This is a genomic window from Haloarcula sp. MBLA0138 (assembly GCF_055632455.1).
In genome coordinates, this window is the sequence record NZ_CM145746.1 from 831102 (window position 1) to 884762 (window position 53661).

The 53661-nt window shown below is 68.1% G+C and carries 59 protein-coding genes and 1 tRNA gene (2 of these 60 running past the window's edge); 35 read left to right on the forward strand and 25 right to left on the reverse strand.

The genetic code is table 11. The features are described from left to right. Positions 1-138, reverse strand: the start of a protein-coding gene (locus tag ACV7JO_RS04250; RefSeq protein ID WP_470355105.1) for a hypothetical protein. 168 nt of this gene lie to the left of the window's left edge; 138 of the gene's 306 nt are visible here — the first part of the coding sequence; it begins with the start codon at positions 136-138; the stop codon falls past the left edge of the window. Between the two features lie 176 nt (positions 139-314). Between ACV7JO_RS04250 and ACV7JO_RS04255 the strand changes: the two genes are divergently transcribed. The 3 genes from ACV7JO_RS04255 to ACV7JO_RS04265 all read left to right on the forward strand — a co-directional run bounded on the left by ACV7JO_RS04255 (position 315) and on the right by ACV7JO_RS04265 (position 2575). Then, a complete protein-coding gene (locus ACV7JO_RS04255; protein WP_470355106.1) occupies positions 315-1691 on the forward strand; it encodes an adenylosuccinate synthase in 1377 nt (458 codons plus the stop codon). Between the two features lie 93 nt (positions 1692-1784). After that, the gene (locus tag ACV7JO_RS04260) at positions 1785-1979 is read left to right on the forward strand and encodes a methytransferase partner Trm112 (protein WP_470355107.1); all 195 of its coding nucleotides are present in this window, start codon (positions 1785-1787) and stop codon (positions 1977-1979) included. 32 nt (positions 1980-2011) lie between these two features. Further along, entirely contained in the window at positions 2012-2575 is a 564-nt protein-coding gene (locus ACV7JO_RS04265) for a DUF7524 family protein (protein ID WP_470355108.1), read from the forward strand. 39 nt (positions 2576-2614) lie between these two features. Here the strand turns inward: ACV7JO_RS04265 and ACV7JO_RS04270 are convergent, their stop codons facing one another. Together ACV7JO_RS04270 and ACV7JO_RS04275 are read right to left on the reverse strand one after the other, a co-directional pair. Continuing rightward, positions 2615-3715 (reverse strand): DR2241 family protein, encoded by a 1101-nt coding sequence (locus ACV7JO_RS04270; protein WP_470355109.1) that lies wholly within the window; start codon positions 3713-3715, stop codon positions 2615-2617. A gap of 57 nt (positions 3716-3772) precedes the next feature. Further along, positions 3773-4654 carry a CbiX/SirB N-terminal domain-containing protein gene (locus ACV7JO_RS04275; RefSeq protein ID WP_470355110.1) on the reverse strand — a complete coding sequence of 294 codons (882 nt, stop codon included), beginning with the start codon at positions 4652-4654 and terminating at the stop codon, positions 3773-3775. Positions 4655-4769: 115 nt separating this feature from the next. Here ACV7JO_RS04275 and ACV7JO_RS04280 point away from each other — a divergent pair, with 115 nt between their 5' ends. The 5 genes from ACV7JO_RS04280 (at position 4770) to corA (ending at position 8693) form a co-directional block, all read left to right on the forward strand. Then, the gene (locus ACV7JO_RS04280; RefSeq protein WP_470355111.1) at positions 4770-5243 is read left to right on the forward strand and encodes a DUF7523 family protein; all 474 of its coding nucleotides are present in this window, start codon (positions 4770-4772) and stop codon (positions 5241-5243) included. A 77-nt stretch (positions 5244-5320) separates the two neighbouring features. Beyond that, positions 5321-6799, forward strand: a complete 1479-nt coding sequence (cysS, locus tag ACV7JO_RS04285; protein WP_470355112.1) for a cysteine--tRNA ligase — start codon at positions 5321-5323, stop codon at positions 6797-6799. 77 nt (positions 6800-6876) lie between these two features. Continuing rightward, complete coding sequence (locus ACV7JO_RS04290) at positions 6877-7503, forward strand: DUF6517 family protein (protein ID WP_470355113.1); 627 nt, start codon at positions 6877-6879, stop codon at positions 7501-7503. Positions 7504-7551: 48 nt separating this feature from the next. After that, complete coding sequence (locus ACV7JO_RS04295; RefSeq protein WP_470355114.1) at positions 7552-7719, forward strand: hypothetical protein; 168 nt, start codon at positions 7552-7554, stop codon at positions 7717-7719. Further along, positions 7716-8693: a magnesium/cobalt transporter CorA gene (gene corA / locus ACV7JO_RS04300; RefSeq protein WP_470355115.1), complete on the forward strand. Its 978-nt coding sequence runs from the start codon at positions 7716-7718 to the stop codon at positions 8691-8693. The genes ACV7JO_RS04295 and corA overlap by 4 nt, the downstream gene beginning before the upstream one ends. On the opposite strand, the gene ACV7JO_RS04305 is transcribed toward corA, so the two are convergent. The 4 genes from ACV7JO_RS04305 to ACV7JO_RS04320 form a co-directional block, all read right to left on the reverse strand. Beyond that, on the reverse strand, positions 8688-9923 hold the full coding sequence (locus ACV7JO_RS04305) for a tripartite tricarboxylate transporter permease (protein WP_470355116.1): 1236 nt from the start codon (positions 9921-9923) through the stop codon (positions 8688-8690). The two genes, corA and ACV7JO_RS04305, sit on opposite strands and share 6 nt — an antisense overlap. A 112-nt stretch (positions 9924-10035) precedes the next feature. Beyond that, complete coding sequence (rpl12p, locus tag ACV7JO_RS04310) at positions 10036-10386, reverse strand: 50S ribosomal protein P1 (protein WP_470355117.1); 351 nt, start codon at positions 10384-10386, stop codon at positions 10036-10038. A gap of 21 nt (positions 10387-10407) precedes the next feature. Then, positions 10408-11469: a 50S ribosomal protein L10 gene (locus ACV7JO_RS04315; RefSeq protein WP_470355118.1), complete on the reverse strand. Its 1062-nt coding sequence runs from the start codon at positions 11467-11469 to the stop codon at positions 10408-10410. 1 nt (position 11470) lies between these two features. Continuing rightward, complete coding sequence (locus ACV7JO_RS04320) at positions 11471-12109, reverse strand: 50S ribosomal protein L1 (RefSeq protein WP_470355119.1); 639 nt, start codon at positions 12107-12109, stop codon at positions 11471-11473. 157 nt (positions 12110-12266) lie between these two features. Here ACV7JO_RS04320 and ACV7JO_RS04325 point away from each other — a divergent pair, with 157 nt between their 5' ends. Then, positions 12267-13910: a sensor histidine kinase gene (locus ACV7JO_RS04325; protein ID WP_470355120.1), complete on the forward strand. Its 1644-nt coding sequence runs from the start codon at positions 12267-12269 to the stop codon at positions 13908-13910. Between the two features lie 81 nt (positions 13911-13991). Here ACV7JO_RS04325 and ACV7JO_RS04330 read toward each other — a convergent pair whose 3' ends face one another. After that, complete coding sequence (locus ACV7JO_RS04330; protein WP_470355121.1) at positions 13992-14480, reverse strand: 50S ribosomal protein L11; 489 nt, start codon at positions 14478-14480, stop codon at positions 13992-13994. Positions 14481-14564: 84 nt separating this feature from the next. Further along, a complete protein-coding gene (locus ACV7JO_RS04335) occupies positions 14565-14765 on the reverse strand; it encodes a VNG_1110C family protein (protein ID WP_470355122.1) in 201 nt (66 codons plus the stop codon). A 121-nt stretch (positions 14766-14886) separates the two neighbouring features. Here ACV7JO_RS04335 and ACV7JO_RS04340 point away from each other — a divergent pair, with 121 nt between their 5' ends. Next, positions 14887-15996 (forward strand): OBG GTPase family GTP-binding protein, encoded by a 1110-nt coding sequence (locus ACV7JO_RS04340; RefSeq protein ID WP_470355123.1) that lies wholly within the window; start codon positions 14887-14889, stop codon positions 15994-15996. Positions 15997-16045: 49 nt separating this feature from the next. Continuing rightward, complete coding sequence (locus ACV7JO_RS04345) at positions 16046-16486, forward strand: TIGR04206 family protein (protein WP_470355124.1); 441 nt, start codon at positions 16046-16048, stop codon at positions 16484-16486. A gap of 66 nt (positions 16487-16552) precedes the next feature. On the opposite strand, the gene ACV7JO_RS04350 is transcribed toward ACV7JO_RS04345, so the two are convergent. Then, the gene (locus ACV7JO_RS04350; RefSeq protein WP_470355125.1) at positions 16553-17899 is read right to left on the reverse strand and encodes a sulfatase-like hydrolase/transferase; all 1347 of its coding nucleotides are present in this window, start codon (positions 17897-17899) and stop codon (positions 16553-16555) included. Between the two features lie 343 nt (positions 17900-18242). Here ACV7JO_RS04350 and ACV7JO_RS04355 point away from each other — a divergent pair, with 343 nt between their 5' ends. Together ACV7JO_RS04355 and artA are read left to right on the forward strand one after the other, a co-directional pair. After that, positions 18243-21368: a DUF7282 domain-containing protein gene (locus tag ACV7JO_RS04355; RefSeq protein WP_470355126.1), complete on the forward strand. Its 3126-nt coding sequence runs from the start codon at positions 18243-18245 to the stop codon at positions 21366-21368. 124 nt (positions 21369-21492) lie between these two features. Further along, the gene (gene artA, locus ACV7JO_RS04360; protein WP_470355127.1) at positions 21493-22491 is read left to right on the forward strand and encodes an archaeosortase A; all 999 of its coding nucleotides are present in this window, start codon (positions 21493-21495) and stop codon (positions 22489-22491) included. Between the two features lie 2 nt (positions 22492-22493). Here the strand turns inward: artA and dph5 are convergent, their stop codons facing one another. Beyond that, positions 22494-23279 carry a diphthine synthase gene (gene dph5, locus ACV7JO_RS04365; protein ID WP_470355128.1) on the reverse strand — a complete coding sequence of 262 codons (786 nt, stop codon included), beginning with the start codon at positions 23277-23279 and terminating at the stop codon, positions 22494-22496. A gap of 75 nt (positions 23280-23354) precedes the next feature. On the opposite strand from dph5, the gene ACV7JO_RS04370 reads away from it, so the two are divergent. From ACV7JO_RS04370 to ACV7JO_RS04415, 10 genes are all read left to right on the forward strand, one after another. Beyond that, on the forward strand, positions 23355-24335 hold the full coding sequence (locus tag ACV7JO_RS04370; protein WP_470355129.1) for a class I SAM-dependent methyltransferase: 981 nt from the start codon (positions 23355-23357) through the stop codon (positions 24333-24335). A 62-nt stretch (positions 24336-24397) separates the two neighbouring features. After that, positions 24398-24649, forward strand: a complete 252-nt coding sequence (locus tag ACV7JO_RS04375) for a hypothetical protein (protein ID WP_470355130.1) — start codon at positions 24398-24400, stop codon at positions 24647-24649. A gap of 63 nt (positions 24650-24712) precedes the next feature. Then, positions 24713-26260, forward strand: coding sequence for an SLC13 family permease (locus ACV7JO_RS04380; RefSeq protein ID WP_470355131.1), 1548 nt, complete (start codon positions 24713-24715; stop codon positions 26258-26260). Positions 26261-26426: 166 nt separating this feature from the next. Beyond that, on the forward strand, positions 26427-27761 hold the full coding sequence (locus tag ACV7JO_RS04385) for an amino acid ABC transporter substrate-binding protein (protein ID WP_470355132.1): 1335 nt from the start codon (positions 26427-26429) through the stop codon (positions 27759-27761). Positions 27762-27766: 5 nt separating this feature from the next. Continuing rightward, positions 27767-28654 (forward strand): branched-chain amino acid ABC transporter permease, encoded by an 888-nt coding sequence (locus ACV7JO_RS04390; RefSeq protein WP_470355133.1) that lies wholly within the window; start codon positions 27767-27769, stop codon positions 28652-28654. Further along, positions 28651-29718, forward strand: coding sequence for a branched-chain amino acid ABC transporter permease (locus tag ACV7JO_RS04395; RefSeq protein ID WP_470355134.1), 1068 nt, complete (start codon positions 28651-28653; stop codon positions 29716-29718). Before ACV7JO_RS04390 ends, ACV7JO_RS04395 begins: the two co-directional genes overlap by 4 nt. Beyond that, a complete protein-coding gene (locus tag ACV7JO_RS04400; protein WP_470355135.1) occupies positions 29711-30496 on the forward strand; it encodes an ABC transporter ATP-binding protein in 786 nt (261 codons plus the stop codon). The genes ACV7JO_RS04395 and ACV7JO_RS04400 overlap by 8 nt, the downstream gene beginning before the upstream one ends. 1 nt (position 30497) lies before the next feature. After that, complete coding sequence (locus ACV7JO_RS04405) at positions 30498-31244, forward strand: ABC transporter ATP-binding protein (protein ID WP_470355136.1); 747 nt, start codon at positions 30498-30500, stop codon at positions 31242-31244. A 1-nt stretch (position 31245) separates the two neighbouring features. Then, positions 31246-31659 (forward strand): universal stress protein, encoded by a 414-nt coding sequence (locus ACV7JO_RS04410; protein WP_470355137.1) that lies wholly within the window; start codon positions 31246-31248, stop codon positions 31657-31659. 124 nt (positions 31660-31783) lie between these two features. After that, positions 31784-31858: transfer RNA gene (locus tag ACV7JO_RS04415), tRNA-Thr, on the forward strand. A 276-nt stretch (positions 31859-32134) separates the two neighbouring features. On the opposite strand, the gene ACV7JO_RS04420 is transcribed toward ACV7JO_RS04415, so the two are convergent. From ACV7JO_RS04420 to ACV7JO_RS04435, 4 genes are all read right to left on the reverse strand, one after another. Then, positions 32135-32872: a hypothetical protein gene (locus ACV7JO_RS04420; protein WP_470355138.1), complete on the reverse strand. Its 738-nt coding sequence runs from the start codon at positions 32870-32872 to the stop codon at positions 32135-32137. Positions 32873-33308: 436 nt separating this feature from the next. Further along, entirely contained in the window at positions 33309-33950 is a 642-nt protein-coding gene (locus tag ACV7JO_RS04425) for a PGF-CTERM sorting domain-containing protein (protein ID WP_470355139.1), read from the reverse strand. Positions 33951-33989: 39 nt separating this feature from the next. Further along, positions 33990-34232: a DUF7385 family protein gene (locus ACV7JO_RS04430; protein ID WP_470355140.1), complete on the reverse strand. Its 243-nt coding sequence runs from the start codon at positions 34230-34232 to the stop codon at positions 33990-33992. Positions 34233-34263: 31 nt separating this feature from the next. Further along, positions 34264-35127 (reverse strand): cytochrome c oxidase subunit 3, encoded by an 864-nt coding sequence (locus ACV7JO_RS04435; RefSeq protein WP_470355141.1) that lies wholly within the window; start codon positions 35125-35127, stop codon positions 34264-34266. A 191-nt stretch (positions 35128-35318) separates the two neighbouring features. Between ACV7JO_RS04435 and ACV7JO_RS04440 the strand changes: the two genes are divergently transcribed. Genes ACV7JO_RS04440 through ACV7JO_RS04450 form a run of 3 tightly spaced genes read left to right on the forward strand, consistent with a single transcriptional unit; the run spans position 35319 to position 37271 of the window. Continuing rightward, positions 35319-36668 carry a hypothetical protein gene (locus ACV7JO_RS04440; protein WP_470355748.1) on the forward strand — a complete coding sequence of 450 codons (1350 nt, stop codon included), beginning with the start codon at positions 35319-35321 and terminating at the stop codon, positions 36666-36668. Further along, the gene (locus ACV7JO_RS04445; RefSeq protein WP_470355142.1) at positions 36665-36934 is read left to right on the forward strand and encodes a C2H2-type zinc finger protein; all 270 of its coding nucleotides are present in this window, start codon (positions 36665-36667) and stop codon (positions 36932-36934) included. The genes ACV7JO_RS04440 and ACV7JO_RS04445 overlap by 4 nt, the downstream gene beginning before the upstream one ends. A gap of 52 nt (positions 36935-36986) precedes the next feature. Next, positions 36987-37271, forward strand: a complete 285-nt coding sequence (locus ACV7JO_RS04450; protein ID WP_470355143.1) for a DNA-directed RNA polymerase subunit L — start codon at positions 36987-36989, stop codon at positions 37269-37271. Positions 37272-37277: 6 nt separating this feature from the next. On the opposite strand, the gene ACV7JO_RS04455 is transcribed toward ACV7JO_RS04450, so the two are convergent. Together ACV7JO_RS04455 and hisF are read right to left on the reverse strand one after the other, a co-directional pair. Continuing rightward, positions 37278-38141, reverse strand: coding sequence for a hypothetical protein (locus tag ACV7JO_RS04455; RefSeq protein ID WP_470355144.1), 864 nt, complete (start codon positions 38139-38141; stop codon positions 37278-37280). A 69-nt stretch (positions 38142-38210) separates the two neighbouring features. Beyond that, on the reverse strand, positions 38211-39026 hold the full coding sequence (gene hisF / locus ACV7JO_RS04460) for an imidazole glycerol phosphate synthase subunit HisF (protein WP_470355145.1): 816 nt from the start codon (positions 39024-39026) through the stop codon (positions 38211-38213). Positions 39027-39128: 102 nt separating this feature from the next. On the opposite strand from hisF, the gene ACV7JO_RS04465 reads away from it, so the two are divergent. Genes ACV7JO_RS04465 through ACV7JO_RS04475 form a run of 3 tightly spaced genes read left to right on the forward strand, consistent with a single transcriptional unit; the run spans position 39129 to position 41793 of the window. Continuing rightward, entirely contained in the window at positions 39129-39320 is a 192-nt protein-coding gene (locus ACV7JO_RS04465) for a DUF7550 family protein (protein ID WP_470355146.1), read from the forward strand. Positions 39321-39363: 43 nt separating this feature from the next. Next, on the forward strand, positions 39364-40572 hold the full coding sequence (locus ACV7JO_RS04470) for an FIST signal transduction protein (RefSeq protein WP_470355147.1): 1209 nt from the start codon (positions 39364-39366) through the stop codon (positions 40570-40572). A gap of 3 nt (positions 40573-40575) precedes the next feature. Then, positions 40576-41793 (forward strand): PAS domain-containing sensor histidine kinase, encoded by a 1218-nt coding sequence (locus ACV7JO_RS04475; RefSeq protein WP_470355148.1) that lies wholly within the window; start codon positions 40576-40578, stop codon positions 41791-41793. A 12-nt stretch (positions 41794-41805) separates the two neighbouring features. Here ACV7JO_RS04475 and purL read toward each other — a convergent pair whose 3' ends face one another. After that, a complete protein-coding gene (purL, locus tag ACV7JO_RS04480) occupies positions 41806-43953 on the reverse strand; it encodes a phosphoribosylformylglycinamidine synthase subunit PurL (RefSeq protein ID WP_470355149.1) in 2148 nt (715 codons plus the stop codon). 153 nt (positions 43954-44106) lie between these two features. Between purL and ACV7JO_RS04485 the strand changes: the two genes are divergently transcribed. Continuing rightward, on the forward strand, positions 44107-44370 hold the full coding sequence (locus ACV7JO_RS04485; protein ID WP_470355150.1) for a hypothetical protein: 264 nt from the start codon (positions 44107-44109) through the stop codon (positions 44368-44370). Between the two features lie 52 nt (positions 44371-44422). On the opposite strand, the gene ACV7JO_RS04490 is transcribed toward ACV7JO_RS04485, so the two are convergent. Continuing rightward, a complete protein-coding gene (locus ACV7JO_RS04490) occupies positions 44423-44722 on the reverse strand; it encodes a DUF7521 family protein (protein WP_470355151.1) in 300 nt (99 codons plus the stop codon). A 2-nt stretch (positions 44723-44724) separates the two neighbouring features. Further along, positions 44725-45102 carry a helix-turn-helix domain-containing protein gene (locus ACV7JO_RS04495; protein ID WP_470355152.1) on the reverse strand — a complete coding sequence of 126 codons (378 nt, stop codon included), beginning with the start codon at positions 45100-45102 and terminating at the stop codon, positions 44725-44727. 212 nt (positions 45103-45314) lie between these two features. Here ACV7JO_RS04495 and ACV7JO_RS04500 point away from each other — a divergent pair, with 212 nt between their 5' ends. After that, positions 45315-46466, forward strand: a complete 1152-nt coding sequence (locus tag ACV7JO_RS04500) for a multicopper oxidase domain-containing protein (protein WP_470355153.1) — start codon at positions 45315-45317, stop codon at positions 46464-46466. Positions 46467-46494: 28 nt separating this feature from the next. Here ACV7JO_RS04500 and ACV7JO_RS04505 read toward each other — a convergent pair whose 3' ends face one another. Continuing rightward, positions 46495-46980 (reverse strand): DUF3592 domain-containing protein, encoded by a 486-nt coding sequence (locus tag ACV7JO_RS04505; RefSeq protein WP_470355154.1) that lies wholly within the window; start codon positions 46978-46980, stop codon positions 46495-46497. 142 nt (positions 46981-47122) lie between these two features. On the opposite strand from ACV7JO_RS04505, the gene ACV7JO_RS04510 reads away from it, so the two are divergent. After that, the gene (locus ACV7JO_RS04510; protein WP_470355155.1) at positions 47123-47437 is read left to right on the forward strand and encodes an Htur_1727 family rSAM-partnered candidate RiPP; all 315 of its coding nucleotides are present in this window, start codon (positions 47123-47125) and stop codon (positions 47435-47437) included. After that, entirely contained in the window at positions 47434-48657 is a 1224-nt protein-coding gene (locus ACV7JO_RS04515; protein WP_470355156.1) for a TIGR04347 family pseudo-SAM/SPASM protein, read from the forward strand. Before ACV7JO_RS04510 ends, ACV7JO_RS04515 begins: the two co-directional genes overlap by 4 nt. A gap of 12 nt (positions 48658-48669) precedes the next feature. Here ACV7JO_RS04515 and ACV7JO_RS04520 read toward each other — a convergent pair whose 3' ends face one another. Together ACV7JO_RS04520 and ACV7JO_RS04525 are read right to left on the reverse strand one after the other, a co-directional pair. Next, positions 48670-48921 (reverse strand): hypothetical protein, encoded by a 252-nt coding sequence (locus ACV7JO_RS04520; protein WP_470355157.1) that lies wholly within the window; start codon positions 48919-48921, stop codon positions 48670-48672. A gap of 50 nt (positions 48922-48971) precedes the next feature. Further along, positions 48972-49991 (reverse strand): AIR synthase family protein, encoded by a 1020-nt coding sequence (locus ACV7JO_RS04525; protein ID WP_470355158.1) that lies wholly within the window; start codon positions 49989-49991, stop codon positions 48972-48974. Positions 49992-50322: 331 nt separating this feature from the next. On the opposite strand from ACV7JO_RS04525, the gene ACV7JO_RS04530 reads away from it, so the two are divergent. Beyond that, positions 50323-51009 (forward strand): PHP domain-containing protein, encoded by a 687-nt coding sequence (locus ACV7JO_RS04530; protein ID WP_470355749.1) that lies wholly within the window; start codon positions 50323-50325, stop codon positions 51007-51009. Next, on the forward strand, positions 51009-52091 hold the full coding sequence (locus tag ACV7JO_RS04535) for an asparagine synthase C-terminal domain-containing protein (protein WP_470355159.1): 1083 nt from the start codon (positions 51009-51011) through the stop codon (positions 52089-52091). Before ACV7JO_RS04530 ends, ACV7JO_RS04535 begins: the two co-directional genes overlap by 1 nt. A gap of 111 nt (positions 52092-52202) precedes the next feature. Here the strand turns inward: ACV7JO_RS04535 and ACV7JO_RS04540 are convergent, their stop codons facing one another. Together ACV7JO_RS04540 and ACV7JO_RS04545 are read right to left on the reverse strand one after the other, a co-directional pair. Continuing rightward, positions 52203-52685, reverse strand: coding sequence for an NUDIX hydrolase (locus ACV7JO_RS04540; protein WP_470355160.1), 483 nt, complete (start codon positions 52683-52685; stop codon positions 52203-52205). 43 nt (positions 52686-52728) lie between these two features. After that, positions 52729-53661: the 3' portion of a transcription initiation factor IIB gene (locus ACV7JO_RS04545; protein ID WP_470355161.1), read on the reverse strand. Its footprint extends 33 nt past the window's final position; the window shows 933 of its 966 coding nt (coding positions 34-966); its start codon lies off the right edge, out of view; its stop codon occupies positions 52729-52731.

Genomic DNA, 53661 nt, shown 5'->3' on the forward strand with positions numbered 1-53661 from the left:
GTAGCGAACCTTGTGGTGTGGGTAGCCCGTCTCGTTGGACATCTTCACGATACCGATAGGCTCGTTCTCGATGACCATCCGGAGGACCTGCAAGTGTCGCTCCAGCATGTCGACTTCCTTCTCAAGCCTGTCTATCATGGCAATTGTTAACTTGTGTTTGCGGGATTTAAAAGTTCCCCTCGCACATCCGTCTTTGCCGGTTTTTGCGTACGCAGAGGGGGCTATTAAACCCGTCGTAACAGTTCACATGGGAACCGCTGGCAGCCGCTGGCGGACCGTAATCGGTTTACCACGGTGGGCGGAACGTGCGGGCGATGACCGTAACCATCGTCGGCTCGCAGCTCGGCGACGAGGGGAAGGGCGGCATCGTCGACCTGTACGGCGACGACGCGGACGTCGTCGCGCGCTATCAGGGCGGCGACAACGCCGGCCACACCGTCGTCCACGAGGGCGAGGAGTACAAGCTCTCCCTCGTTCCGAGCGGGGCCATCCGCGGCAAGGTCGGGGTACTCGGGAACGGGTGCGTCGTCAACCCGCGGACGCTGTTCGACGAGATAGACACGCTGGCGGGGCGCGGCCTCGACCCCGACGTTCGCGTCGCCGAACGGGCACACGTCATCCTCCCGTACCACCGCGTGCTCGACGGTATCGAGGAGGACGTCAAGAGCGAGACCGACCTCGAAGCCGCCACCACCGGACGGGGTATCGGCCCGGCCTACGAGGACAAGGCCGGTCGCCGCGGCGTCCGGGTCGGCGACCTGCTCGACGGCGACGTGCTCCGGGAGCGACTGGAGTACGTCGTCCCACAGAAACGCGCGCTCCTCGAAGAGGTGTACGGCGTCGACGTGGCGGACCTCGACGACCCCGCGGCGTTCGATATCGACGCCCTCTACGAGGAGTTCCGCGAGTTCGGCCGCCGCCTCGACGACGGCGACATGACGGTCAACGCCGGCCGCTATCTCTCCGAGGCCGCGGCCGACGGCGAGAACGTCATGCTGGAGGGGGCACAGGGGACCTCTATCGACATCGACCACGGTATCTATCCCTACGTGACCTCCTCGAACCCGACGGCCGGCGGGGCCTGTACCGGGACCGGACTCGGACCCACCGTCGTCGGCGACGGCGAGGTCGTCGGCATCGTCAAGGCCTACCTCTCGCGGGTCGGCACCGGCCCGCTCCCGACGGAACTGGGCGGCGTCGCGGGCCACACGCCGGGCTACGACCCCGACGACCCCGGCCCCGACGCCGACCTCGCCGAGTACATCCGCGAGGAAGGCGGCGAGTACGGGACCGTCACCGGCCGTCCGCGGCGGGTCGGCTGGCTCGACATGCCGATGCTCCGCCACGCCCAGCGGGCCTCCGGGTTCACCGGCCTCGCTATCAACCACCTCGACGTGCTGGCCGGTCTCGACGAGGTCAAGGTCGGTCACTCCTACACGCTGGACGGCGAGGAGACCCTGTCGATGCCCGCCACCACCGAGCAGTGGGGCGAGTGCGAGGCCACCTTCCGCACCTTCGACGGCTGGCCCGAGGCCGACTGGGAGTCGGTCGCCGCCGACGGCTACGACGCCCTGCCCGAGAACGCCAAGGCCTACGTCGAGTACGTCGCCGACGAACTCGAGACGCCGGTGTACGCCATCGGGGTCGGTCCGGGTCGCGGCGAGACCATCGTCGTCGAGCGCCCCTTCTGACCGCCGCTTTCGTTCCGTTTCCGTCTCCCGTCCCAGCGGTCGCGGCCGCAGGGTAGCGGCACGCTTTTGAGGCCGCCCGCCCGACTCGGGAGCATGAAAGAGGACCTGATGGACATCATCTGCTGTCCGCTGGACAAACACGACCTCGAACTCGAAGCGGCCGAGCGAGAGGACGGCGAGGTGCTGTCCGGCGACCTCGTCTGTACGGAGTGTGGCGAGTCGTTCCCCATCGAGGACGGCATCCCGAACCTCCTGCCGCCGGACATGCGCGACGACGCCCCGGCCTGAAGGTTTTTTGTTCGGCCCGCCGAACTACGTGTGTGCCTGATTCGCTGCCCGTGCATCTCAACCGGGACCGACTCCACGGGCTCGACGTTCCCGACGACTTCGAGGCGACCGGGAGCTTCGACATCCGACTGCGAAACCACGGCGACCCGGTACACGTCCACGTCCACCTCGACGACGCGCTCTCGACGGTCGCGTCGCTCGACGCCACGAACCACTACGTGAAAGGGGAGAGCGAGCGCCTCGTCACCGTCAGCGTCGACGAATCTGGGTCGGCCCGGGGCCGGTTGAAGGTCGTCACCGCCCACGGCGCGACCACCCGCCTCGTCGACGTGCGGATAACCGAACCGCCCGAACCGGACCGGACGGTACAGGTCGACGAGGAACTGGGGAAGCCACAGCCGCGCGCTGAGCCCCAGCCGACCGACACGAGCCTCGACGTGCCCGTCCCCGTCGGCCCCGCGCTCGCCTTCGGCGGCGTGACGGTGGTGGTCGCCGCGGCCGCGGCGCTCGTCGCGGGAGACCCGCTGGTCGTGGTCGGCTCCGTGGCGCTGGTGGCGGGCGTCCTCCTCGTGGGTTACGCCGCCTTCGCCGAGTAGCCCGCCCGCCAGTCGCGCGGGCGTCAGTCGGCTCGGTCGTCAGTGTCCGCCGTCGTCGCCGGCGTCGCTCTCCACGCCACAGAGGTTCCCCGCGTCGTCGAACAGCTTCGCCCGGAGATAGCGCGCCCGGTAGCGGTTGGCCCCGTCGTACACGTCGGCCTCGCGTATCTCGTCGGCCCGGCCGTCGGCGACGGCGTCGATGATGGCCTCGACCTGCTCTTTCTCGCTGGGCGTGAGTTCGAACTCGTAGGTCTCGGGCTGTTCGCCCTCCAGTTTCGTCCACTGGCGCGCGCCGGCGACGACGAGCGAGCAGGGCTCCCGGCAGGGGAACGGTCCGTCGCCGCCGTCGACGTCGAGGTCGGTGTCCTCGTCGTACTCCCACTCGCGGCGCTTGAGACACTGGGAGTCGTCACAGCAGGCCTCGGCGACCCAGTTGACGTGTTCGTAGCCGTCGCCGCGGTCCCACGTGTCGATGACGCTGTAGATGCCGCTCTGTCGCCCGACCGTCTCGCGCCAGTGCGAGACGTCGAGGTCGCCCTGTCGCTCGCGGTGCCAGTTGGCGACGGTCGCCGGGTAGAGGAAGTCGACAGCCCGGAGCAGTTCGTCGGGACCGAGGTCGGGGAAGACCCAGCCCGACCGGAGCGTCGGCGCGGTCTTCAGCGGCCGGTAGCGACCGCGGTCGTCGTGCGTGGCGATGTCGCGGGCGTCGAGCGGGTCGTCGTGTACGTCGAGCGTGTCGCGGGCGGCGTCGGCGTCGTCGGCGTGCCGGAGGTCGTAGACGCGGTGCCCGTCCGCGTCGAGTTCGACGGTGATTCGGAGTTCGCCCCACGTCCTCGTTTGGCCGTCCCGGAGGCGGTCGTACCGCTCGGGAACCGGGGTCTCGGCGGCCGCTTCGAGCCACCGGAGGAAGGCCCACCGCGGCTCGGCCTGCGGGGCAGTCGCGTGCCAGAAGTACCAGTTCGAGACGTACTCGGCGGCCTCCGCGGCCACGTCGGACAGTTCGTCGGCGTCGGCGACCGCCTCGACCCCGTCGGCCGTCTCGACGGTGTAGCTCCCGCCGTCGGCTCGCGCTTCGATGCCGTCGAACGCGATACCGTCGGACGCGGCCTCCGCGAACGCCTCGACGTGGGTGTCTTGCATAGGCCGCGGTACGGTATCGGCCGGGAAAAGTAGCCCGCTACGCCACGCGCGCTACCGCTAATCGCCGGTCGCCGGGTCCGCCCCGCCGGTCTCCTCGCGGACGCGCTCGATGGCGGTCGAGACGTCGGCACCGGCGTCGGCGGCCCGCTCCAGCACCACGTCGGCCATCAGGGGCTCGGTCCCGACTGCGCCGGCGTACCAGATGTCGTGGCCCGCGACCGTCTCGGGCGTCTCCCACCCGGTCCGGTAGTCGTCGGTTAGCCCCATGTCCTCGGGGATGTCCTCTTGGGTGTGGTAGCCGTCGGCGATGAAAAGGGGCACGACCACGATGTCGTCGGTCTCGAAGAAGTCGGTCACGTCGTCGACCTCCGGGTCCTCGTCCATGAACAGCGCCTGCACCTCGTCGAAGCGGTCCCGGTCGGCGATGCGGTCGGCGTGGTACTCGATGGCCTTCGCCGAGTTCTCGTTGCGCTCGGTGCCGTGGCCGACGACGGCTAGCCCGAACCCCTCGCCCACGTCGGCGTCGCCGGTGACCGACTTGGCCCGCTGGACGATGACGTCGCTCATGGTGTCGTGGGTCCCCACCGGGCCGCAGTAGTGGACCGTCTGGCCGGTGTCGCCCGCCGTCAGCGTCGCGTGGGTCGCGCTCGTCCCGTCGGAGTCCCACAGGTCGGGGCCCCACTCTTCCAGCCGGAACTCCCGGGGGATGACCTGCTCGGTGAAGTACCCCTCTGAGACGAACAGCGGGACGAGATACACCTCCTCGGCGTCGACCGTCCGGAGTCCCTCGCGGAACGACGGCTCCTCCTTCCAGAAGGACTCCCGGACCTCGTCGAACGCGCCGGTCGCCCTGATGGTGTCGGCGTGGGTGAACGTCGGCGTACTCGACTCCGCGTTGAGGTGCGAGCCGTGGGCGGCGATGACGAGCGCTTGCTCCATACGCGGCGTTGGGGCGAACCGCTCTTAGGGGCTTCGCTGGCGGCATCCGCGGGCGGCGCGCCGCGGGCGGGGGCCGATGGAACCGCTTTTGGCCCTGCCGGGGGACCCGCCGAGTATGTCACTCGCCGCCGCCACCCGCGAGGCCGTCCGGGAGCGCCCGTTCCTCTACGACGCCCTTCGGGCTGGCGTCGTCAACTACACCGCTGCCGCGCGTACGCTCGACGTCGACGGGGAGACCGACGCCGTCGCCACCGCTCTCCGTCGATACGCCGAGGAACTGCCCGACGACCCCGCCCACGACGCCGAGGCCCGCGTCTCGATGGAGAGCGGACTGGGCGCGGCCGACGGCGACGACGCCCTGCTGACCGTCGGCGACAGCCGCTTTCGGCGGGACGGCGGCTCGTTCACCGGTATCGTCGCCACCGGAGGGGTCTCGCCGCCGGCGCTCGCGGACGCGCTCGACCGCCTGCGCGCGGCGGGCGTTCCGGTCGAGGCCGCGGGGGTCGGGGGAGAGGCGCTCGTCGTCGTCGTCGGCCGCCGCGACGGGCCCGACGCGCTCCGAGTGGTCGAGGGAGCGGTGGGGCGGTGAGCGATACCACCGCGACGGCCACCGACACCGCCCCGCGTCCGACGGCTTAATGCAACACCCCGACCACGACACCGACAATGACGCTCCGCGTGACGAACACGTTGACCGGCGAGAAAGAGCCGTTCGAGCCACGCGACCCCGACTCCGTGTTGCTGTACTACTGCGGCCTGACCACCTCCGACCCGCCCCATCTGGGCCACGCCCGCGGGTGGGTCCACGTCGACGTGATGTGTCGCTGGCTCGACCGACTGGGCTACGACGTGCGCCACGTCGAGAACTTCACCGACGTCAACGAGAAGATAGTCGCCCGCGTCGGCGAGGCCGGCGACAGCGAGGCCGACGTGGCGCGTCACTACGTCCAGCAGGTCATCGAGGACATGCGCGCCCTGAACCTCGACCGCGCCGAGGTCTACCCGCGGGTCTCCGAGCACGTCCCCGAGATAGTCGACCTCGTGGAGCGCCTCGTCGAGAGCGGCCACGCCTACGAGGCCGACGGCTCGGTGTACTTCGACGTGACCAGCTTCGAGGACTACGGGAAGCTGTCGAACCAGTCGGTCGCGGACATCGAGTCACAGGGCACCGACGCCGAGAGCGAGAAGCGCCACCCCGCTGACTTCGCGCTCTGGAAGGCCGACGGCGTCGCCCCCGAGGACATCGAACAGCACCAACATGCCGGGGCCGCGCCGGCCGAGGCGGCCTGCGAGACGGCCCAGACGTGGGACTCCCCGTGGGGGGAGGGCCGGCCCGGCTGGCACATCGAGTGCTCGGCGATGTCGATGACCCACCTCGACGAGTCCATCGACGTCCACGTCGGCGGACAGGACCTCGTCTTTCCCCACCACGAGAACGAAATCGCCCAGAGCGAGGCCGCCACCGGCGAGCAGTTCGCCACGTACTGGCTCCACGTCCGCCTGCTGGAGACCGACGACGAGAAGATGTCCTCCTCGCTGGGCAACTACTTCACCGTCGCCGACGCCGTCGCGGAGTTCGGGCCGGACGTGCTGCGGACCTTCCTGCTGTCGACGGCCTACACCTCCCGGGCGACCTACAGCGACGAGACCATCGCCGAGGCCGAGGAGCGCTGGGACCGCCTCCGGCGCGGCTACGAGCGCGCCGTCGAGGCCTGTGACAGCGTCGACGCCTACGCCAAGGCCGTCGACGAGGACCTGCGCGGGGCTGTCGACGCCGCCCGCGACGACTTCGCGGCCGCGATGAACGACGACTTCAACACCCGCGAGGCGACGACGGCGCTGCTCGACCTCACGAGCGCGGTCAACGCCCACGTCGACGGCCGCGACGCCTACGACTTCGCCGCGCTGCGGCGGGCCGTCGAGGCGTTCGAGTCACTGGGCGGCGACGTGCTCGGGCTCTCCTTTGGCGACCGGTCTGACGGCGAGGTCGCCGTCGCCGAGGACCTCGTCGAACTGGTGTTGGACGCCCGCGAGGCCGAGCGCGAGGCGGGCAACTACGACCGCGCCGACGAACTGCGCGACGACCTCGAAGCCCTCGGTGTCGAGGTGCAGGACACCGACGACGGGCCGACCTACCGGCTCTGAGGCGAGCGGTCGTCTCTCGCCGACCTCGGAACGGGAGAGCCACGAGACTTATCTCCCTCGATACCATCGCCGTGTGTATGCGACAGACGCTTCTCGCCGCGCTCGTCGGACTCCTCGTCGTCTCCTCGGGCTGTGTCGGGCTGTTGACCGGTGAAACCGTGTCGTTCTCGGCGTCGGCCGCCACCGTCGACTCGGCGACCCTCGACGAGACCGGCTACGAACAGGCCGCCAACCGGACCCAGACTATCTCCCGAAACGTGTCGGTCGCGGGCCAACAGCGGACCGTCGAGATAACGAACACCGTCGCCCAGTACGAGCGGACGGCCGAAATCGCGGTGCTGGGTGAGGCCACTGTCGGCCGCTTCGTCGTCCTCTCGACGCCGGGCGCACAGGTCGCCGGACAGACGCTCAATCCCGCGGCCGACTGGTCGAATCGCCGCGTCGTCACCGAGGTGACCCGCCGCACGGGACAGGTCGACGACGTGCAGTTCGAGCGCAATCGGTCCGTCCAGTCGCTGGGCGAGCGCCGCACCGTCTCGGTCTACTCCGGGACGACCACTATCCAAGGGCAGCAGGCCGACGTGCGCATCCACGCCACGAGCTTCCAGCACGACGGCGACGTGCTCGTCCTCGTCGGCGTCCACCCCGCCCAGATAGAGGAGACCGAGAACGTCGACGCGCTGATGGGCGGCGTCCAGCACTGACCCGCCCGCGGGCGTAATGTTTTGTTTCGGGCACCCGATGCCAGAGCCATGCGTTCCCAGACGGTCGCCGGCGTCGCCCTCACCGTTGCGGGGCTGGGCGGGTACGCCGTCGGCGTGACGGCGGCGTATCCGGGCCGCTCGTTCGCGGTCACGGCGGTGATGGTCGGGCTGACGCTCCTGTTGGTCGGCCGCGCGGAACCGGAGGGTGCGGCGTGATTTCGGCGGTCGTCTACGCCCCCGACCGCACCGTCGAGTACGACGACCTCGACGCCGCCCGGACCGCGCTGGGGACGACGTGGGTCCACGCGCCCGAGGTGACACCCGAGGAACTGGACGCACTCGAATCGGCCTTCGGTCTCCACCCGCTCGCGATCGAGGACATCCAACACGACGTGCGCTCGAAGACCGAGGAGTACCCCGACCACACGTTCGTCCTCGTGAAGACGGCCCGGCTGACCCCCGGCGAGACGACCTTCGAGAAGGAGGTGACGACCAGTCCCGTCGGCGTCTTCATCGGCCGGGACTGGGTGGTCACCGTCTCGACCGGCACCGTCGCCCCCGTCCAGCGCGTCCGCGACGCCGTGGCCCGCGGCGACGAGCGCCTCCTGCACAACGGCCCGGACTTCACCGCCTACCGCGTCGTCGACGGCATCGTCGACGGCTACTTCGACCTGCTCGACGACGTGGAGACCGACATCGAGGCCATCGAAGAGGAGGTGACCCACTCCACGGACATCGAGACCCTCGAGAAGATAAACGACGTGCGCCGGGACCTGCTCTCCTTCCGCAAGCAGGTCTGGCCCGTCCGGGAGGCCGTCGGCGTCCTCGCCCGCGGCGACCCCACACAGATACAGCCACAGACCGAGCAGTACTTCCAGAGCGTCTCCGACCACTGCGTCCAGATCGTCGACCTGACCGAGACGTACCGCGACCTCGTCGCCGGCGCGCGCGACATCTACCTCAACACCGTCGCCCAGTCGACCAACGAGGTGATGAAGGTGTTGACCGTCGTCGCGACCATCTTCATCCCGCTGACGTTCGTCGTCGGCGTCTACGGCATGAACTTCGCGGGCGGGCCGTACAACATGCCGGAACTGGGCTGGCGCTACGGCTACCCCGCCGTGATGCTCGGGATGGCCGCCGTCGGGGTCGTCCTCCTGTGGCACTTCCGCGACCGGGAGTACCTATAGCGCCAGCGGGACGAGCAAGACGCCCATCAGCGTCGCTCGGCGGCTCCCGAACCGCGGGGGGACGTGGCCGACCAGCGCGGCCGCGCCGAACGCGCCGACGCCCATCGGGCCGGCGAACACCCACGCGAGGACGACCAGCCCACCGAGAACGGCCAGCGACAGCCGCGCCGGGTCCGCGCGCCCGACGGTGCGGAGGTATCGGTCGCCCACCAGCGGGACCAACACGGCCCCCAGTACCGCCGCGACGACGACGGCAGCGAACAGTTCGGGTAAGGCCAGCGGGACGCCGGCCCGGTCGAGCGCGACGAGGACGCCCGTCCGGGTGTCGCCCAGCGCGACGAGCGCGAACAGGGCAAAGACCGCCGTCGCCGTGTTGACGCCGCTGGTCGTGACGACGAACGCCCGCGGCCCGCCGTCGGCGGTGAGGCCCAGCGCCAGTGTCGCCGCGATGGCGCTGGAGACGCCCGGCAGGTAGCCCACGGCCGCGCCACACAGCGTCCCGACGGCGGCGAGCGTCAGAATCCGCCGCCGGGGCGTCGTCACGGCCGCGCCGTCCTGTGGCGGGACGCCCCGTCCCTCGACGGCGGCGAGCAGGACCGGCGCGCCGAACAGCCCGGAGAACAGCGGGACCAACACGTCGGTCACCGGCAGCAGGCCCGCCACCGGCCGGTCGAGGAAAGCCAGCCCGAGTGCCCCGCTCGCGGCGAGCGACAGCGCGGCACCCGCCCGCCCGGCGACCCCACGCTCGGTCAGCACCAGCAGGCCGGCGATAGCCAGCAACACGAGCGGCAGGTGTGCCGAGACGACGGGATAGAGCCGTCCCATCAGCGTGGTCACGGGGACCGCCAGCGGGACGGCGAGCAGCACTGCCAGCCCGCTCCCCAGCGCCGACAGACGTAGTGCCTCCCGGCCACGGCCTTCGAGGACGAGTCGGTGACTGGGGAGCGCGCTCGCCGCCATGGCGGGGTCGGGCACACCGAGCGCCAGCGCCGGCACCACGTCGAGAAAGGTGTGCGTCACGCCGGCCGCGAGCATCGCCGCGCCGACGTACAGTCGCGGCCCGGGCACGTCGGCGACGACGGCCGCGAGCAGCAGCGCGAAGGTGTTGGCGTGCAGTCCCGGGACCAGACCGCTGACGGTCCCCAGCGTCACGCCAGCCCCGACAGCGAGCAACAGCGCCGCTGTCGCGGCGGGGTCGACGGTCGCCGTCGCGCTCTGGCCGGGCAGCACACCCGGGGCTGGTCGCGGCTCCGTACTTCAACGCTCGGCCCGAACCGGCGGCGCTGTCGCTACTCGGCACGCGCGTCGAAAGAATGTGTGGTCTCGACGTGAGGTGGCCGCGTTAGCCGAACAGCTCGCCGAGGCCCTCGCCGCTGGCCTCGTCGTCCTCGTCGTCGTCCTCGTCGTCGCCGCCGTCGTCGGCCTCGTCTGCCTCGGCTTCCTCGTCCTCGCTCTCGTCGGCGTCGTCGCCACCCTCGGCGGGCGCGGCGGCACCGCCGCTAGCGGGGACGGGCGCGGCAGCGGCCTCGTCGACGGCCTCGTCGATGTCGACGTCCTCGAGGGCCGCGACGAGCGCCTTGACGCGGGACTCCTCGACGTCGACGCCGGCGGACTCCAGCACGTCGGTGAGGTTGTCTTCGTTGATCTCTTCGCCCGATTCGTTCAGGATGAGTGCAGCGTAAACGTATTCCATTGTTGTGGTTGTGTGGTGTGGTTAGAACATCGCTCCGAGCGCGTCGCCGGCGTCCTCGTCGTCGTCATCGTCGCCGTCGTCGGCGTCGTCGGCGTCGGCCTCGTCGGCCTCCGATTCGGCATCGGCGGCGTCGGATGCGCTGTCCTCGGTCTGGTCGTCGGTCTGTTCCTCGGTCGCCTGCGAGACCTCCACGTCCTGAAGCTCGTCAGGCAGGGCCTCGGCGTCGTCTATCTGCGCGGCGAGCGCGCGGACCTGCGAGTCGGCCTTGCTCACGAGGTCGGGGACGACCTCGGGGTCCTCGATGGCGGCCTGCAGCGCGAGGCTCTTGGCGTCGCCACGGGCCGACTGCAGCATGGTCCGGACCGTCGTGTCGGTCGGGTACTCGGCGTTGACCGAGAGATTGAACGCCCGACTCGCGGCGGCCTTGATGTCGCTCGCGTACTGGTCGACGTCCAGTTCGAGCTCCTCGGGTTCGAACAGCACGCCGTCGGCGAAGACGGCACGGAGGTCGAGGCCGACCTCCTTGGGCTCGATACCGAGCTCGTTGAGGACGTTGGCGAGGTCCTGCGTGACCTCCCCGCCGGTCTCCAGTACGGTCGAGTCCGAGAGGACCTGAATGGACCCCTCTTGGATGCGCGCGTCGGCACCGACACTCTGGAGTTCGCCGACGAACGGGCCGGGGTCGACGCCGGTGTCGCCCTCGGGGATGACGATGTCGTTCGGGGCGACCTCGCCCGCGCCGATGGGCGCGGGGGTCTTCGAGGCCTCCAGCTCCTGATAGAGGGAGAACGGGTTGTCGTCGGTCCCGATGAGTCCGACCTGTCCGGCGACGTAGCCCGAGAGGTCCTCGAGGCCGTCGTCGACCTCGTCGAGGGCACGCTCGAGCAGCGTGTTCCGGGAGACGCGAAGCTCCGCGGTACCGTGGAGGTCGCGGCGCATGTCCTGTAGCTGCCGGGACGGAATCCCGGCGATGTTGACGACGCCGACGCTCTCGTAGGACTCCAGCATGCCCACGATGTCGTCGACCTCCTCCTGTTTCCACTGCGGGATGGTCTCGGTCTTGCGGACGTCTTCGGCGCTCATCTCAGGCCACCTCCACTGCGGGGCCCATCGTCGTCTTCACGTACATCGTGTCGACGTTGAGCGGCCCCTTCTCGAGGTCGGCGTGCAGCCGACGCATGATGACGTCGATGTTGTCGGCGAGGTCCTCGGCGGACATGTCCTCCGCGCCGACGCGCGTGTGGAACGTCCGTCGCTCCCCGCTACGGAGCTGCACGGTGTTTTTCGTACGGTTGACGACCTCGACGACGTCGTCGTCGGGGTCGAGCGGTTCCGGCATCTTCCCGCGCGGACCGAGGACGGTCCCGAGGTAGCGACCGATATCCTGCATCATCCCCTCTTCGGCGATGAAGAAGTCGGTCTCGTCGGCGAGCGACTTCGCTGCGTCGTCGTCGCCACCGAGTTCCTCGAGTTCGTCGTGGTCGAGTACGTCGTCTGCGACCTCCTCGGCACGGAGGGCGGTTTCGCCCTCGGCGAAGACCACGATAACGGTCTCCTGACCGGTGCCGGCAGGGAGGACGACGGACTCGTCGACGCGGTTCGACGGGTCGTTGAGGTCCAAATCGCGCAGGTTGACTGCGAGGTCCACCGTCTCGCGGAAGTTCCGCTCGGGTGCGTCCTCGAGTGCGCGAGAGACTGCTTGCTCTATTTCCTGATCTGCCATTGTTCACCTCCGTAGTGCGCCAAACGGCTGCTACGGGTCAGTGAAACAGGCGGATGCCTGTCTCGTGCGGGAAGAAGCCGATGCGCCACTTAAAACCGTCGAACCGCCGTTTCGGCTCCCGGTCGGTTTATGGTGCGACGCCGCCACGTCTCCGCCAATGCGATTGCGGACTACGCTGGCGGTGACGCTGGTAGTCGTCGCGGCAGTCCTCTCTGGGGTGGTCTACGCCGGATTCGCGGTACACAAAGAAGGCATCACCGACCGCGAGCAGCAGTCGTTGCGGACCGGTGCGATAACTGTCGCCGACGCGCTCGACACCAAGATCAAACAGCAAGAGCGCACCGTCGCGCTGTGGGCCGCCAACGACGCCGTGGCGGCCGAGGGGACCGAGGACCAGCGTGAGGCCCTCGCGGCGTTTCGCCAGCGCTCGCAGTTCGAGGGTGTCTCCGTCGTCGCGGCCAACGGGACCATGGTCGCTATCGACGCCGCGGGCCTCTCGGCGGAGCAACAGGCAGAACTGGTCGGCGAGGACTTCGGCGACCGCCGGTACGTCCAAGCGGCGCTGGGCGGCCGGCAGTACGTCAGCGACCCGCTCGTCGCCGAGAGCGGGAACCTCATCGTCACCATCTCGACCCCCATCCGTCGGGACGGGCGCGTCGTCGGGACGCTCAACGCGGCGTTGCACCTGACCGAGACGGACTTCTTCGCCGAGGCGGGGAGCGTCCTGCCGCCCGCCCACACGCTGTCGGTCAGGACCGCCTCGAACAGCTCGCTGTACCGCGAGCGACCGGTCGCCGCGGACGCGCTGTCGGCCCGCCACACTGTCGCCCGAACCGGGTGGGTCGTCGCCGTCACAGTCGACCGACGGGTGATTCAGGCCCCGCTCCGACGAGCCACCTACCAACAGGCGGCCGCCGTCGTGGCGACGCTGCTTGCCGTCGCGGTGCTGGGCGTCTGGGCCTCCCGGCTGACGCTGCGCCGGATAGCGACGCTCCTCGACGGCTTCGACGCGCTGGAGGCCGGCGACTACGACACTACCCTCGACCTCGGGTCGACGGCCGAGTGGGAGCGCATCGGACGGCGGTTCGACCAGTTGGCCCGGACGCTGGACCGCCGCGAGTCACAGATAACGGTGTTCAACCGCGTCTTCCGGCACAACCTCCGCAACGACATGTCCGTGGTACTCCTGTCGGCCGAATCCATCGCCGACACGGACGACCTGCCGCCGCAGGTCCGCGCCGCCGCCGACCGAATTCGCTCGCGTGCGGAGTCGTTCATCGACCGCACCGAACACGCCCGGACGGTCCAGCGCCAGTTGCTCGGCCGTGACGACGGCGAACGGGACCCGGTCGACCTGACCGCGGCGGCGCAGGAGGTGGCGACCGAACTCCGGGCGCAGTTCCCCGAGTCGACCGTCGCCGTCGACGGGCCCGAGGCCGTGACGGTGCTGGGCGAGGAACCCGTCCGGTTGCTCCTCTCGGAACTCGGGACGAACGCCGTGGTCCACAACGACCTGTCGACGAGCGAGCGCCGCGTCACCTTCGAGGTCGGCCGCGAGGGCACACACGCGAGCGTGACCGTCAGCGACAACGGGCCCGGCATCCCCCCGCTGGAGCGTGCTCTCCTCGTCGGCGACCGCGACGAGTCGCCGACTGCACACGGCAACGGGCTGGGCACGTGGCTGGTGAAGTGGCTCGCCGAGTCCGTCGACGGCGACGTGGCGGTCACCGTCGACGACGACCGCGGAACGAGCGTCACCGTCAGACTACCGCTGGCCGACGACGGCGAGCGAGCGGACTGATAGACTGGGGCGGTGTCACTGTCAGCCGTGTGAAACCGAGAGAGAATTCGACCTGCAGGCGTCCGGTTGCTCGCTGTCGGCTTACGCCGCGGCCTCGTCGGCGAACACGTCGTCGTACTCGCCGTCGTCGATGCGTTCTTTGAACTCGCGGGGGTTGTGACCCTCGATGGTGACGCCCAGCGAAGTGCAGGTACCGACGACCTCCTTCGCGGCGTTTTTCGCGTCGTAGGCGAGCAGGTCGGGGTGTTTCTGCTCGGCGATCTGCTTGACTTGGTCGACCGAGAGGTCGGCGACGAACTCCTCGTGGGGCTCGCCGCTGCCGGTGTCGAAGCCGGCCTCGTCCTTGACCAGTTCGGCTGTCGGCGGGACGCCGACGTCGATGGTGAACGAGCCGTCGTCGTCGTAGTCGACGGTGACGGGGACCTCCGTGCCGTCGAACGCGGCGGTCTGGTCGTTTATCTCCTGTACGACTGCCTGCACGTCCACCGGCGTCGGGCCGAGTTCCGGACCGAGCGGCGGGCCGGGGTCGGCCTGCCCGCCGGGGACGAGCACTTCGATAGTTCCAGCCATACAGGGAGAATCCCTCGCGGCAGTTTAAAGGATTGCGTTTCAACACCGGCCCCGTGACGCCGACACACGGGTCCGTACGTTGTCTCAGGCGAAGTTCACGCCGTTCATCGCGAGGAAGTCGCCGGCCTCCTTGATTTCCACAGGGGAGCCGATGATGCGCACCTGTCCGCCCTCGTCCCGGACCGTGACGGTAAACTCCGCCTCTAACTCCTCGCGGACGCCGTCGAGCGCTCCCGACGGGAGGAGTATCTGCGTGCTGTCGCGGAACCGGTCCGCACTTGCCATTGTCGAACATGTCGGCGGACGTGGTATAGGTGTGTCGGAATCACGCGGCCGCCCCTCGTTCCCGCTCCCGTGTAGGCGATGAGGAAAGCCTTATTCGGTGTGAGGGGCCGACCTACACGTAATGGGGCTCGAAGAGGAGATAGCGGAACTCGAGGAGGAAATCGCCGACACGCCCTACAACAAGTCGACAGAGGCCCACATCGGCCGGCTGAAGTCGAAACTCGCCGAAAAGAAAGAGAAGCTCGAACAGCAGTCCTCCTCGGGCGGTGGCGGCGGCTACGGCGTCGAGAAGCACGGCGACGCCACCGTCGCGCTGGTGGGTTTCCCCAGCGTCGGGAAGTCGACGCTGCTCAACGCCCTGACGAACGCCGACTCCGAGACGGGGGCCTACGAGTTCACGACGCTCGACGTTTACCCCGGAATGTTGCAGTACAAGGGCGCGAACATCCAGATTCTCGACGTGCCCGGACTCATCGAGGGAGCGGCGGACGGGCGGGGCGGCGGACAGGAGGTCCTCTCGGTCGTCCGGACCGCCGACCTCGTCGTCTTCCTCGTCTCGGTCTTCGAAATCGAGCAGTACGACCGCCTGCGCGAGGAGCTGTACGCGAACAAGATACGCCTCGACAGGGACCCCCCGCGGGTCTCCATCCGCAAGAAAGCCAAGGACGGCCTGTCGGTCAACAGCTCCGTCGACCTCGACTTGGACGAGGAGACCATCAAGAGCGTTCTCCGGGAGCACGGCTACGTCAACGCGGACGTGACCGTCGGCGAGCAGGTCGACCTCGACCGCCTCATCGACGGCGTGATGGACAACCGCGTCTACCTCCCCTCGCTGGTCGCGGTCAACAAGGCCGACCTCATCGAACCCGACTACGTCCCGACGGTCAAAGACGAACTCCGGGACCACGACATCGACCCCGAATCGGCCGTCTTCATCAGCGCCGAGGAGCAGAAGGGGCTCGACGGCCTGCGCGACCGCATCTGGGACGCGCTGGGACTCATCCGCGTCTACATGGACAAGCCGGGCCGCGGCGTCGACTACGAGGAACCGCTCGTTCTCCGCGAGGGCGACACCGTCGACGACGCCTGCGAGAAACTGGGCGGGAGCTTCGACGAGCGGTTCCGCTTCGCCCGCGTCTCCGGCCCGAGCGCGAAACACGACGAACAGCAGGTCGGCCGCGACCACGAACTGGCCGACGAGGACGTGCTGCGCATCGTCGCCAACCGGTAACGTCGCCCGCGCACGGACGACTTATCACCGCCCGGTCCTGCGTCCCCCCATGGACGCCCACATCCGCCGCTTTCTCACCGTTCTCGCCGCCGGTCTCGTCCCGTGGACGGTCGTCGTCGTCGGCGACGAGTTCACGCTCGTGTTCACGTTCGGGCTGGTCAACACGAACCCGCTGGGCGTCACTACGATATACGACTTCTTCTACCGCTACACCCTCGGGCTCCCCCGCTTCATCGAGGTCTGGGGCGGCGGCGTCGCCCTGTACCTGCTTGGCGCGGTCGGCGCGGCCGCGGGAGTCTTGCGCCGGGACGCGCCCGCCCTCACCGCCGTCTCGCTGTCGGCCGCGGCGCTGTCGCAACTGCTCGTCTTCCGGGGGTTCGACCGCCGCGTCGGCTACACCGCCGTCCCCGTCGGGACCGCGGTCCTGCTGACGGTCGTCTGGTGGCACTACTGGCCGCTGGTGCGTGAGGCGGTCGTACCGACCGAGTAGCGGCCGTGTTTACTCGTCGCCCGCGTGCGCGAGGACAAGTCACCAGTCAGCAGTTGCCGAGAGATGTCAGCGATAACCCAGCTGCTCCAGCCGGTCGGCCACGTCGTCGGGCACGTCGAGTTCGTCGTCGGCTTGTTCGACCTCGGCCCGGTCGAGTGCGTCGCGCAGTTCGGCCAGTCGGTCCCGCGGGTCGCCACGGTCGGCCGACCCGACTTCCTCGAACCCCGATAGCGTCTCCCAGCCGTAGTAGTCGGTCGGCTGTGCGGTCCCCCACAGCTCCGCGTCGTAGCGGTCGATGACCGACTGGTCGTACTCGCGCTCTTCGAGGAGGTGCATGTGGCCGGCCTTCAGCCCGTGGCGCTCGACCAGCAGGTCCCGGGCCGGCGGGTCGTCGAGTAAGTCCTCGCCGGGGAGGTCCGACGCGTCGACGCCCGCCGCCGAGAGGACCGTCGGGGCCACGTCACACAGCGTGACCGGTGTCTCGACCCGGTCGCGCTCGACCCCGTCGGCGTGTATCGAGAGCGGGACGTGACACAACTGCGGGTAGACGCCGTGGGTGTGTTCCCACGCGCCGTACTCGCCGAACATCTCGCCGTGGTCGCTGACGGTGACGACCACGTCGAAGGCCGCTCGAAGCTCCTCGAACACGTCCCGGTAGACGTCGGCGAGGTAGCGGACGCTGTCGTCGTAGGCCTGCCGAATCGCCTCGTGGTCGCCCGATGGACCGCTCTCGGAGATGGTGTCCTCGATGTTGGGGCTGTAGTCCACGTCCGTCCGCCGGTACTCCGTCGGCGGGTCGTAGGGCGCGTGGGCCTCCATCAGGTTCGCAAAGAGGAACGTCCGGTCGTCGAACGACTCGCGGCGGAGCAGGTCCAGCAGTCCCTCGGCCCCGTCGCCGTCGTCGACGAACCGCCCGAGACCGGCGTCCTCGGCTTTCAGTTTCAGCCCACGGGCGACGGACTTGCGCGTGTTCGTCTCCGGACCGAGTACTGTCTTTAGAGCGGCGACGTACCGGCCCAGTCCCTCGGTCCCGTGTTCGGAGATGAACGTTCCCCAGTCGACCACGTCGTCGTCGTAGCGGTCGGCCTTCCACGTCGTCTCGAACTCGTCGAAGCCGCGGTCGAAGCCGAACGGTTGGGAGATGTTCGCGTTCGCGCTGTACGCGCGCGTGGTGTATCCCATGTCCTGCAACCGCTCCGCGAGGACCGCCCCGTCGTAGTCCAGCCGCTCGGCCTGCGCGTAGACGCCGGACTCGCTGGGGTACCGACCGGTGAACAGCGACCCGTGGACGGGGACGGTCCACGAACTCGTCGCCCACGCGTTCTCGAACCGACAGCCCGGCAGCCAGTCGAAGTACTCGTCGAAGCTGTCTTTCCGAAGGGTGTCGAGGACGATGAGGGCGACGCTCGTCATGTTTCCCACCGACGATGCACTCTCGACGGGCTAATGTCTGTCGTGTGCGAACCACGTGTATAATACCCACGCGTCAGACGCGCATATGACGAGAACGTGAAACGAACCACAAAGCGCTTATACACTCATCAAAGGCCGTGAGACGGCTGAAATCGAGCATGGGTATTCCTCTCATCCTGCACACCTGACCACAAAACATTTATAATGTCCGCCGTATCGTTTGACCGTACCCCTACCCATGGCTCCAGAAGTGAGTACACCGGCTCGGTCTACGCGTGGTCGCGGTGACTGCGCTCCGACCACGTGGAAAACGGCTGGAACCGCCCGATAGCAACCACAAACTATGACAGAAACCAACGAAAAAATCCGCAGCCTGTTCCTCACAGCGCTGATGGTCTTCTCGGTGTTCGCCGGGACCGTCGCGTTCTCTGGCGGAGCAGCCGCTGCGGCCAACGTTGCCAGTGGTTCGTATAGTACGAACCCTGTCGACGAAGGCCAGTCGCTTAACGGCGAGACAGTACAGTTTACTGTGGACGATGTCAACACCAACGACGGTGATACCGACACGTTCCACGTCAACATCCCGAACCCGATAGTCAATCAGGGTTCGGTCAGTGTCAGTTCCGCGACCGTCTCCGGCACCAACGGTGGCTACAGCACGAACGTGCAGAGTAGCCCCGTCGACGGCCAAGACGACGACGGCGTGCAGGACACCCTGCGCGTGACCACGGGGACCGACCAAGGTGTCACCAGTGACACTGTCACGGTCACCTTCACGTACTCGTTCAGTACGCCCCAGGTCGACTCTGACACGGACTACAACTACCGCGCCACTGTCCTCGACAGTGACGGCGACAACGTCGAACTCGCCGACATCGGTACGGACCTGACGGTCGCCGAGACCGACGTTGACGGGACCGCCCTGCAGTCCGGCGGGACCTTCTACGGCGGTCAGGACGTGTTCGTCCAAGGTCTGACGGACAACACCGACTACCAAGTCCGTGCCGTCGACACGAGCAGCGACGCCGAGCAGGTCGGCGCGCTCCGCCGGACGATCACGGCTAACTCCAACGGCGTCATCGAGTTCGAACTCGACGGTCGCCTGAACGAGGGCGAGTTCGTCCTCGTCGACGCCGACGACGGTACCGTCATCGAGGTCGACAGTTCCGGCTCCGGAACTGACCGCGGTGCCTCCGCCGAGGCTGACGTCGAAGCCGGCGAGTTCGAGGTCGTCACGCAGGACCTCACCGCCGAGTTCGACGACGACTCGGCCAGTAACTCCGAGGACGCCGACGCAGTCGGCTTCGAGATCAGCTCCGACGTTCGTAGCGGCTACAACGTCAACATCTCGGCCCAGGGCGACCTCGACACGGACGACCTGCAGGACATCATCGGTTCCTCCAACGTCTCGACGGTCTACGAGGACGAGGACACCGTTACAGTCAACAACGCAGAGCAGTACGAGACGTGGTCGTTCAACTTCAGCGACATGGACGCCGGTAACTACACGTTCGAGACGAACGTGACGGACACCGGCGCGTCCGACTCGGACACCATCGAGGTGGCCGACACCGGTGGCGACGCGGCGACTCTCAACGAGTCCGTCATCTCCGAGAACCGCGGCGACGTGGCGGAGATTCCGGTGCTCCTCTCGAACACCGACACCGCGACGGTCGAGATCGGTGACTACGAGGACGACAACTACAACCTGACCGTGAACGTCGAAGACGGGAACGGCGACGGTGCGGTCGTCCTCGAGTTCAACAGCTACTCGGCTGGCGCAGTCGAGGAAACGGGCACGACGGGGAGCTCTTCCCTCATCGGCCCGGTCATCCAGACCAAGAACGACGACGACGAGATCACGTACCTCCGTGAGAACGGTTCGTTCTCGGTCAACGCTCCGGACGCCAACCCTGAAGTCGCAGTCGACAGCTCCCGGAACGTCGGGGACAAAGTCCTCGCCGCGACGGACTACGACGTGAGCGTGCAGGCTGGCGAGGAGAACTACGTTGACGAGGCGAACGACGTCTCGACTCTCTCGCTCACCGAGCGCACCACCGACAACGCGACCGTCTGGACCACCTCGTCCGACAACTACGACGACCTCTCGGATGTCGACGAGGACCAGCAGGCTTCGACGATCTACGACCTCGTCGAGAGCGACAACGTCACGCAGTCCGACACGGTCGCCGACAATGACGCTGCCGTCATCCAGATCGAAGCGTCCGGTCTGGAGGGCGTCATCGCCTACCTCGAAACGACCACCAGTAACACCGACGAGGAAGTCTACCAGTCGATGTCCGCCGCCTCCGAGGCCGGCGACACTGACCCCGCTGTCGACGACTCCGTCGTCCAAGACAGCATCAAGGTCTTCACGCACACGCTGGAAGACGGCGACCCCGGTGCTAACGTCGACGCGACCGGCACCGACATCAGTGCCGTCGACACGGACAACCTGCAGGTTGTCTACGACGAGGCCAACGACACGCACTTCGTCGTCGTCGACGACATCAGCAGCCAGCTCAACGCGGACGATGGTGACGAGGTCACGGCTAACTTCACGATGGTCGGCCGTGACGACCGCGCCCTCAGCGAGGACTCGGTCGAAGTCAACGACTCGTTCACCATCCAGGACCGCGAAGCGACGCTGAACAACGGTAACGACATCTCCGTGCAAGCCGCGACCGGTCAGGCCATCCCCGGCACGACCAACCTCGCGCCCGGTACGGAGCTCACCGTTCGCATCCGGAGCCAGTCCAGCCAGAGTCCGTTCCTGAAGCAGCCGACGGCGATCGTTCAGCCCGACGGCTCCTTCACGGCCTCTGCTGACTTCAGCGACAACAGCCCCGGTGTGAACTTCACGGCGCAGACCCGCGTCGGTGGCAGCGACATCGGTGACGAGATCGATGGCGCTATCACCGAGGCCCCGGTCGCAACCGTGAGCATCAGCGACCAGGAATCCGACGGCACGACAGTCACCGTCGACAGCGCGCAGCTGTCCAACGGTGGCTTCATCGCCATCCACAACGGCTCGGCTACCGGTGACGTCATCGGTAACTCGAGCTACCTGGAAGCTGGCAGCCACGAGGACGTTGAGGTCACGCTGGACTCCGAGCAGTCCGGTGACTTCACTGCGGTCGCCATGCCGCACCTCGACACCGACAACGACCAAGCCTACGAGTTCGCCGGTGGCTCCCTGGACGCGCCGTACACGTCCGACGGGTCCCCTGTCACGGACTCCGCGGAAGTGACGGTCGGTGGCGAGGAGACGGACACGCCGACGCCGGAGCCGGAGACGGACACGCCGACTCCCGAGCCGGAAACGGACACGCCGACTCCCGAGCCGATGACCGACACGGCAACCGAGCCGCCGACGACCACTGGTGACAGCGGTCCCGGCTTCACGGCTGCCATCGCGCTCATCGCGCTCGTCGCTGCGGCGCTGCTGGCGGTCCGCCGCGACAACTAACACTAACCGGAGCCGTTCCGGTCCCTGACTTCCGATTTTTCTTCGCGCGCTACGTCGGTAGCGACAGCCACGCGCGCCGCGTGCAACGATAAAGCATATAGGCGGAATCGGCCAACGTGGAGCCATGCTACCGGCAGTCCTGCAGGCATCGGCGGGCGGGGACGGACTGCCCGTGCCCTTCGACCCGCTCGCGGTCTCCGAACCGCTGATGTGGCTCGTGCTCGCGGCCTTCCTCGGGAGCGCGGTGTTGGTCCGCTCCGACGAGGAGTTGGCTCGGTACGCCGCCGTCGCCGGCTGGGGGCTGTTCGGTGCGTTCTGGCTCGTCTTGATACCCCACTTCGCGCTCGTCCAGAAGAGCATCGTCGAGGGCGTCGGGAGCGTCGCCGCGGTCCCACTGTCGCTGTACGCGGGCTACCTGCTGTGGAACGGCCGGGACTCGCTGTTCGTCCTGACGCGGGCCGTCGGGTTCATGGGGCTCATCTACGTGCCCTTTCTCACCATCGGGCCGCTGCGACAGGTGCTCGTCGAGGTGGTCACCGACCAGACGGCGTTCCTGATGTCGCTCGTGGGGTACGACCCGCTGGTGGTCGACGGACTCTCACACGAGGGCGTGCGCATCGCGACCAAGAAGTACCCCTACGAGAGCACGTTTTGGTTCGACCACGAGGGTGGCCCCATCACGTACAACATTCTGCTCGCGTGTACCGGCGTGGGGAGCATCAGCATCTTCGTCGGGGGAATTCTCGCCGTCGAGGCGCCGCTGGGGCGGAAACTGCGCGCGCTGGCGGTCGCGGTGCCGGTCATCTACGTGTTGAACCTGTTCCGGAACGTGTTCATCGGGCTCTCGCTGGGGCTCCAGCGGATGCAGTTCTTCGAGGGGGCCGTCATGGCGCTCTTTGGCCTGTCGGACCCGCGGATGGTCTCGTACTACCTCGCCGACCGCATCCTCGCACAGGTCGGGTCGGTGGTGGCGCTGGTCGCGGTGACGTGGCTGTTGGCGCGGGAACTGCCCGAACTGGCCGTCGTCGTCGAGGACCTCCTCTATCTGGTCACGGGCAGCGAGTACGACCTCCAGAGCGCGTTCGGTGGGGACGAGGCGTCGGTCGGGGCGGCCGACGACTGAGTTCAGTCGTCCGTGGGTGCGCCGGCGATGGCCGACAGCGCGTCGGACTCGATGGGGTGGAGGCTCCCGGGAATCACGAGCAGGTGGAGCGGCGGGCCGAACGAGTCGGCGGCGAGACGATCTAGCGTGTCCGCGGCGACGACGGGGTCTGGACTGCCGGCGCGGGCGACGACGACGCCCAGCGTCTCGGGGAACGGGTCGGCCAGCAGCGCCGCGGCCCTGTCGGCGGTCATGTACGTGTCGTCGCTGTCGTCCCAGTGGGGGTCGTCGACCTTGATGTCGAGGTAGACCAGCGTGTGCAGGTCGCGCTCGCGGTTGTCGACGACGGTGTCGACGACGCTGTCGGGGACGCCGTCGCCGCCGTGGGCGTCCTCGAAGGGGAGCGTCGTCGCCTTGCCGAAGCGGTAGTTCTGGAGGCCGGTCAGCGACGCGGCGGCGGTCTGGGCGGTCGTGCCGTGGACGACGCGGGTCTCGATGCCCCGCTCGGCGGCCCGCAGGCGGAGGTCGGTGTGGGTCGTCGAGACCATCGTGTCGCCGGCGGTGAGAAACACCACGTCAGCGTCGGCGGCGGCGGCGTCGAGAACCGGTGCGGGGTCGCGCTCGACGCCGGCGCGGTCCCGGACCTCGATGGTCGTGTCGTGGTACGCTTCCAGCCGTTCGAGGTCGGTGCCGACCAGTCGGCTGGTGTAGAACTCCGCGAAGACGCGGTCGGCGGCCCGGATGGCGTCGCGGCCGGCGACGGTGACCGAGCGCTCGTCGTAGAGGCCGAGACCGACGAAGGTGAGCATACCGCCAGTGGGTCGCCGCGGGGGATAAAGGGCGCGAAGCGTCAGGCTTACCGCCGGCGCTGGCGGAGTCGGGGTATGAGCGTCCCCTGCGTCCGCGTCCCGCGGGCAGCCGGCGAGCGGACCCGCGGGCGGTTGGCCGAGGCGGGACTGGTCGACGACGGCTACGACATCACCGTCGACGACGGCGCGCTGTACATCCCGGTGACCGACCGCGAGGCGGTCCCCGCGGACCTCACCGTCGTCGCCGCCGACCCGCCGGTCCGCGAGGGCCAGACCGTGCCCGACGACCTCGTCGAGTTCACGGCGAGTTACGAGCGCATCGGAGACGTGGTTATCGTCGACGAGGACGACCCCGAACGGGCCCGGGAACTCGCCGACGCGGTCGTCGAGTCGTCCATCCCGGCCCGCACCGTGTTGAACCGGGCGTCGAAGGTGAAAGGCGAGACGCGGATACGCGACTGGGAGGTGTTGGCCGGCGACGGCACCGAGGTCGTCCACCGCGAGTACGGCTGTGCGTTCGCGCTCGACCTCGCCGAGGTGTACTTCTCGCCGCGGCTGGCGACCGAGCGCCACCGCGTCGTCGAGCAGGTCGCCGAGGGCGAGCGGGTCTTCGATATGTTCGCCGGTGTCGGGCCGTTCGTCGTCCCCGTCGCCCGAGCGGGCGCGACCGCCGTCGGGACCGACATCAACGAGACGGCCGTCGAGTACCTTCGATCGAACGCCGAGCGAAACGATGTCGCCGACCGCGTGACCGGCATCGCCGGGGACGTACGCGAGGTCGCGGCCGACTACGAGGGGTGGGCCGACCGCCTCGTGATGAACCTCCCCCACAGCGCCGACGACTTCCTCGACACCGCGGTCGGGCTGGCCGGCGACGACTGCACGCTCCACTACTACGACATCCAACACGAGGACGACCCGTACGGGCCGGGCGAGCGGGCGATTCGTGCGGCCGCGGAGCCGGCCTACGAAGTCACCGTCGAGACACGCCACACCGTCCGCTCGTACGCGCCCCACGAACTCAACGTCGTGCTCGACGTTCGGTTGACCGCGTGACGGGTCCGCTGCGCGAAACGAACAGTTATGTGAGTTCGTGCGATGGTGGGAAACACCGACAGATGGGAACCGGCGCGGCCGACGACGTAGACGTCCGAGACATCTCTCCGATGGCGTGGCGACTCCTTCGGGTCGCGGCCGGGTTCGGTCAGCGAGAGGTCGAGACGGAGGTCGACGACATCATGCAAGCACACGTCTCCATGCTGGAAAGCGACACTCGGAGCCTCTCCGAGCAGCGCCTCCGACAGCTGTTCGACCTCTACCGGGCGGAACTGACCGACGATCAACTCCGCGTGCTGGTGGCGAACTTCTGATATGAACGGGACAGAGTCGACGACCGGACCGCTCGCGGCACGCGGAATGTGGAGAGGTGGCGTATGACGTGGGCGGCCCAAGCGACGCCCCGGCGGACGGCGCTCTCCCTGTGCGTCGCGCTGGCGGCGACGGCGGCCGTCATCGCTGCACCGACGCCGGCGGGACTGGACCGGGCCGCACAGTTGGCGCTGGCGACGATGGTGCTGGCGGCGATTCTGTGGGTGACGAAGGCGCTCCCGCTCCCGGTGACAGCGCTGCTCATCCCGGTGACGCTGACGGTCTTCGGCGTCTACGACAACATGCAGGCGGCGCTGTCGGGCTTTGCGGACCCGCTCATCTTCCTCTTCATCGCGGGATTCATGCTGGCCGAGGCGCTCCAGACCCACGACATCGACCGGCGGTTGGCGCTGTATCTCATCAACCGGATGGGGCGGTCGCCGCGCCTGCTCGTCCTCGCCATCATGCTCTCGACGGCCTTCCTCTCGATGTGGGTGTCGAACACGGCGACGACGGCGATGATGACGCCGGTCGCGCTGGGCGTGTTGGCGGAGGTCGTCGGCCGCGATACGCCGGAGGACGAGGTGTCGAACATGCGCGTGGCGACGCTGTTGGGGACGGCCTACGCCGCGAGCGTCGGCGGCGTCGGGACGCTCATCGGGACGCCGCCCAACGTCGTCGCCGTCGCCTTCCTCGATAGGCTCGCCGGCGTCGAGATATCCTTCGCCCAGTGGCTCGCCGTCGGCCTGCCGATAGTCGTCGTGACGCTGCCGCTGACGTGGTACGTCCTGACCTTCCGGCTGTACCCGCCCGAGATAGACGACGTGACCGAGGCCCGCAGACAGGCCGGGGAGTTCCTCTCCGAGGAGGGACCGCTGTCGCCCCGCGCCAAGCGGGCGACGTACATCTTCGCGGCCACGGCCGCGCTGTGGATTCTGGGCGGACTGGGCTTTCTCTTCGAGGGTGTCCTCCCGCCCGCGTGGCAGGTGACGCTGTTCGGCGGGAACGGGCCGAACCTGTTCGGGCTGGAGGGTCACCGCGGCGTCCTCTACTTCGTCGTCGTCGGCCTGTTGGCGATTCCCGCGCTGGTGTTGGCCGACGCCGACGACTGGGAGAACCTCGTCGACATCGACTGGGGGACCATCGTCCTGTTCGGCGGCGGCATCTCGCTGGCCGACGCTTTGGGCGAGACCGACGCGACCGCGTGGCTCGCCCGCTCGCTGTTCGACGCGGTGGTCGGTGCCCCGCTCGTGTTGGTCGTCGCCGTCGTCGTCGTCTTCGCGGTGGTGGCGACCGAACTGACCTCGAACACGGCGACGACGACGATACTGGCACCCATCCTCATCGGCCTCGGGAGCGTCCTCGCCGGAACGCTCGGCGTCGCCCCCGTTCCTGCCGCAATCTTCCTCACGGTCACGGGCGCTATCGCGGCGAGTTTCGCCTTCGCCCTACCCGTGGCGACCCCGCCCAACGCCATCGTCTTCGGGAGCGGCCACCTCGAACAGCGCGACATGATTCGCGCCGGCGTGGTGCTGAACGCGCTGATGACCCTCGTCCTGACGGTTCTCATCGTCCTGCTGTTCTCGTTCGTCTGGCCGAGCGTGCTCTGGTAGTCCGCTAGCCACGCCGCGACGCCCGTTCCGAAGCCACACGGTTTCTCACGTAGGAACCTGTGGTAATTGACTCGGAATCATGTATACAACAATCATGTACATTTATTAGCCGGGATACCAACGGTACGCTAAGGCCGTGTATCACTGATACACGACCTGTTCCACCATGACGGACAAACAGAACCGACGGACGTTCCTCAAGGTAGCGGGTAGCACAGGTGTCGTAGGGCTCACCGGCCTCGCGGGCTGTTCCGGTGACGGCGGCAGCGGCGGTGACGGCGGTTCCGACGGTGGCAGCGGCGACGGTGGCTCTGACGGCGGCAGCACCGAGGGCGGCTCGACGGGCGACGGCAGCGGTGGTACGGACACCATCACGCTGGGTGGCTCGATGAGCCTCACCGGCGACAACGCCGACCTCGGACAGCTGTATCAGGACGCCTACGAGCTGACGATTCAGCGCATCAACGAGAACGGCGGCGTCGAGGCCGGCGACGGCAACACCTACGAACTGGAGATGATACTCCGGGACGACGGCACCGACGCCTCCACCTCGCGCAGCATCTATCAGGAACTCATCGACCGGGAAGGCGTCGACTACCTCCTCGGACCGTACGCCAGCTCGGTGACCCTGCCGGCCAGCGCCGTCGCGGCCCAGAACCAGAAGCCGATGGTCGAGGGCGGCGGCGCGAGCCCCGAGATATTCGCGCAGGGCAACGAGTGGATATTCGGGCTCCTGCCGACGGCCAACAAGTACGCGGGCAGCTACATCGACATGTGTCTGGCCCAGGACCCGACCCCCGAGTCCATCGCCATCCTCGCCGAGGACGGCACGTTCAGCCAGTCTACCGCGGAGGGCGCGCGCAACAAGATCGAGAACACCGACCTCGAACTGGTCGTCGACCAGACGTTCCCCTCCTCCACGTCGGACCTCTCGACGAACCTCGGCCGGGTGCGCGACGCCGGGGCCGACATCCTGCTGCTGTGTGCCCACCAGAAGCACAACATCATTCTGGCGAACCAGATGGAGAGCCAAGGCGTCAACGTCGACGCGGCGATGGGGACCGTCGGCAGCCTCAACGAGTCGTTCAAAAACGAGGTCGGCCCCAACGGGGACTACATGTACGGCCCCTCCTCGTGGGCGGTCAACGCCGAGTTCGAGGACCCGACCTACGGCCAGACGGGCGAGTTCGTCTCGGCCATCGAGGAGAACTACGACTACACGCCTGACTACCACAGCGCCGCCGGCGAGGCCGTCATCCAGACGTTCGTCAATGCCTTCGAGAACGTCGACGAACTCGGTCCGACGCCGGTCCGGGACCACATCCGGCAGGCGGAGTTCTCGACGGTGTACGGCACCGTCTCCTTCGACGACAGCGGCGTCATCAACAAGAACATGCTCGTCTACCAGTGGCAGCCCGACCCCGGGCTCCAGATAACCTACCCGGACAACGTCGCCCAGTCCGACCCCATCTACCCGATGCCCGACTGGAGTGAGCGCTGAGACAGATGGCGTTCACGCAGTTCGTCGTCAACGGCCTGCTCATCGGCGCGCTGTTCGCGGCTATAGCCGTCGGCTTCGCGCTCATCTGGGGGGTCGTCGACATCATCAACCTCGCCCACGGCGAGATGGTGATGCTGGGCGGTTACACCTCCTACTGGGTGCTGAGCTTCGTCACTGGCAACGCCGAGGGGTCGCCGGTGCTGTTTCTGGCGACCGTGCCGGTCGCCATCGCCGCGATGTTCGCCGTCGGCTACGCGCTCCAGCGGACGCTGGTCCAGCGCGTCATCGGTACGGATATCTTCCTGACGCTGTTGGTGACCTTCGGTGCGAGTATCGCCATCCAGCAGTTGGCGATTCAGGCGTGGTCGGCCAACCCGCGGTCGATTCAGGTCGGCTTCGCCGACCCGTCGCTGACCGTCGCCGGCGTCGTCGTTCCGAAGATGAAGCTGATCGCCTTCGTCGGTGCCATCGTGCTGACCGCCATCCTCTACGCCTTCCTCCAGCGGACGCGGACGGGGCGCGCTATCCGCGCCGTCTCACAGAACCCGGAGGCCGCGGCCTTGGTCGGCATCGATGTCGAACACACCCGCGCGGTGACGTTCGGCGTCTCCTCAGCCATCGCCGGCGGCGTCGGCGCGTTCATCGCGACCATCCTGAACATCCAGCCACAGATGGGGCTCATCTACACGCTCAAGAGCTTCGTCATCGTCGTGTTCGGCGGCGTCGGCTCCATTCCGGGGGCGCTCGTCGGCGGACTGCTACTCGGTTCGGTCGAGGAACTGACCGCAGGGTTCGTCTCCTCGCGGTGGACGCTCGCCGTGAGCTTCACTCTGCTCATCGTCCTGCTCGTGGTCAAGCCGAACGGCCTGTTCGGCGAGGGGGCTGAGCAATGAGCACGGAGTCGGAGAGCGACCGTGGCGCGCTCCGCTCGGTGCTCCCGCCGGACTACGTCGACCGGCTGTTCGAGGTCTGTGACGCTCACGCGTGGAAGCTGCTGGGGGCCAGTGCCGTCCTCGGCGCGCTCCCGCCGCTGCTTGGGCTCGAACAGGGCTACTACATGACGGTCATCTCCGAGATGTTCCTGTTCGCCATCCTCGCGCTGTCGTGGGACATCGTCGGCGGCCAGACCGGCTACCCGAGTTTCGGGAACATGGCCTTCTTCGGCATCGGTGCCTACACCACGGCCATCCTCGTCAAGGACTTCGCAATCGGTTTCCCGGTTGCGATGGTCGGGGCCGCCATCGTGGCGGTGACGTTCGCGGCGGCCATCGGGGCCGTCGTGCTTCGCCTGCGCGGGCACTACTTCGCAATCGCCACGCTGGGCGTCCTGCTGGCGGCCCAACAGATATCCCGGAACCTCTCCATCACCGGCGGGGCCAGCGGGAAGATACTCCTGCAGGTCCCGTCGGGAACGGTGTTCTACTACCTCTTTTTCGGCGTGCTGATCGCCGAGATGGCGGTCGTCTACTACCTCTCGAACACCCGTTTCGGCTTCATCCTGAACGCCATCCGGGACGACGAGGAGAAGGCGACCGCGATGGGGTTCAACACCACCTACTACAAGACGGCGGCGTGGATGCTGGCCGCACTGTTTACCGGGCTGGCCGGCGGCGCGTACAGCCTGTTCAACACGTTCATCAACCCCCAGACCGCCTACAACGCCGCGTGGAACGTCGAACTTATCGCGATGGCGCTGCTCGGTGGCTCCGGAACGGTCGCCGGCCCGATACTCGGCGCGTTCGGTCTGCACACCGTCATCGAAATCGTCGAGACGGCCTTCGTCGGCTGGCAGTTGGTCCTGCTCGGTGCGGTCGTCATCGTGACCGTCATCGGCTTCCCCGAAGGGCTGGTCGGAACGCTGCGGGAGTACGCCAGTCAGATGGACTACTACAAGCGCGGCGGGATGGCCGCCGCCGACACCGACGGCGGCGACTCGGAGGTGAGCGCCGATGAGTAAGGCCACCGACGCGGCCGCGGCCGACGCCGACCCGGACCGGGCGGTGCTGCGCACCGACGGCGTCACCAAGCGCTTCGGCGGCCTCACCGCCGTCGACGACGTCGACGTCTCCGTCCACGAGGGCGAAATCGTCGGCCTCATCGGCCCGAACGGGGCCGGCAAGTCGACCCTGTTCAACTGCATCACCGGCACCCTCAGCGCCGACGAGGGGCAGGTCTTCCTGCAGGGACAGGACGTCACCGGCTGGCCCGAGTACAAGATAGCCCGGGCCGGCCTCGGCCGGATGTTCCAAGAGACGCGCATCTTCGGGGACATGACCGTCCGGAAGAACCTGCTGCTGGCCGCACAGGAGGCCGGTGCCGACGTGGGGAACCTCCTCCGACGGCCCGACGACTCCCTGCTGGAGCGGACCGACGAATTGTTGGAGTACGTCGACCTCGGCGGCCTCGCGGACGTGCGCGCCGGCCGCCTGAGCTTCGGCCAGCAGAAGCTCATCGAGTTCGCGATGGAACTGATGGCCGAACCGGACCTGCTGTTGATGGACGAACCGGCCGGGGGTATCAACCCCTCGATGCTGGAGAACCTCATCGACTACATCCGGACGGCCAACGAGGACGAGGACGCGACCATCTTCCTCATCGAACACAACATGGACTTCGTCATGGAAATCGCCGACCGCATCTACGTGTTGGCCCACGGCGAGCGCATCGCCGAGGGCACGCCAGCAGAGATTCAGAACGACCAGCGTGTCCTCGACGCGTACCTCGGGAGGGAATAGCGTGGCGACGACATCTGACACCGACGCCGGCACCGACGACGCCATCCTCCGGATGGACAACGTCGTCGCCGGCTACGGCAACACGACCGTCCTCCACGACGTGAGCATCGCCGTCGAGGAAGGCCAGATTGCCTGCCTCATCGGCCCCAACGGCTCGGGGAAGTCGACGCTGATGAAGAGCATCTACGGCTTCGCCGACGTGAAGGCCGGCACCGTCACGCTCCGCGACGAGGAGATAACGGGGCGCTCGCCACAGGAGAACCTCGCCAACGGGATGAGCTACGTCCTGCAGGACGCCAGCGTCTTCCCGGGGATGTCCGTCCACGAGAACATGCTCATGGGCGGGTACGTCTTCGACGACGACGAGCGGGCCGCCCAGCGCGCCGAGGTGCTGTACGACGAGTTCCCGGTGCTTGGCGACATTCGCCAGCAGGAGGCCGGCACCCTCTCGGGGGGCCAGCGCCGCCTGCTCGAACTCGCCCGCGCGCTGATGGTCGACCCCGACGTGATGATGCTCGACGAACCGTCTATCGGGCTCGAACCCCGGTACATCGACGACGTGTTCGAGCGCATCGAACAGCTCAACGACCTCGGGACGACGCTCCTGCTGGTCGAACAGAACGCCGAGAAGGGGCTGTCCGTGGCCGACCGCGGGTTCGTCCTCGCCAGCGGCGAAATCAAGTTCACCGGCTCCGGCACCGAACTCCTCAACAACGACGAGGTCGGCCAACTCTACCTCGGAGGGTAACATGTATCGGCTCCTACTCCCCGTCGACGACGACCCGGACCGCGCCCGCGGACAGGCGGCGTTCGTCGCCGACCTGCCGGCGACGGCCGACGACGTCGCCGCCGTGGTGACCCACACCCTGACCGGCGACGAGGCCGACGCCCCCGACGAACTCCGAAACGTCGAGCGGGTCGACACCGTCCGCCTCGTCCGGAACTACCTCGAAGAGCGGGGCATCGACGTGGAACTCGCCGAGGCCCGGCACCCGCCGGCCGACGGCATCCTCGACATCGCCGACGAGTTCGACGTCGACCACGTCGCCATGGGCTCGCGCAAGCGCTCGCCCGCCGGCAAAGCCATCTTCGGGAGCGTCTCCCAGCAGGTCCTGCTTGAGGCCGACGTGCCGGTCACCGTGGTCGGCGCAGCCGAGGAGTGAGAACGGCTCTCTCCCCGGCCCCGATTCGCAATCCTTATTGCGGTTATCGGCACTATCGACAGATGCAATTGGCACACTCCGATGACGTGTCGCTCCGCGTGACCCGCCGTGTGTGCCCGCGCGCGCCGGTGTAGCTCAGACTGGCTAGAGCGAATCCTTCGTAAGGATTAGGCCGAGGGTTCAAATCCCTCCACCGGCTTTCTGCTGCGAACGATACGTGAGCAGCGAAAGCCAGAGAGGGATTTGAATCAGGGAGTGAAGCGGAGCGGAACGACCGTGGTTCAAACTCCCTCCACCGGCTCTTTCCTTCGGAACAGCCTAAATGGACAGACAGCGACCCGCTTACTTAATGATTGGGCCGCAGATTCACTCAATCAGCCCCCGCTACACAGACAGTTTTGCCGGTTCGTTTCGGTGCAAATTGTTGCTCTTGACGACCTTCTGTTGTGTCGCCCTCTGGTTTGAGCAAATTATGTCAGGGGAGGTATTGTTGCATCATCTCTTTGTGGGCCTTGATTGTATCCTCATTATATTCTAGCTCATGTTTATTATCAAGACACCAATCGAAGTACTCCTCCAGTGATTCAGACAACTCTTCAGCAAGCCCATGATAGTTCACATCCTCTCGCTGAGGATGATACCATTGCCACCAATTGACACTAAACGAATAGTCTTCGCTTGGAGCGAATGAACGTGCAGATTCGCCAATAAGGACCCCAAATGGTGGCGCACTTGACTCTGCTCTGAATGATTGAATTATTGGAACACCCAGCAATAGTGAGTCGAAATATTCTCGCCTTTTTTCGCTTAGACTTCCGTCATCAATTGCTACGTCGGGGACATCTTGACCTCGTAATATCGGACCATAGGCAACACAGGCACGAACAGCAAATCTATGATAGGATTTGTCTGTATCAACAACAACTTTAGCAAGGTTTGACAATGCCTCTTCCAAGAAAATCTCCAAATCATCTCTTCTCTCTGCAACGGCGTATACACCATCCATAGCAGGATATAGTTCAACACCTTCTGCATCGCTTGCTTTTTCAGCGGCAATATGGAGCTTGAAAATGAAATTTGAGGAGATATGCAGAGAACGCGTCATTATCTTTTGAGTCCCCATCAAATCTAACCAGCATACATAAGCATCCTCCGGGTCAGGCAGGTGGTCTGCATTAAAATGTGGCACCTCGAAATGTTTCTGTTCAGCCATACCGTGAGAACAAATGACGAACATCTAAAACTTTCGGCTTCAGAGTACTATAAAGTTACATTTTATGATGTGTTCTGAATTATACACCTCGAATATATTCTCGCCTTCTTTCCGCCTTCTCGTCGTGCGTTCCCTTGTCATAGTGTTTGTCCAGCACCCGGCCAGTCATATTCACCACTCCCCCGTCACGCCCTTCGGCTGACCGGCGTTCCGGGCCGCGGTGACGTATCCACGACAAAGCGCGTGCGGACTCACTGACCCCGGATACTGAGACGCACCGTTCCACGTCGCCGCCTCACACGTTTCGGGGTCTTCATCGAATGGGCAGGTGTCGTAGTGACACGGACGAGTCGCTGTGTAGACCATCCGCTGAATCGTCGTCCGCGCTCGCCGCGGCCACAGAATAGTTCGCTACTGTCGACTACGAGGAGCCAGTTCAGTTCCCGTTGCGCCGCGCCAGCAGTCCGGCACCGACAAGCGCAATCACCGCGGCCGTCACGCCGAAGCCGGGGCCGAACGCCGACGTGGGCGCGGGGCTCCGGGCGCGGATGGGTTCCTCGACGGGGTCGTCGGCCGCGTACTCCCAGACGGCCGTGCGGTTCTCCACGAGGTCCGCGTTCGACTCGCTGATGTCGGTCGGCATCGTCAGTTCGTAGCGGACGGCGACGCCGTCGCCCAGCGCCACGTCGTCCTCCTCCTGGACGGTGACGAACGTGCGGTCAACGAAGGTCACGTTGCCGCCGTCGGTGGTGACGGTCACCGGGCTCTCGGGGCCGGGCGACCACGACTCGAAGCGGGCGTTGACAGTGACGTTGTCGCCCTCGATGGTCTGGTTGTAGTCGTACGACTCCATGCGGCTCGTGTTGGTGTTCCGGAGGAGGTACGCCTCCACGGAGTCAAAGCCCGCGTCGTCCGCGCTCGACTGGAGGGCGTCGAAGGCGGTGGGGCTCATCGTCAGTTCCACGTCGTACGCCGAGACGGTCCCGCTCTCGTCGACGGTCGCGTCGACGGTGGCCGACGCACACCCCCCGAGGGCGAGCAGGGCACACAATCCGAGGACGGCGAGTCGCTTGCGCATGGATGCACCACCGTCAGGACCGGAATAAGCTTTCCGGGCTCAGTGTGTCAACAGGAGCAGCTGGTCGTCGGTGCGGACCAGACAGAACGGTCCGCCGGGGTCGCCGAACGTGTTCTGTCGCTTCTCGCTGACGAGCAGGCGGTCGAAGGCCTCGCCGCAGGCGGGACACGCGAAGTCGTTCCGGTTCGAGAGCGTCATCGTCCCGCGGTCCTCCTGCAGGAGCTTCAGCCCGTGCCGGTAGTCGTGGACGTCGAAGTGGTCACCGGCGTCGAGTCGGTCCATACCGCGAGAAGGGCGGGCGTCGAGTTAAGGCTTAGACGAGATTCGCGCCGACGTAGAGGACGACGACGAGGAATATCCAGACCACGTCAACGAAGTGCCAGTACATCGAGGCCGTCGAGACGGAGGTGTGTCGCTCGGGCGAGTACTGGCCGTAGTAGGCCCGGGCGAAGACGATACCGAGGAGGACGGCACCCATCGTGACGTGGAGGCCGTGGAGACCGGTCAGGCCGTAGAACGCCGAGCCGTAGGCGCCTTCGGTGATGGTAAAGCCCTCGTGGACGATGAACTCGTAGTACTCGTAGACCTGCCCGCCGATGAAGACGATGCCGAGCGCGAGCGTGGCTCCGAGCAGCCTGAGGAACCGCGAACGGTTCCCGTTCAGCAGCGCGATGTGGCTGTAGTGCAGCGTGACGGAACTGATGACGAGGATGACGGAGTTGACGATGACGAGGGACCCGAACACCTCGGGAATCGTCGAGGCCGCCCACACGTCGGTGCCACGCACGATGAAGTAGTAGACGAACCCGGCACCGAACGTGGCGAGTTCGGAGCCGAGAAAGAGCAGCATGGCGAACTTGAGCGTCCGTCCGGAGTGTTCGTCGGTCCCCCGCTCCCAGAAGTCCGAGACGAAGGCGTGGTAGAGCCAGCCGTAGAGGCCGACGAGGAAGACGCCGACCGAGCCGACCGTTGCCGCGGCCCCGATAGTCGTGCTGACGAGCGGTTCCTCGCCGACCGCGAGGACGAACAGCGCGGCCCCGACGTAGATGCCGGCGGCGCCGATGGCCGTCACGAACGGCCACCAACTCGCCTCACCGAAGCCGTGGGGCCAGTCCTCCGTCGCCGGGAGGTGGTGCTCCCCGTGGCCGTCGTCCGTGTGCTCCTCGATAGTACCCATACCCGGCGGTTACGACCCGATTACTAAAAGTCCATCCCATTCGCTCGGCGCGCGGACGCCGTCGCCTCGCTGCCCGCTGGCCGCCCGCCGCGCTGTGCCGACCGGTGGGCGGCTCCGATGCGGAAGGTACACGGGCCTCAGGGACAAAGGGCGCGGCGATGGCAACACCACGCCGCCGGACGACCACGGCGCTGGCCTGCGGGCTCCTGTGGACGGTCGCCGTCGGTACCGCGAGCGCCCACGGTGGAAGCCTCGCCGCCGGCGGCCGAGAGCCGCTGACGGTCCCGACGTGGCTGTTTCTCGGGACCGGCGGGGCGGCCGTCGGCGCGTCGTTCCTGCTGGCCTCGTTCGTCACCGACAGGGCGTTCGTCGAGCGGGTCCACGCGTGGGGTCGGCCGCTGGTCCCCGACGCCGAGCGCGCGCTGGTCGCCGCCGGCCGGCTCGTCGGCCTGCTGGGGTTTGCCGCCGTCCTCGTGACGGCCTTCGTCGGGCCGACGCGGCCCCGCACGAACCTCGCCGTCCTGCTGGTCTGGGTCGCGTGGTGGGCCGGGCTGGCGATGACCACGTACCTCGTGGGCAACAGTTGGACCGTGCTGAATCCGCTGAAGACGCTCGCGGGCCTGTTCCCGACGCTGGACCGGTCCTATCCGGACCGGCTGGGCGCGTGGCCCGGCGTCGTCGGCCTGCTGGGCTTGGTCTGGCTCGAAGTGGTCAGCCCGCTGGCCGACGAGCCGCGCCTGCTGGGGACCGTCGTGGCCGGCTACGCCGTGCTGACGCTCACGGGGGCCGTCGTCTTCGGGCCGGGGACGTGGTTCGAGCGGGTCGACCCCGTCGAGCGGGTGTTTCGCTACTACGGCCGCGTCGCGCCCATCGGCCGCGGCGCGGACGGCCGGCTCCGCCTCCGCTTGCCGGCGATGGCCCTCTCGACGCCGCGGCTGGTCGACGGCGACGACGAGGTGGCCTTCGTCGTCGCGCTCCTGTGGGCGACGACCTACGACGGACTGGTGACGACGCCGGCGTGGCGTGACCTGACCACGCCGCTGGTCGACGCCGGCGTCCCGGCCCACCTCCTCTACCCGGTCGCGCTCGCGGCCGGGTTCGGCCTCTTCCTCGGCGTCTACCGGCTCGCCGTCTCGCTCAGCCGCCGGAGCGCCGAGACGTACCTCGCGCCGTCGGTGCTGGCCGAACGATTCGCGCCGCCGCTGCTGGCTATCGCCGCCGGCTACCACTTCGCCCACTATCTGGGTTACTTCCTCGTGCTCGCGCCGTCGCTGGTCGTCGCACTGTCGGCCCCGCTGTCGGACCCGACGTTCGTTCCGGTACTCGAACTCCCGGGATGGTTCGGCGGCGTCTCGCTGGCGGCGGTCGTCGTCGGCCACTTGGCGGCCATCTGGGTCGCTCACGCGGCGGCGTACGACCTCTTCCCCGAGCGGTTGCAGGCCATCCGCTCGCAGTACCCCTTCATCGCCGCGATGGTGTTCTACACGATGACCAGCCTGTGGGTCGTCTCCCGTCCGGAGGTGCCCCTGCCCCACCTATGAACGACGACGCCGAGTACACCTACGACGTGCCCCCCGACGCTCCGGTCTACGAGTGCGCCTACTGCGGCCGCCCGTTCTCGACGCGCGAGCGCCGCGCGCTCCACTGGGGGCTGTCCCATCCCGGCGACATCGACGACGACGAGGCCGACGCGTTCCGCGAGGCCTACGCCGCCGAGGAGGACGCGCTCGGCACGTTCCGCCTCCGCGGAGTGGCCGCGCTCATCCTGCTGTACTTCGGGCTGTTGATGGTGTACGCGCTGGTCTGACCGGCGGCCGGGAAGCGACACGTTGATGGGCGACAGTCGCCCACGAACGGGTATGGACCTGCGCGTCATCGACAAATCCGACACGGAGCTCTCTATCGAAGTCGCGGGCGAGGACCACACGTTCATGAACGTCATCAAGGGGGCGCTGCTGGAGACCGACGGCGTCACGGCGGCGACCTACGACATGAACCCCGAGCAGTCGGGCGGACAGACCGACCCCGTGCTGACGATAAAGACCGAGGAATCCGTCGACGCGCTGGACGCGCTCGAAGACGGCACCGACCGCGTCATCGAGAAAGCGGACAGCCTCACCGAGGCATTCGAGGCCGCGGCCTGACGCTTCTCAGCAGACGACGTACGTGACGTAGGCGGTCCCGCCGGGCGCGACGTGAACGTCGACGCCGACGGTTCCCGCCTCGGCCGCCCGGAACGGCGCTCCCCGCTCGACGTAGCTGTCGACCAGCGACGACGCCAGCGCCGTCTCCGTCTCGAAGTCGCTCACCGAGCGGCCGGTCCGCTCGTAGGCGACCCGGTAGGCGACGACGCTCGGCCGCTCGCAGGCGAGGCCGAACCGTTCGAAGGCGGCCCGCTCCGGACCGTCACCCTCGCCGGCCTCCGCCGCCACGAGAGCCTTGTTGTAGTAGGTCGCGGCGTCGGCCGTGGTGGCGTTTGCCGCCAGCGCCGTCGCGCCCTCGTTCGTCCGGCGCTCGTTCAGCGCGTCGACGTAGGCGTCCTCGACCGCCGTCAGTTGCAGGCCGGCGACGCTGTCGGCCGCGCCGGGGGCGTTCGGGACCGCCGGCGGCCCCCCACTCGTCCCGCCGCCCGCGCTCGCGCCGGGGAGCGGGATGACGCCCGTGAACCCGAGCGCGAGGACGGCCAGCAGGACGGCCACGACGACGTAGCCGGCGACGTACTTGGGTTCGACGATGTCGCGCCAACTGGTCGAGATGTCGGCCAGCGGGTCGTCGGCGGCGACGGGTTGGCGCTCGAAGTCCGCGCCGCCACACCGGTTGCAGGGCGGGGAGTTACGCTGGTGTTGGCGGCCGCAGTCCTGACACACCCAGACCGAACCCCCCGGCGTCACGTCGCCGTCGGCCTCAGGGCCGACGGGTTTGACCGCCTTCTCGTAGCTCCCGTGGCCGCAGTTGTCACAGGGCGGGTCGTTCTCCTCGTGGGGCTTGCCACACCACTCGCACCGCCATTTCATTGCCCGAGCTAGGGAGTCGGAACACAAAGACTGCGCGGTTGGGCCGCCGCGGTGGGTCGGTCTGTAGCGCTACAGCCGGACCGGGATGCCCTCGTCGGCCAAGTACTCTTTCGTCTCTTCGATGGAGTACTCGCCGAAGTGGAAGATAGAGGCCGCCAGTCCGGCGTCCGCGCCGGCGTCGACGAACACCTCGGCCATGTCGGCGGGGCTGCCACAGCCAGAGGAGGCGATGACCGGCGTCGAGACGGCGTCACAGACCGCCGTCATCAGCGGGATGTCGTAGCCGTCTTTCGTCCCGTCGGCGTCGATGGAGTTGACGAATATCTCGCCTGCGCCCCGGTCCTCGGCCTCCATCGCCCACTCGACGGCGTCCAGACCGGTCCCCTCGCGGCCGCCCTTGACCGTACACTCGAACCAGCAGGACTCGCCGTCGACCTCGGCGTAGTGTTCGCCCGCCTCGTCGAAGCGCCGCCGGGCGTCGAGCGAGATGACGATACACTGGTTGCCGAAGGCGGCCGCGCCCTCCCCGATGAGGCTCGGCTCGGCGATGGCACCGGAGTTGATAGAGACCTTGTCCGCGCCGGCCCGCAGCGTCTCCTTGATGTCCGCCCGAGTGCGGATGCCGCCGCCGACGGTCAGCGGGATGAACACCTCGTCGGCGACGGCCGACACCGTCTCCAGCATCGTCTCGCGGCCCTCGGCGGAGGCGGTGATGTCGAGGAAGACGAACTCGTCGGCCCCGGACTCGTTGTAGGCCTTCGCCATCTCCACCGGGTCGCCGGTGTACTCCAAGTCCTCGAAGTTGACGCCCGTGTAGACGGCGGCGTCCCCGTTCTCGTCGACGTCCACGTCGATACAGGGGATGATGCGCTTCGTGAGAGTCATTCGATACACGGGGGTTCGCCACAGGGCCGTTTGACCGTTTCGGCTGGCACAACGGGACCGGAATCCGACAGTTACAGGTACCCGCTGGCGGTACCGACAGGTATGGCAGACGACCACCACGAGGACGACCGGCCGGCGTACGACCCCGAGAACGTGGATTTGCCCGCGAAGGAACCGCCGCTCCGGTCGACGGCTCCCCAGAGCGACTTCACGATGTCGCAGGTCGGCACCGGGGCGGCGGTCGCCGCCGTCGGCCTCGTCCTCACCTTCGGCGTCGCGCTGGCGCTGGTCTGAGCGCCACCGGCGTATAAGTACCTCCAGCGAAAACGGGGGAATCGTGTCGGCAGACCAGCCAACGGACACGACGGTTGCGACCGGTGCGTCCGCGGCGACGGACGGCCGGCGAGCGGGCCGGGAAGCGGCCAGCGCCGCCCGAGATGGTCTCGACGCCGACCGCGTCGACTTCTGTCAGGTATTCGCCAGCGCCGCGCTCGACCCTGCGGCCGTCCTCGACGCCGTCCACGAAGTCGTCGACGCGGACACGGCCGTCGTCGGCTGTTCTGCCACGGGAACGTTCACCGAGGAGCGGACGATGGACGACGGCGTCGCCGTCGGCCTCGTCACGAGCGACTCGGTCCGCTTCGATACGGCCATGGCGACCGGTATCGGGGAGAACGTCCAAGGGACCGTCAGAGAGGTCGCCCGCTCGCTCCCCGGAGACGTCGACTACCCCTACCAGTCCGCGCTCGTCCTCCACGACGGCCTCTCGGGCGTCGGCGAGCGGCTGTCGCTTGCGGTCCAGCGCCGGCTCGGCCCCCACGTCGGGTTCGCCGGCGGTGCGGCCTCAGACGACTACCAGATGGCGTCGACGCCGGTGTTCTGCGGCGAGACCGTGGCCGAGGACGCGCTCGTCGTCGCCCTCGTCTCCAGCGAGCGGCGGACGGTCGTCTCGGTCGACCACGGCCACAAGCCGGTCTCGGAGCCATACGAGGTGACCGACGCCTCGGGCAACGTGGTCCGTGAACTCGACGGGCGACCGGCCTTCGAGGTCTGGAAAGACGCCGTCCGCGATCCGGTCGCCGACGACTTCGGCCTCGACGTCGACGTGCTCGACCCCGACGCGCCGGAGCTACACACGCTGCTTGGTGCCTACGAGTTCGGCATCGACCAAGGCGACGGTTACAAGATACGGTGGCCGCGCCTCGGCGGCGACGGGGACGGCGGCCTCCGGTTCGCCGTCGACATCCCCGAGGAGACGGTTCTGCGCGTGATGCACGGCAGTCCCGAGGACCAGATCGCCTCCGCTCGGCGGGCCGCGGCGGAGGCGGTGGCGCTGGGCGACGGCGTTGCCGGCGGCTTCGTCTACGACTGCGCCTGCCGGGAGATAATTCTGCAGGACGCCTTCCCGGAGGCCGTCGACGCGATGAACGACGAACTGTCGGTCCCGTTCGCGGGCTTCGAGACCTACGGCGAACTGTGCATGCAGATGGGACAGCTCAGCGGCTTTCACAACACGACGACCGTGGTCTTCGTCCTGCCGGAGTGAGCCATGGACCGGACCGAACTCGTCTCGAAGTTCGCGGAGACTGTCGGCGTCGAGAAGGCGGAGTCGCTCGTCGACACGGCGATGGCCGACGTGGGTATCGGGGCCGACGCCGAGATGACGAACGCGGACGCCAGAGACGTCTGTGAGGTCGTCCAGCACACCCACGAGGGGTACGTCGCGCTCGTCGCCAGCGAACTCCGGGTCCACCTCGCGGCCGAGGAGCGGTTCACCGCGCTCCTCGGTAACGTCCCCGACCCCGCCGTCGTCGTGGAGTTCGACCAGCGCGAACCCTACGTCAAGTCCGTCAACGAGCCCTTCGAGGCGTCGTTTGGCTACGACGGGGACGAGATCGCCGGCGACTCGCTCCCGTCGCTGGTCGCGCCGCCGGAGACGACCAGCGACGAGATAGTCACCGACTGGTGGCGCGCCACCGACAACTCCGAGCAGGAGGTGACCCGAACCACCGCCGCCGGCGAGGTCCGGACCTACCTGTTCCGGAACGTCATCGTCACGCGCGAGGGCGGCGAGGTCGAGGGGTACGGCGTCTACACCGACATCACCGAGCGCAAGCGCCGCGAGCAGCAACTGGCCTCGCAGAACGAACGCCTCGACGAGTTCGTCAGCATCGTCAGCCACGACCTGCGCAACCCGCTGAGCGTCGCGACCGGCCACACCGGCCACCTGCTCGCCACCGTCGAGGACGAGGCGGTCCGCGAGAGCCTCGAAGCCATCGACGCAGCCCACGGCCGGATGGAGCGACTGCTCGGCGACCTGCTCGACCTCGCCAGACAGGGCCGGGTCGTCGGCGAGACGGAACCGGCCGACCTAGACGCCGTCGCCGCGGCGGCGTGGCGACAGGTCGACACCGACGGGGCGACTCTCTCGGTCGACGCCGACGTGACCGTCGAATGTGACCCGACCCGCCTCCAGCAGTTGTTCGAGAACCTGTTCCGAAACGCGATGGAACACGCGGGTCCGGACGCGAGCGTGACCGTCGGCACGCTCGACGCCGGCGACCGGGGCGGGTTCTACGTCGCCGACGACGGCCCCGGTATTCCCGAAGCCGACCGCGAACAGGTGTTCCAACACGGCTACACGACGGACGCGGACGGGACCGGATTCGGGCTCTCTATCGTCCAGAGCATCGCCGAAGCCCACGGCTGGACGGTCGGCGTCGGTGAGAGCGCGACCGGCGGCGCGCGCTTCGAAATCAGGCGATAGCCCGCGCCGGCATCAGGCCAGTTCGTCGGTGATGACCGAGCGCAGGGCCGCTATCTCGCCGGCGTCGTACTGCACCCGCTGGCCGTCGACCGCGAGGTCCAGACGGCCCGAGGCGTCGGTCTCGCCCAGTTCGGTCACCGACGCGACCCCGTCGAAGGCCTCGCGGACCGCGTCGGGGTCGGTCGTCTCGAAGACGACGCGGCCGGGGCGCTCGTCGAACAGGGCGACGTCGTCGGCGTCGAGTTCGACCGTCGCGCCCGCGTCCCCGTGGACCATCTCGGCCAGCGCGACGGCCAGTCCGCCGTGGCTCACGTCGTGGCTGGCGCGGACGTGGTCGGCGTCGGCCACGTCGGCGACGGTGCCGACCAGTGCCGTCGGGTCCGCGGGGAGAGCGGGGAAGGCGTCGCTCCCGCCGAACTGCGCGGTGTACTCAGAGCCGCCCAGCCCCGGGTCCGCCCCGGCGGCGGGGCCGTCGCCGACGACCACCAGCGTCCCCTCGCCGGCCAGTTCCAGCGGCGGCGCGTCGTACCCCTCCTTGACGCCGACCAGCGCGAGCGTCGGCGTCGGTGGGATGGGGCCGGCTTGGGAGTCGTTGTACAGCGAGACGTTGCCGCCGACGACCGGCACGTCGAGTTCGTGGCACATGTCCGCGAGGCCGTCGACGATGCCCTTGAAGCCGCCGTACACGTCGGCCTTCTCGGGGTTGCCGCCGTTCAGGCAGTCGACGGCGGCGTGGGGGGTCGCCCCCTTCGCCGCGACGTTCGTGGCGTTCTCCAAGGCGACGGCGCGAGCGCCCTCGTAGGGAGCGGCGTCGGTCCAGTTGGGGTCCGCGCCGGCCGAGAAGGCCAGCCCGGTCCCAGCCTCCCGAATTGCCAGCAGGGCAGCGTCGTCGCCCGGCAGGACGCTCGTACGGACCTGCACCTCGTGGTCGTACTGGCGGTAGACCCACCGCTTCGAGGCGGTGTTGGGGCTGGCGACGACGCCCTCGAAGGCCTCGTCGAGCGCGACAGTCGGCAGGTCCCGCTCGGTTTCGGTCGGGGGCTCGGCCGGCAGGTCGTTCATCGGCGCGCCGTCACCGAGGAACTCCGCCGCAACGTCGACGACCGTCTCGCCCTCGAAGGTGCAGACGTAGTTCGTCCCCGGTTCGGTGAGTTCGCCGATGACCGAACAGCCGAGGTCGTAGCGGTCGGCGAGTTCGGCGACTCGGTCGACGTTTTCGGGCGCGACCTCGTACACCATCCGCTCCTGACTCTCGGCGAGCAGGTACTCCATGGCGTTCATGTTCGGCTCGCGCTCGTGGACACGGTCGAGTTCGATGCGCGCACCCAGCCCGCCCTTGGCGACGAGTTCGGACGAGGCCCCGCCAAGCCCCGCCGCGCCGAGGTCGCGGGCCGACTCCACGAGCCCTTCGTCGAGCAGCGCCTCGTTGCACTCGACAAGTAGCTTCTCGGTGTAGGGGTCCCCGACCTGTACGGCCGGGCGGTCCTCCGTCTCGGCGTCCTCCGCGAGGTCCTCGCTGGCGAAGGAGGCCCCGCCCAGTCCGTCCCGGCCCGTCGAGTTCCCGACGAGGACGAGCTTGTTGCCCGGCTCCTGCGCTTCGGCGGTGATGGTCCGCTCGGGCTCCAGCAGGCCGATACAGGAGACGTTGACGAGGGGGTTGCCCTCGTAGCCGTCGTGGAAGGCGACCGACCCGGTGACGGTCGGGACGCCGATGCAGTTGCCGTAGTGGGAGATGCCCTCGACGACACCCTCGAAGAGATAGCGGGAGTGTTCCCGCTCGAAGTCGCCGAAGTAGAGGCTGTCGGCGAGCGCGATGGGGTAGGCTCCCATCGACAGCGTGTCCCGGACGATGCCGCCGACGCCGGTCGCCGCGCCGTCGAACGGGTCGACGTAGGAGGGGTGGTTGTGGGACTCGATACCCATCGTGACGTACATCTCCTCGCCGTCGCCGTGGGCCGGCAAGGAGACGACTGCGGCGTCGTCGCCGGGGCCGATGACGACTTGCTCGCCCTCGGAGTCGAACGCCGACAGCAGGGGCCGCGAGGAGCGGTAGGCGCAGTGTTCGCTCCAGAGGTTCTCGAAGAGCGCGGCCTCGGCCCGCGTGGGCTCCCGGCCGATTTCGTCGACCACGATATCGTGGTCAGCGTCGGACAGGCTCATTAGGTGGTCGTGGCTCCCGCCCGGCTAAATCGCTTTCCATGCGCCGCCACGCGGCCCCTCGCCCGGGCGCGACGCGTCGGTCCCCGGCGGCCTACACCGCTCCCTAACTCGTTTGGTGGTCCTGATACACACGTGGCCCCCATGTGAATATACGTGAACGTCCGACTGCCCACCGACCGACTGACCGACGACACCATCGACGAACTCGAACGCGCGGCCCGCGGTCTGCCGAGTGTGGAACTGGAGACGGCGAGCGGCCCGGGGCTGACGGTTCGGGGCGACGGCAGCGGTATCGCGCAGCTTCGACGGTCGCTGTTCGTCCGAGAGTCCTCCGCCCGCGCGTACGGGCAACCGACGCTCGCGGACGCGGACCGCACGGCCCGCACGCGCATCCGGGACGCGCTCTCGGCCCGATAACCCGTCGCACGTCCCCGACCGCCGCGGCCGCCTGCGGTTCGCTATCGAGGTCCTACCGGACGTACAGCGAGTAGAGGATGATACCCAGTCCGGTGGCGGTCAGCGCGCTGGAGACGAAGACGCTGACGTTCAGGAGTTCGAGGCCCAAGAAGCGGCTGACGACGAGGTCCAGCGCGCCGCCGAGGATGGCCCCGACGGTGACGACGCCGAACCCGTAGGTCAGCCATTTGTGTTCGGGCGACTGCGTCCGCTGCCACGCCTGATACGAGTAGTACGTGATGAGGCCGCCAATGACGAGTGTGAGCGTCTTGGCGGCGACGATGCCGATCTGTGAGCTTGGAATGTGTGGCATGGTTATGTCTCCTTTCTGACCTCCGACCAGAGGTTCTCGAGCCGCTGGTCCGGCGACCGCGGGCGGTGGGTAACGTCGACTGCGAACTCCCGGTCGTCGTCGAGCAGGATGACGACCTCCTCGAAGTCGATGGCGTATCGGCTCGCGTGTTGCCCGTCCGGGCGCACCTCCACCCCCTCGTACAGCAGCGACGACTCCGTCAGTAGCTCCAGCTTTCGGTAGGTCGTCGACAGCGGGACACCGCTCTCCTCCGCTATCTCACTGGCCGTCATCGGTTCGTCCAGCACGCTGACTATCTCCCGACAGTCCTCGTCGTCGAGCGCGTCCAGCACGTCCTGTAACGCCGGCGTCTCGTCGTCACTGAACGGGTCCCGGACCATCGTTGTCACCCACTCTCTGCCGGACACGTTTAATATGTCCGAAACCGTCCGGATGGTGCCGTCTGCTGTCGGTTTCCGACATATAGTAACCGTGATTTTGCGGGGGTAGTGTAAACTACTCCCGCCCGTTCCCAGCCACTGAGAACGGTTTCGCCGCGGTGAGAACGCGCCTCCGAGGGTATATACCAGCCGTCGAAACGTTCAGGTGTCCCATGACTGACCGCATCGGCGCACCCGGTTCCGGTATCTCGCGGCGCGACTTCGTGAAAGCCTCCGGCCTCGGCGGCGCGGCCGCCCTCGCCGGCTGTACCGCTCCCGACTCCCCGGGAACCGCGACCGACGCTCAAGCGGACGCGACGGCACCCCAGTCCAGTAGCGACCTGCCGACCACCTCCCCGCCGGAGGTCGTCAACGTCGACGAACAGGGCGGACAGGTCACGCTCTCGTCGGTCCCGGCCCGGCACATGGCCCATCCCATCGAGACGATGGGCGGACCGGTCGAGCTCCCGCAGGTGTGGGCGTTCAAGGCCGACGACGGAAACCCGAGCGTCCCCGGTCCAATCCTCCGGACGACGGAGGGCGAGGACATGGAGGTGACGCTGGACAACACCGACGGGATGCGGCCCCACACGGTCCACTTCCACGCCGTCTCGAAGGACTGGGAGGACGACGGCGTCCCGACGACGACGGGCATCCGCGTCGACCCCGGCGAGAGCCACACCTACACTATCCCGGCCAACGAGCCCGGAACCCACCTCTACCACTGCCACTACCAGACCCCGCGCCACCTCGACATGGGGATGTACGGCATCTTCCGCGTCGACCCCGAGGGGTACGAACCGGCCGACAAGGAGTACTTCCTGACGCTGAAAGAGTGGGACTCCCGGCTCAACCGCCAGATGGCCGGCATGGACGCCACCTACGACCCGCGGAACCGACGGGCGGACACCTTCACGGTCAACGGGAAGTCCGCACCCCGGACGCTCCACCCCGAGGACGGCTCCCCGATTATCGTGGAACAGGGCGATACGGTCCGGCTGCACCTACTCAACGGCGGCTACATGGACCACCCGATGCACATCCACAACCACCGCTTCGAGGTCCGCTCGAAGGACGGCGGCGTGATTCCCGAGGCCGCCCGGCACCGGCAGGACGTCTGTTCCATCCCCCCGGCAGGCCGGCGCACGCTGGAGTTCGAGGCCGACGCCGACCCCGGCATCTACCTCATGCACTGCCACAAGGTCAACCACGTGATGAACGGCTCCGCGTACCCCGGCGGGATGCTCACCGGCGTCGTCTACAGGGAGGCGATGGACACCGACATCTTCGGGCAGTTGATGGAGTACGCGGGATACGAAGGTTGAGCGGAGCGAGACCTTCGAACCGCGCGGGCTACGACCGAAGGTACGAGACGATGCCCAACAGTGCCATCACCGTGCCGACGCCGAGCAGTTCCAGCGGGGCCCGCGACTCCTCGGCTTCGAGGAAGCCGTCGGCCGGCGAGGCCGGGTCGACGTAGGCTGTGACGGCGTCGCCGGCGTCGTAGGGTGCCAGCACCTCCCGGGCCGCCGACTCCGTGTCGTAGTTCGTGGACGACGACGCCGGGTAGATGTCGTTTCCGGTGTACGCCGTCCCCTGATAGCGGTACTCGAAGGTGACCGTCGGCCGGTAGTCGGTGCCGCCGCGGCGCTGTGAACTGGTCTCGATGCCGGTGTCGGTAACCGTCGCGTTCACTTCGACAGCGTCCTCGACGGCCGCGGACTGCTGGACGTAGTCGTAGCCGCCGTAGCCGGCGACGGCGAGGCCGACGAGGACGACGAGGAGGGTTGTGCGCGCGGAGGTCGGTCCGTCGGAACCGATGGAGATGTTCGGGGACACGTCGGCCCCTGAAAAATCCAACGAGCCTAACGGTTACGCTCTATGGCGAGAGCCGGGACCGCCGGTAGCGACGCCCCGTCCGGGTTCCCAGCCGCTGGGAACCCGCCGCCCCCGTTTTTTAGTGGGCGTCCAAGTGACCGGTATGGACCGACCGGACTACGAGGTCGAGGCACCGCGGGGCGCGACCAGCCGCGAGTGGGAAGTGTTCCTCCGGGAGACCGCCGCGGAGCCGCTGACCCACGCCGGCAGCGTCAGCGCGCCCTCGGAGACTATCGCCCGCGAACAGGCGACGCAACTGTTCGGCCACGCCGCCGCCGCGCTGTGGCTCTGCCCGGCCGACGAGACGCGGCGGTTCCAGACCGCCGACCTCGCGTTGGACCCCGACGGCGGTGACGGAGACGCGACGATGGACCGCGAGGAGATGGCGGCCGAGACACTGCGGGGTGAGGACGGATGATTTCGGTCTCGAAGCTGCTCTGTGACCTCGACGCGGAGGGCGACGGCCTGCGCTACGACGCCGCCAGCGAGTCGACGAAGGCCCAGATTCGGGACCGCAAGCAGCGCCGCCCGGTCGTCGTCTGGAACGTCACCAAGCAGTGCAACCTCTACTGCGACCACTGCTACGCCGCCGCCGACACGGACATCGCCGACGGCGAACTCACCACCGCCGAGGGGAAGGCGCTGCTCGACGACCTCGCCGACTACGGCGCGCCGGTCGTCCTCTTCTCCGGGGGCGAGCCGCTGGTCCGCAACGACCTCGAAGAACTCATCGCCTACGCCGACGAGGTCGGCGTCCGGCCGGTGCTGTCGACCAACGGGACGCTCATCACGCCCGACCGCGCGGAGTCGCTGAAGGCCGCGGGGCTGAAGTACGCCGGCGTCTCCGTCGACGGCCTCCCCGAGCGCAACGACGACTTCCGCGGGATGGCGGGGGCGTTCGACGGCGCGGTCAAGGGGATAGAGAACTGTCTCGACGCCGGCCTCAAGACCGGCCTGCGATACACCATCACCGAGCGCAACGCGCCCGACTTGGAGGGTGTTGTCGACCTGCTGACCGACGTGGGCGTCGACCGCTTCTGCTTCTACCACCTCGACTACGGCGGCCGCGGGACCGAAATCGTCGATGCCGACCTCACGCCCGTCGAGCGCCGCGAGGCCGTCACGCGAGTCTGTGACATGACCCGTGAGTACCACGACCGCGGCGAGGAGATCGAGACGCTGCTGGTCGGCAACTACGCCGACGCCGCCTACCTCGTCGAGTACGCCCGCGAGTACCTCGGCGAGGCCCAAGCCCGCCGCGTCTACGAGTACCTGCGGGTCAACGGCGGCGACCCGACCGGCGAGCGCGTCGCCGACGTGGACTATCAGGGCAACGTCCACCTCACGCAGTTCTGGCAGGGCTACTCGCTGGGGAACGTCCGCGACCGCCCGTTCGGCGACATCTGGGAGGACGAGTCAAACCCGCTTCTGCGGGTCCTGCGGGCGCGCGAGGACCGTCTCACCGGGAAGTGCGCCGACTGCCGGTACGCCGGCGTCTGCCGCGGGGCCTCTCGGCTGCGGGCGCTCACCGTCGAAGACGACCTCTTCGCTCCGGACCCGCAGTGTTACCTCGACGCCGACGAGCGGACCGGGCCGCTCCCGTTCGGCGACGGCGCCGCGTCGAACCCCGCCGACTGACCGCCCCCGGCCTCAGTCGTGGCGGCCGACGTGGTAGACGACGCCCCAGACGAACGAGATAGCCACCATCACCACGAGCGTCCCCGCGAACTGTTCGTTTACGGGTATCTCGGTCCCCGTCGTGTTCCGTATCACGCCGATGGCGAGCATCGACGTCTCCGCCAGTGGCGGCACGAGGTCCCAGACGTACTTCGACAGCATCGCTCCGAGGATGACCGTCACGAACGACGCGAGGGCGTGTGACCCCCCGGTTGTCGCGGGCATGGGCGACCGTATCGTCCCAACCACCTTATCTGTCGGGTATCTGTCCTTCCTCAGCCGTCGCTGGTGCGTTCCTCCAACCGCGCCAGCGCCTCCCACGAGGGGTCGTTCCCGGGGTGGCTCGCCCGCTCGCCGTCGACGAACACGCCCGCTCCCTCGCCAACCGTCCCGACGACCGCCGCCGGCGTCCCCCGCTCCCGGAGCGCCGCCACCACGGCGTCGGCGTCGTCCGGCGCGACCGTCGCCAACAGCGTCCCGCAGCTACTGACGTGCCACGGATCGACGCCGACGGCTTCGCAAACCGGGTTGACGCCGTCGGCCAGCGGCACGGTCGCCGAGTCCACGTCGAACCGGACGCCCGCGCCGTCGGCCATCTCCACGAGGCCGCCGACCAACCCACCTTCGGTCACGTCGTGCATCGCCGACACGTCCCCCGAGTCGGCCGCGGCCAGCGCGTCCCCGACGAGCGCCGTGTCGTCCAAGCGCGCCTGCGCGGTCGCGACCGTCTCCGCGTCCAGCTCCAGCGCCTCGGGGAACAGGTGGGCGAACAGTCCCGCGACCTCCGCGCCCGGGCCGGTCCCGAGGACGATGCGGTCGCCCGGCCGCGCCCCGTCGGGTCGTATCACGTCGCTGTGGTCGCCCACGCCCAGCACCGTCGCGCCACCGACCCACGAGAACTCGACGCCCTCGTAGCGGGCCGTGTGACCCGTGACGATGCTCACTCCCAGTTCCGCGGCGCGGCCGGCAAAGCCTTCCCACATCGCCGCGAGGTCGTCGTCGGACAGCCCCGGCGGGAGCGTCAGCGTCACCGAGAGGTGCGTCGGTGCGAGGCCCGAGACCGCCACGTCGGCCACCACCACGTCCAGCGCGAACCGCCCGGCCCGCTCGAACCCAAGCCCCGGCAGCACCGACAACGGGTCCGTCGCCAGCACGACCGCTTGCCCGCCCACGTCTACGACGCCGAAGTCGACGCCGTGTGTCGGCCCGAGGTGAACGTCCTCGCGGTCGGCCCCCAGCGACGGGTAGACGACCGCATCGAACACGTCCCGGTCGATCTTTCCGAGGTCGCTCATCGTCTCCCCGTCGGCGAGCGAGCGCTAAGTAACCGGTGGTCACGACCCCCTCGTCGTCCGTCCGCGCTCGGCCGCTCGCCACCCCGTCGCATCACCCCCCACAGGATTACGGCCGGCCACTCAGGTGACTACACGCCGAACTGTCGGACGCGGCCGCCACGGAGCGGTCGCACGTTCGGCTCCACTCTCGTGGGAACGGGCACACGCCACTTCGGCCGCGTCCGCCCGGCTTTCGGCGGGCGCGCCCGCTCGGCATGGCTACCGGCTCGGGAGATAGCGGGCCCCGAGCCGTACCGAGTTGCTTTTGGCCCGGCCAACTGTACTGGTGTCCGTGCTGTCGGTCGAGCTTCACACCCACTCGTCGCTGTCCTACGACGGCCGCGACTCCGTCGACCTCCTGCTCGAACAGGCGCGGGCCGTCGGTCTCGACGGCCTCGCGGTCACGGACCACGACGAGATAGACGCGAGCCTGCGGGCCGCCGAGTTGGCCCCGGAGTACGGACTCGTCGGCATCCCCGGGATGGAGGTCACGTCCGCCGCCGGCCACGTCCTCGCGCTGGGCGTCCGCGAGGCCGTCCCGCAGGGCCTCCCGTTCGACGAGACGCTCGACCGCATCCGCGACCGCGGCGGCCTCGCCGTCGTCCCGCACCCGTATCAGGAGTCCCGTCACGGCGTCCTCGAACACATCTCGACGGACGAACTCGCCGCCGCCGACGCCATCGAGGTGTACAACTCCCGGCTGCTCACCGGCCGCTCGAACCGACAGGCCGAGCGCTTCGCCCGCCGCCGGGGGCTCCCGATGACCGCCGGGAGCGACGCCCACATCGCCGAGATGGTCGGACAGGCGGTGACGAACGTCGACGCCGACGAGCGCAGCGTCGACGGTATCCTCGACGCCATCGCCGACGGGCGGACCACTGTCGAGGGCAAGCGCACGCCGTGGCGAATCAGCTTCCGACAGGCCGCCGGCGGCGCGAAACGCCGCGTGACCAATCGCGTCCGGAACATGCTCGACTGATGCGAGGGGCCGACGCCGACGCGGTCCGGAGCGCGCTCGACACCGCGACGGCGCTGTCGGGGACCGCCGGGTTCGCCGGCGAACTCGACGGGACGCTCGTCCGGGACGTACTCGGTCGCTATCCGCTGTTTCTCGATGCCGCCGACGACCCGACGGTCGGCGGCGCGTGGAGCCACGACCCGAGCGACCTCGCCGACCCCGAGTCCGTCCCCGCGGGTCACGCCGTCGACGCCGACGGTCGCCGCCGGGTCTGGACGCTGCCGGACCCCGACCCGTTCGGCGACCGCGAGAGGGCAGTCGAGCGCGTCCGCGACGCCGTGGAGACCAGCGTCGACGCCGTCCCGACGGACGGGCTGGCCGTCGCCTGCTCCGGCGGCGTCGACTCGGCGCTGCTGGCCGCGCGCCTCGACGCGCCGCTGTACGTCGCCGGCTTCCCGGACAGCCACGATGTCGAGGCGGCCCGGTCGGCTGCGGCCCTGCTGGACCGGGACCTGCGAGTCGTCGAGTTGACCCACGACACCATCGAGCGCGCCGTCCCCGACATCGTCGCCGCGACCGGGCGGACCAACGCGATGGCGGTCCAGATAGCGCTCCCGCTGTTCCTGACGGCCCAGCGGGTCGCCGCCGACGGCTTCGACCGCCTCGCGCTGGGACAGGGGGCCGACGAACTGTTCGGCGGCTACGCGAAGGTGGCGAACGCGCCCGAGGACCCCCGCGTCGAGGCCGACACCGTCCGGGGCGCACAGCAGGAGGTGGTGGCGACGCTGCCCGACCAACTCGAACGCGACGTGCTAGCGTTGCGGGCCGCCGGCGTCGAACCGGTGACGCCGCTGTTGCACGACCGTGTCGTGGGGGCCGCGCTCCGACTCGACGACGCGATGCTGGTCGACGGCGAGACGCGCAAGTGGGCGTTCCGGGAGGCCGCTCGCGGGACACTCCCGGCGGCGATAGCGACCCGAGACAAGAAGGCGGCTCAGTACGGGTCGCTGGCCGCTCGGGAACTCGACCGACTGGCCCGGCAGGCCGGCTACAAGCGCCGGATGGACGACCACGTCACGAAGTACGTGGAGTCGCTGGTGTAGCGAACGGACGGCACGGCGTCGGACACGGACCGGTGTGCCGCCGGCGTCGCGTGGCCGGTCCGCGGTGGCGTTCAGCGCACGGCGACGTTGGTCCCGTGTCGGTACTTGAACCTACGGGGAGTCTCCAGCGACGGCTTCGACCGCTCGGGTACCGATTTCGACCACGTCCGGCGGGAAGCGGTCGCTGTCGGCTTCGAGGGCGGCCGGCGTGACCCACGCCCAGTCGTCGGCGGGTTGCTCGCCCGGGCCGGGGTCTATCTCTCGGCTCTCGGCGCGGCCGTAGAAGATGAAATCGACGTGCTGGTGGCCGACGTTGCCTTCGTCGTCGACGTTGATGTCTTCCAGCAGGAAGTGCTGTGGCTGGGGAATCGAGCGGACGGTCCTGCTCTCGATGTCCTCGCGCGGGGCGACGAGGTCGACCGTGAGGCCCAGTTCCTCGCGGGTCTCGCGCAGGGCGGCCTCGTGGGGCAGTTCGTCGCGGTCGACGTGGCCGCCGGCGGGCAGCCACATGTCCAGTTTGTCGTGTTCGTGGAGCGCGACAGCGCCGTCGCTGACGACGTAGACGGTGGCGACGAAGTGGCGGGTGGTCTCCATACCGGCCGAAGGCGGCCGGCCGTGGTCTGCGTTTCGGAACCGGTCAGGGGTGGACGCTGTCCTCGGCCTCCAGCAGTTCGTGGTAGCGGTTGCGGATGGTGACTTCGGAGATGTTGGCGACCTCGCTGACCTCGCTCTGGGTGACCTTCTCGTTGGTCAGCAGCGAGGCGGCGTAGACGGCGGCGGCCGCGAGGCCGACCGGGGACTTTCCGGAGTGGACGCCCTGTTCCTTGGCGTTCTGGAGCAGTTGGCGGGCGCGGCGCTCGACCTCCTCGGAGAGGTCGAGGTCCGACGAGAACCGCGGGACGTAGCTCTCGGGGTCTGCGGGCTGGATTTCGAGGCTCAGTTCCCGGACGACGTAGCGGTAGGTGCGGGCGATTTCGTCTTTGTCGACCCGTGAGACGTTGGAAATCTCGTCGAGTGACCGCGGGGTCCCGGCCTGCCGAGCGGCGGCGTACAGCGAGGCCGTCGAGACGCCCTCGATGGAGCGGCCGGGCAGGAGGTCCTCGTCGAGCGCGCGGCGGTAGATGACACTCGCCGTCTCGCGAACGTTCTCGGGGAGGCCGAGAGCGCTCGCCATGCGGTCTATCTCGCCGAGGGCCTGCTTGAGGTTGCGCTCTTTGGAGTCACGCGTGCGGAACCGCTCGTTCCACGTGCGCAGGCGCTGCATCTTCTCGCGCTGGCGCGAGGACAGGGAGTTGCCGTAGGCGTCCTTGTCCTGCCAGCCGATGTTGGTCGAGAGCCCCTTGTCGTGCATCATGTTCGTCGTCGGTGCGCCGACGCGGGACTTCTCGTCTTTCTCCTTGGCGTCGAAGGCGCGCCACTCGGGACCGGGGTCTATCTCGTCTTCCTCGACGACCAGCCCGCAGTCTTCACAGACCGTCTCGCCGCGTTCGTTGTCGGAGAGCAGTGAGCCACCACACTCCGGACAGACGATAGTCTCGTCGTCCGTTTGCTCGTCTTCTGTCTCGCGCTC

What these genes read in the sequence shown, in the direction of transcription:
- ACV7JO_RS04490 (WP_470355151.1), bottom strand. Translation starts at nt 44,722, where the DNA reads ATGCCACACATTCCAAGCTCACAGATCGGCATCGTCGCCGCCAAGACG.
- ACV7JO_RS04500 (WP_470355153.1), top strand. Translation starts at nt 45,315, where the DNA reads ATGACTGACCGCATCGGCGCACCCGGTTCCGGTATCTCGCGGCGCGAC.
- ACV7JO_RS04330 (WP_470355121.1), bottom strand. Translation starts at nt 14,480, where the DNA reads ATGGCTGGAACTATCGAAGTGCTCGTCCCCGGCGGGCAGGCCGACCCC.
- ACV7JO_RS04535 (WP_470355159.1), top strand. Translation starts at nt 51,009, where the DNA reads ATGCGAGGGGCCGACGCCGACGCGGTCCGGAGCGCGCTCGACACCGCG.
- ACV7JO_RS04420 (WP_470355138.1), bottom strand. Translation starts at nt 32,872, where the DNA reads ATGGCTGAACAGAAACATTTCGAGGTGCCACATTTTAATGCAGACCAC.
- ACV7JO_RS04435 (WP_470355141.1), bottom strand. Translation starts at nt 35,127, where the DNA reads ATGGGTACTATCGAGGAGCACACGGACGACGGCCACGGGGAGCACCAC.
- artA (WP_470355127.1), top strand. Translation starts at nt 21,493, where the DNA reads ATGCTACCGGCAGTCCTGCAGGCATCGGCGGGCGGGGACGGACTGCCC.
- ACV7JO_RS04320 (WP_470355119.1), bottom strand. Translation starts at nt 12,109, where the DNA reads ATGGCAGATCAGGAAATAGAGCAAGCAGTCTCTCGCGCACTCGAGGAC.
- ACV7JO_RS04400 (WP_470355135.1), top strand. Translation starts at nt 29,711, where the DNA reads ATGAGTAAGGCCACCGACGCGGCCGCGGCCGACGCCGACCCGGACCGG.
- rpl12p (WP_470355117.1), bottom strand. Translation starts at nt 10,386, where the DNA reads ATGGAATACGTTTACGCTGCACTCATCCTGAACGAATCGGGCGAAGAG.
- ACV7JO_RS04295 (WP_470355114.1), top strand. Translation starts at nt 7,552, where the DNA reads ATGCGTTCCCAGACGGTCGCCGGCGTCGCCCTCACCGTTGCGGGGCTG.
- ACV7JO_RS04350 (WP_470355125.1), bottom strand. Translation starts at nt 17,899, where the DNA reads ATGACGAGCGTCGCCCTCATCGTCCTCGACACCCTTCGGAAAGACAGC.
- ACV7JO_RS04515 (WP_470355156.1), top strand. Translation starts at nt 47,434, where the DNA reads ATGATTTCGGTCTCGAAGCTGCTCTGTGACCTCGACGCGGAGGGCGAC.
- ACV7JO_RS04280 (WP_470355111.1), top strand. Translation starts at nt 4,770, where the DNA reads ATGTCACTCGCCGCCGCCACCCGCGAGGCCGTCCGGGAGCGCCCGTTC.
- ACV7JO_RS04340 (WP_470355123.1), top strand. Translation starts at nt 14,887, where the DNA reads ATGGGGCTCGAAGAGGAGATAGCGGAACTCGAGGAGGAAATCGCCGAC.
- ACV7JO_RS04410 (WP_470355137.1), top strand. Translation starts at nt 31,246, where the DNA reads ATGTATCGGCTCCTACTCCCCGTCGACGACGACCCGGACCGCGCCCGC.
- ACV7JO_RS04375 (WP_470355130.1), top strand. Translation starts at nt 24,398, where the DNA reads ATGGGAACCGGCGCGGCCGACGACGTAGACGTCCGAGACATCTCTCCG.
- ACV7JO_RS04395 (WP_470355134.1), top strand. Translation starts at nt 28,651, where the DNA reads ATGAGCACGGAGTCGGAGAGCGACCGTGGCGCGCTCCGCTCGGTGCTC.
- ACV7JO_RS04255 (WP_470355106.1), top strand. Translation starts at nt 315, where the DNA reads ATGACCGTAACCATCGTCGGCTCGCAGCTCGGCGACGAGGGGAAGGGC.
- cysS (WP_470355112.1), top strand. Translation starts at nt 5,321, where the DNA reads ATGACGCTCCGCGTGACGAACACGTTGACCGGCGAGAAAGAGCCGTTC.
- purL (WP_470355149.1), bottom strand. Translation starts at nt 43,953, where the DNA reads ATGAGCCTGTCCGACGCTGACCACGATATCGTGGTCGACGAAATCGGC.
- ACV7JO_RS04540 (WP_470355160.1), bottom strand. Translation starts at nt 52,685, where the DNA reads ATGGAGACCACCCGCCACTTCGTCGCCACCGTCTACGTCGTCAGCGAC.
- ACV7JO_RS04325 (WP_470355120.1), top strand. Translation starts at nt 12,267, where the DNA reads ATGCGATTGCGGACTACGCTGGCGGTGACGCTGGTAGTCGTCGCGGCA.
- ACV7JO_RS04450 (WP_470355143.1), top strand. Translation starts at nt 36,987, where the DNA reads ATGGACCTGCGCGTCATCGACAAATCCGACACGGAGCTCTCTATCGAA.
- ACV7JO_RS04335 (WP_470355122.1), bottom strand. Translation starts at nt 14,765, where the DNA reads ATGGCAAGTGCGGACCGGTTCCGCGACAGCACGCAGATACTCCTCCCG.
- ACV7JO_RS04270 (WP_470355109.1), bottom strand. Translation starts at nt 3,715, where the DNA reads ATGCAAGACACCCACGTCGAGGCGTTCGCGGAGGCCGCGTCCGACGGT.
- dph5 (WP_470355128.1), bottom strand. Translation starts at nt 23,279, where the DNA reads ATGCTCACCTTCGTCGGTCTCGGCCTCTACGACGAGCGCTCGGTCACC.
- ACV7JO_RS04390 (WP_470355133.1), top strand. Translation starts at nt 27,767, where the DNA reads ATGGCGTTCACGCAGTTCGTCGTCAACGGCCTGCTCATCGGCGCGCTG.
- ACV7JO_RS04495 (WP_470355152.1), bottom strand. Translation starts at nt 45,102, where the DNA reads ATGGTCCGGGACCCGTTCAGTGACGACGAGACGCCGGCGTTACAGGAC.
- ACV7JO_RS04510 (WP_470355155.1), top strand. Translation starts at nt 47,123, where the DNA reads ATGGACCGACCGGACTACGAGGTCGAGGCACCGCGGGGCGCGACCAGC.
- ACV7JO_RS04260 (WP_470355107.1), top strand. Translation starts at nt 1,785, where the DNA reads ATGAAAGAGGACCTGATGGACATCATCTGCTGTCCGCTGGACAAACAC.
- ACV7JO_RS04455 (WP_470355144.1), bottom strand. Translation starts at nt 38,141, where the DNA reads ATGAAATGGCGGTGCGAGTGGTGTGGCAAGCCCCACGAGGAGAACGAC.
- ACV7JO_RS04315 (WP_470355118.1), bottom strand. Translation starts at nt 11,469, where the DNA reads ATGAGCGCCGAAGACGTCCGCAAGACCGAGACCATCCCGCAGTGGAAA.
- hisF (WP_470355145.1), bottom strand. Translation starts at nt 39,026, where the DNA reads ATGACTCTCACGAAGCGCATCATCCCCTGTATCGACGTGGACGTCGAC.
- ACV7JO_RS04525 (WP_470355158.1), bottom strand. Translation starts at nt 49,991, where the DNA reads ATGAGCGACCTCGGAAAGATCGACCGGGACGTGTTCGATGCGGTCGTC.
- ACV7JO_RS04520 (WP_470355157.1), bottom strand. Translation starts at nt 48,921, where the DNA reads ATGCCCGCGACAACCGGGGGGTCACACGCCCTCGCGTCGTTCGTGACG.
- ACV7JO_RS04465 (WP_470355146.1), top strand. Translation starts at nt 39,129, where the DNA reads ATGGCAGACGACCACCACGAGGACGACCGGCCGGCGTACGACCCCGAG.
- ACV7JO_RS04355 (WP_470355126.1), top strand. Translation starts at nt 18,243, where the DNA reads ATGACAGAAACCAACGAAAAAATCCGCAGCCTGTTCCTCACAGCGCTG.
- ACV7JO_RS04290 (WP_470355113.1), top strand. Translation starts at nt 6,877, where the DNA reads ATGCGACAGACGCTTCTCGCCGCGCTCGTCGGACTCCTCGTCGTCTCC.
- ACV7JO_RS04380 (WP_470355131.1), top strand. Translation starts at nt 24,713, where the DNA reads ATGACGTGGGCGGCCCAAGCGACGCCCCGGCGGACGGCGCTCTCCCTG.
- ACV7JO_RS04275 (WP_470355110.1), bottom strand. Translation starts at nt 4,654, where the DNA reads ATGGAGCAAGCGCTCGTCATCGCCGCCCACGGCTCGCACCTCAACGCG.
- ACV7JO_RS04445 (WP_470355142.1), top strand. Translation starts at nt 36,665, where the DNA reads ATGAACGACGACGCCGAGTACACCTACGACGTGCCCCCCGACGCTCCG.
- ACV7JO_RS04425 (WP_470355139.1), bottom strand. Translation starts at nt 33,950, where the DNA reads ATGCGCAAGCGACTCGCCGTCCTCGGATTGTGTGCCCTGCTCGCCCTC.
- ACV7JO_RS04345 (WP_470355124.1), top strand. Translation starts at nt 16,046, where the DNA reads ATGGACGCCCACATCCGCCGCTTTCTCACCGTTCTCGCCGCCGGTCTC.
- ACV7JO_RS04475 (WP_470355148.1), top strand. Translation starts at nt 40,576, where the DNA reads ATGGACCGGACCGAACTCGTCTCGAAGTTCGCGGAGACTGTCGGCGTC.
- ACV7JO_RS04385 (WP_470355132.1), top strand. Translation starts at nt 26,427, where the DNA reads ATGACGGACAAACAGAACCGACGGACGTTCCTCAAGGTAGCGGGTAGC.
- ACV7JO_RS04370 (WP_470355129.1), top strand. Translation starts at nt 23,355, where the DNA reads ATGAGCGTCCCCTGCGTCCGCGTCCCGCGGGCAGCCGGCGAGCGGACC.
- ACV7JO_RS04430 (WP_470355140.1), bottom strand. Translation starts at nt 34,232, where the DNA reads ATGGACCGACTCGACGCCGGTGACCACTTCGACGTCCACGACTACCGG.